This is a genomic window from Streptomyces sp. a15 (assembly GCF_059026085.1).
On record NZ_JBWLKM010000014.1, the window covers coordinates 1 to 56,964 of the forward strand.

Annotated in this window: 49 protein-coding genes and 1 pseudogene (1 of these 50 only partly in view); 26 read left to right on the forward strand and 24 right to left on the reverse strand. The window is 70.6% G+C overall.

Annotation, left to right across the window (positions count from 1 at the left end):
• Positions 1-135 precede the first annotated feature (135 nt).
• Positions 136-1,059 (reverse strand): endonuclease/exonuclease/phosphatase family protein, encoded by a 924-nt coding sequence (locus AC5P09_RS16910; RefSeq protein WP_493874701.1) that lies wholly within the window; start codon positions 1,057-1,059, stop codon positions 136-138.
• Between the two features lie 236 nt (positions 1,060-1,295).
• On the opposite strand from AC5P09_RS16910, the gene AC5P09_RS16915 reads away from it, so the two are divergent.
• A complete protein-coding gene (locus AC5P09_RS16915) occupies positions 1,296-2,600 on the forward strand; it encodes a DUF6986 family protein (protein WP_493874702.1) in 1,305 nt (434 codons plus the stop codon).
• A gap of 95 nt (positions 2,601-2,695) precedes the next feature.
• A complete protein-coding gene (locus AC5P09_RS16920) occupies positions 2,696-4,435 on the forward strand; it encodes a serine/threonine-protein kinase (RefSeq protein ID WP_493874703.1) in 1,740 nt (579 codons plus the stop codon).
• On the opposite strand, the gene AC5P09_RS16925 is transcribed toward AC5P09_RS16920, so the two are convergent.
• Positions 4,381-5,181 (reverse strand): hypothetical protein, encoded by an 801-nt coding sequence (locus tag AC5P09_RS16925; RefSeq protein ID WP_493874704.1) that lies wholly within the window; start codon positions 5,179-5,181, stop codon positions 4,381-4,383. The genes AC5P09_RS16920 and AC5P09_RS16925 overlap by 55 nt on opposite strands.
• A gap of 6 nt (positions 5,182-5,187) precedes the next feature.
• The gene (locus tag AC5P09_RS16930; RefSeq protein WP_266444640.1) at positions 5,188-6,237 is read right to left on the reverse strand and encodes a LacI family DNA-binding transcriptional regulator; all 1,050 of its coding nucleotides are present in this window, start codon (positions 6,235-6,237) and stop codon (positions 5,188-5,190) included.
• A gap of 201 nt (positions 6,238-6,438) precedes the next feature.
• Between AC5P09_RS16930 and AC5P09_RS16935 the strand changes: the two genes are divergently transcribed.
• From AC5P09_RS16935 to AC5P09_RS16975, 9 genes are all read left to right on the forward strand, one after another.
• Positions 6,439-7,392: an ROK family protein gene (locus AC5P09_RS16935; RefSeq protein ID WP_266444642.1), complete on the forward strand. Its 954-nt coding sequence runs from the start codon at positions 6,439-6,441 to the stop codon at positions 7,390-7,392.
• Positions 7,393-7,530: 138 nt separating this feature from the next.
• Entirely contained in the window at positions 7,531-8,541 is a 1,011-nt protein-coding gene (locus tag AC5P09_RS16940; protein ID WP_493874705.1) for a TIGR01777 family oxidoreductase, read from the forward strand.
• A 31-nt stretch (positions 8,542-8,572) separates the two neighbouring features.
• Positions 8,573-8,767 carry a hypothetical protein gene (locus AC5P09_RS16945; RefSeq protein ID WP_493874706.1) on the forward strand — a complete coding sequence of 65 codons (195 nt, stop codon included), beginning with the start codon at positions 8,573-8,575 and terminating at the stop codon, positions 8,765-8,767.
• A gap of 144 nt (positions 8,768-8,911) precedes the next feature.
• Positions 8,912-9,952, forward strand: coding sequence for an NUDIX hydrolase (locus AC5P09_RS16950; RefSeq protein WP_493874707.1), 1,041 nt, complete (start codon positions 8,912-8,914; stop codon positions 9,950-9,952).
• A 368-nt stretch (positions 9,953-10,320) separates the two neighbouring features.
• Positions 10,321-11,352, forward strand: a complete 1,032-nt coding sequence (locus tag AC5P09_RS16955) for an ABC transporter permease (RefSeq protein ID WP_493874708.1) — start codon at positions 10,321-10,323, stop codon at positions 11,350-11,352.
• A gap of 82 nt (positions 11,353-11,434) precedes the next feature.
• Positions 11,435-13,102 (forward strand): ABC transporter substrate-binding protein, encoded by a 1,668-nt coding sequence (locus AC5P09_RS16960; RefSeq protein WP_493874709.1) that lies wholly within the window; start codon positions 11,435-11,437, stop codon positions 13,100-13,102.
• 78 nt (positions 13,103-13,180) lie between these two features.
• Complete coding sequence (locus tag AC5P09_RS16965) at positions 13,181-14,173, forward strand: ABC transporter permease (protein ID WP_493874710.1); 993 nt, start codon at positions 13,181-13,183, stop codon at positions 14,171-14,173.
• 37 nt (positions 14,174-14,210) lie between these two features.
• A complete protein-coding gene (locus AC5P09_RS16970; protein WP_493874711.1) occupies positions 14,211-15,287 on the forward strand; it encodes an ABC transporter ATP-binding protein in 1,077 nt (358 codons plus the stop codon).
• Positions 15,284-16,333 (forward strand): ABC transporter ATP-binding protein, encoded by a 1,050-nt coding sequence (locus AC5P09_RS16975; protein WP_493874712.1) that lies wholly within the window; start codon positions 15,284-15,286, stop codon positions 16,331-16,333. Before AC5P09_RS16970 ends, AC5P09_RS16975 begins: the two co-directional genes overlap by 4 nt.
• Here the strand turns inward: AC5P09_RS16975 and AC5P09_RS16980 are convergent.
• The 3 genes from AC5P09_RS16980 to AC5P09_RS16990 form a co-directional block, all read right to left on the reverse strand.
• Positions 16,303-17,364: a protein kinase family protein gene (locus AC5P09_RS16980; RefSeq protein WP_493874713.1), complete on the reverse strand. Its 1,062-nt coding sequence runs from the start codon at positions 17,362-17,364 to the stop codon at positions 16,303-16,305. The two genes, AC5P09_RS16975 and AC5P09_RS16980, sit on opposite strands and share 31 nt — an antisense overlap.
• Before the next feature lie 11 nt (positions 17,365-17,375).
• Positions 17,376-18,080 carry an MBL fold metallo-hydrolase gene (locus tag AC5P09_RS16985; protein ID WP_493874714.1) on the reverse strand — a complete coding sequence of 235 codons (705 nt, stop codon included), beginning with the start codon at positions 18,078-18,080 and terminating at the stop codon, positions 17,376-17,378.
• A 70-nt stretch (positions 18,081-18,150) separates the two neighbouring features.
• Positions 18,151-19,506 (reverse strand): dipeptidase, encoded by a 1,356-nt coding sequence (locus AC5P09_RS16990; protein ID WP_493874715.1) that lies wholly within the window; start codon positions 19,504-19,506, stop codon positions 18,151-18,153.
• Positions 19,507-19,639: 133 nt separating this feature from the next.
• On the opposite strand from AC5P09_RS16990, the gene AC5P09_RS16995 reads away from it, so the two are divergent.
• Positions 19,640-20,902, forward strand: a complete 1,263-nt coding sequence (locus AC5P09_RS16995) for a geranylgeranyl reductase family protein (protein WP_493874716.1) — start codon at positions 19,640-19,642, stop codon at positions 20,900-20,902.
• Here AC5P09_RS16995 and AC5P09_RS17000 read toward each other — a convergent pair.
• Complete coding sequence (locus AC5P09_RS17000) at positions 20,892-21,341, reverse strand: nitroreductase family deazaflavin-dependent oxidoreductase (protein WP_493874717.1); 450 nt, start codon at positions 21,339-21,341, stop codon at positions 20,892-20,894. The two genes, AC5P09_RS16995 and AC5P09_RS17000, sit on opposite strands and share 11 nt — an antisense overlap.
• Before the next feature lie 167 nt (positions 21,342-21,508).
• Between AC5P09_RS17000 and AC5P09_RS17005 the strand changes: the two genes are divergently transcribed.
• The 3 genes from AC5P09_RS17005 to AC5P09_RS17015 all read left to right on the forward strand — a co-directional run bounded on the left by AC5P09_RS17005 (position 21,509) and on the right by AC5P09_RS17015 (position 24,294).
• On the forward strand, positions 21,509-22,228 hold the full coding sequence (locus AC5P09_RS17005; RefSeq protein ID WP_493874718.1) for a TetR/AcrR family transcriptional regulator: 720 nt from the start codon (positions 21,509-21,511) through the stop codon (positions 22,226-22,228).
• A gap of 168 nt (positions 22,229-22,396) precedes the next feature.
• Positions 22,397-23,632: a sensor histidine kinase gene (locus AC5P09_RS17010; RefSeq protein ID WP_493874719.1), complete on the forward strand. Its 1,236-nt coding sequence runs from the start codon at positions 22,397-22,399 to the stop codon at positions 23,630-23,632.
• Positions 23,629-24,294, forward strand: a complete 666-nt coding sequence (locus tag AC5P09_RS17015; protein WP_493874720.1) for a response regulator transcription factor — start codon at positions 23,629-23,631, stop codon at positions 24,292-24,294. Before AC5P09_RS17010 ends, AC5P09_RS17015 begins: the two co-directional genes overlap by 4 nt.
• On the opposite strand, the gene AC5P09_RS17020 is transcribed toward AC5P09_RS17015, so the two are convergent.
• Both AC5P09_RS17020 and AC5P09_RS17025 read right to left on the reverse strand, forming a co-directional pair.
• A complete protein-coding gene (locus AC5P09_RS17020) occupies positions 24,255-24,566 on the reverse strand; it encodes a DUF6332 family protein (RefSeq protein ID WP_493874721.1) in 312 nt (103 codons plus the stop codon). The genes AC5P09_RS17015 and AC5P09_RS17020 overlap by 40 nt on opposite strands.
• A 71-nt stretch (positions 24,567-24,637) precedes the next feature.
• Entirely contained in the window at positions 24,638-26,125 is a 1,488-nt protein-coding gene (locus tag AC5P09_RS17025) for an MFS transporter (protein ID WP_493874722.1), read from the reverse strand.
• 86 nt (positions 26,126-26,211) lie between these two features.
• Here AC5P09_RS17025 and AC5P09_RS17030 point away from each other — a divergent pair, with 86 nt between their 5' ends.
• The gene (locus tag AC5P09_RS17030; protein WP_493874723.1) at positions 26,212-26,604 is read left to right on the forward strand and encodes a MarR family winged helix-turn-helix transcriptional regulator; all 393 of its coding nucleotides are present in this window, start codon (positions 26,212-26,214) and stop codon (positions 26,602-26,604) included.
• Between the two features lie 7 nt (positions 26,605-26,611).
• On the opposite strand, the gene AC5P09_RS17035 is transcribed toward AC5P09_RS17030, so the two are convergent.
• The gene (locus AC5P09_RS17035; protein WP_493874724.1) at positions 26,612-27,352 is read right to left on the reverse strand and encodes a maleylpyruvate isomerase family mycothiol-dependent enzyme; all 741 of its coding nucleotides are present in this window, start codon (positions 27,350-27,352) and stop codon (positions 26,612-26,614) included.
• Between the two features lie 185 nt (positions 27,353-27,537).
• On the opposite strand from AC5P09_RS17035, the gene AC5P09_RS17040 reads away from it, so the two are divergent.
• The gene (locus AC5P09_RS17040; protein ID WP_493874725.1) at positions 27,538-28,692 is read left to right on the forward strand and encodes a S1 family peptidase; all 1,155 of its coding nucleotides are present in this window, start codon (positions 27,538-27,540) and stop codon (positions 28,690-28,692) included.
• A gap of 212 nt (positions 28,693-28,904) precedes the next feature.
• Here the strand turns inward: AC5P09_RS17040 and AC5P09_RS17045 are convergent.
• The 3 genes and pseudogenes from AC5P09_RS17045 to AC5P09_RS17055 form a co-directional block, all read right to left on the reverse strand.
• Positions 28,905-29,643: pseudogene (locus tag AC5P09_RS17045) on the reverse strand (glycoside hydrolase domain-containing protein); the annotation flags it as partial.
• Between the two features lie 730 nt (positions 29,644-30,373).
• Positions 30,374-30,595 (reverse strand): hypothetical protein, encoded by a 222-nt coding sequence (locus AC5P09_RS17050; protein WP_266444697.1) that lies wholly within the window; start codon positions 30,593-30,595, stop codon positions 30,374-30,376.
• Positions 30,596-30,678: 83 nt separating this feature from the next.
• Positions 30,679-31,863, reverse strand: a complete 1,185-nt coding sequence (locus AC5P09_RS17055) for an MFS transporter (RefSeq protein WP_493874726.1) — start codon at positions 31,861-31,863, stop codon at positions 30,679-30,681.
• Between the two features lie 681 nt (positions 31,864-32,544).
• Between AC5P09_RS17055 and AC5P09_RS17060 the strand changes: the two genes are divergently transcribed.
• A complete protein-coding gene (locus AC5P09_RS17060; protein ID WP_493874836.1) occupies positions 32,545-33,450 on the forward strand; it encodes a Sco1979 family transcriptional regulator in 906 nt (301 codons plus the stop codon).
• 30 nt (positions 33,451-33,480) lie between these two features.
• Here AC5P09_RS17060 and AC5P09_RS17065 read toward each other — a convergent pair whose 3' ends face one another.
• Positions 33,481-34,296 carry an SAM-dependent methyltransferase gene (locus AC5P09_RS17065; RefSeq protein ID WP_493874727.1) on the reverse strand — a complete coding sequence of 272 codons (816 nt, stop codon included), beginning with the start codon at positions 34,294-34,296 and terminating at the stop codon, positions 33,481-33,483.
• 202 nt (positions 34,297-34,498) lie between these two features.
• On the opposite strand from AC5P09_RS17065, the gene AC5P09_RS17070 reads away from it, so the two are divergent.
• The gene (locus tag AC5P09_RS17070; protein WP_493874728.1) at positions 34,499-35,332 is read left to right on the forward strand and encodes a helix-turn-helix transcriptional regulator; all 834 of its coding nucleotides are present in this window, start codon (positions 34,499-34,501) and stop codon (positions 35,330-35,332) included.
• Positions 35,333-35,358: 26 nt separating this feature from the next.
• Positions 35,359-35,589 carry a hypothetical protein gene (locus AC5P09_RS17075; RefSeq protein WP_493874729.1) on the forward strand — a complete coding sequence of 77 codons (231 nt, stop codon included), beginning with the start codon at positions 35,359-35,361 and terminating at the stop codon, positions 35,587-35,589.
• Here AC5P09_RS17075 and AC5P09_RS17080 read toward each other — a convergent pair.
• The 3 genes from AC5P09_RS17080 to AC5P09_RS17090 form a co-directional block, all read right to left on the reverse strand.
• Complete coding sequence (locus tag AC5P09_RS17080) at positions 35,576-36,247, reverse strand: SDR family oxidoreductase (protein WP_493874730.1); 672 nt, start codon at positions 36,245-36,247, stop codon at positions 35,576-35,578. The genes AC5P09_RS17075 and AC5P09_RS17080 overlap by 14 nt on opposite strands.
• Before the next feature lie 147 nt (positions 36,248-36,394).
• Entirely contained in the window at positions 36,395-37,753 is a 1,359-nt protein-coding gene (locus AC5P09_RS17085) for a 6-phospho-beta-glucosidase (protein WP_493874731.1), read from the reverse strand.
• Positions 37,750-38,502, reverse strand: a complete 753-nt coding sequence (locus tag AC5P09_RS17090) for a DeoR/GlpR family DNA-binding transcription regulator (RefSeq protein ID WP_493874732.1) — start codon at positions 38,500-38,502, stop codon at positions 37,750-37,752. Before AC5P09_RS17090 ends, AC5P09_RS17085 begins: the two co-directional genes overlap by 4 nt.
• 340 nt (positions 38,503-38,842) lie before the next feature.
• Between AC5P09_RS17090 and AC5P09_RS17095 the strand changes: the two genes are divergently transcribed.
• Genes AC5P09_RS17095 through AC5P09_RS17105 form a run of 3 tightly spaced genes read left to right on the forward strand, consistent with a single transcriptional unit; the run spans position 38,843 to position 42,007 of the window.
• Positions 38,843-40,120, forward strand: a complete 1,278-nt coding sequence (locus AC5P09_RS17095; RefSeq protein WP_493874733.1) for an extracellular solute-binding protein — start codon at positions 38,843-38,845, stop codon at positions 40,118-40,120.
• Position 40,121: 1 nt separating this feature from the next.
• Complete coding sequence (locus tag AC5P09_RS17100; protein ID WP_493874734.1) at positions 40,122-41,177, forward strand: carbohydrate ABC transporter permease; 1,056 nt, start codon at positions 40,122-40,124, stop codon at positions 41,175-41,177.
• A gap of 50 nt (positions 41,178-41,227) precedes the next feature.
• A complete protein-coding gene (locus AC5P09_RS17105) occupies positions 41,228-42,007 on the forward strand; it encodes a carbohydrate ABC transporter permease (protein ID WP_493874837.1) in 780 nt (259 codons plus the stop codon).
• 143 nt (positions 42,008-42,150) lie between these two features.
• Here the strand turns inward: AC5P09_RS17105 and AC5P09_RS17110 are convergent, their stop codons facing one another.
• The 3 genes from AC5P09_RS17110 to AC5P09_RS17120 form a co-directional block, all read right to left on the reverse strand.
• Complete coding sequence (locus AC5P09_RS17110; protein ID WP_493874735.1) at positions 42,151-43,263, reverse strand: Gfo/Idh/MocA family protein; 1,113 nt, start codon at positions 43,261-43,263, stop codon at positions 42,151-42,153.
• Entirely contained in the window at positions 43,233-43,943 is a 711-nt protein-coding gene (locus tag AC5P09_RS17115; protein ID WP_493874736.1) for a ThuA domain-containing protein, read from the reverse strand. The genes AC5P09_RS17110 and AC5P09_RS17115 overlap by 31 nt, the downstream gene beginning before the upstream one ends.
• Before the next feature lie 127 nt (positions 43,944-44,070).
• Complete coding sequence (locus tag AC5P09_RS17120; protein WP_493874737.1) at positions 44,071-44,925, reverse strand: class I SAM-dependent methyltransferase; 855 nt, start codon at positions 44,923-44,925, stop codon at positions 44,071-44,073.
• Positions 44,926-44,999: 74 nt separating this feature from the next.
• On the opposite strand from AC5P09_RS17120, the gene AC5P09_RS17125 reads away from it, so the two are divergent.
• Positions 45,000-45,431: a helix-turn-helix domain-containing protein gene (locus tag AC5P09_RS17125; RefSeq protein WP_493874738.1), complete on the forward strand. Its 432-nt coding sequence runs from the start codon at positions 45,000-45,002 to the stop codon at positions 45,429-45,431.
• A gap of 410 nt (positions 45,432-45,841) precedes the next feature.
• On the opposite strand, the gene AC5P09_RS17130 is transcribed toward AC5P09_RS17125, so the two are convergent.
• Both AC5P09_RS17130 and AC5P09_RS17135 read right to left on the reverse strand, forming a co-directional pair.
• Positions 45,842-47,311: an arabinose isomerase gene (locus AC5P09_RS17130; protein ID WP_493874739.1), complete on the reverse strand. Its 1,470-nt coding sequence runs from the start codon at positions 47,309-47,311 to the stop codon at positions 45,842-45,844.
• A gap of 32 nt (positions 47,312-47,343) precedes the next feature.
• Entirely contained in the window at positions 47,344-48,642 is a 1,299-nt protein-coding gene (locus AC5P09_RS17135) for an MFS transporter (protein ID WP_493874740.1), read from the reverse strand.
• Between the two features lie 251 nt (positions 48,643-48,893).
• Here AC5P09_RS17135 and AC5P09_RS17140 point away from each other — a divergent pair, with 251 nt between their 5' ends.
• The gene (locus tag AC5P09_RS17140) at positions 48,894-52,856 is read left to right on the forward strand and encodes a glycosyl hydrolase (protein ID WP_493874741.1); all 3,963 of its coding nucleotides are present in this window, start codon (positions 48,894-48,896) and stop codon (positions 52,854-52,856) included.
• Positions 52,857-52,876: 20 nt separating this feature from the next.
• Here AC5P09_RS17140 and AC5P09_RS17145 read toward each other — a convergent pair whose 3' ends face one another.
• Positions 52,877-53,896, reverse strand: a complete 1,020-nt coding sequence (locus AC5P09_RS17145; protein WP_493874742.1) for a LacI family DNA-binding transcriptional regulator — start codon at positions 53,894-53,896, stop codon at positions 52,877-52,879.
• Positions 53,897-54,151: 255 nt separating this feature from the next.
• Between AC5P09_RS17145 and AC5P09_RS17150 the strand changes: the two genes are divergently transcribed.
• The gene (locus tag AC5P09_RS17150) at positions 54,152-54,823 is read left to right on the forward strand and encodes a lytic polysaccharide monooxygenase auxiliary activity family 9 protein (RefSeq protein WP_493874743.1); all 672 of its coding nucleotides are present in this window, start codon (positions 54,152-54,154) and stop codon (positions 54,821-54,823) included.
• A 102-nt stretch (positions 54,824-54,925) separates the two neighbouring features.
• On the opposite strand, the gene AC5P09_RS17155 is transcribed toward AC5P09_RS17150, so the two are convergent.
• Positions 54,926-56,964, reverse strand: the 3' portion of a protein-coding gene (locus AC5P09_RS17155; protein WP_493874744.1) for a serine/threonine-protein kinase. 136 nt of this gene lie beyond the right edge of the window; 2,039 of the gene's 2,175 nt are visible here — the last part of the coding sequence; its start codon lies beyond the right edge, outside the window — the gene reads right to left on this strand; its stop codon occupies positions 54,926-54,928.

Sequence of the window (56,964 nt, forward strand, 5' to 3'; positions counted from 1 at the left end):
GACTACGGCATCGTCGGCGACCTCTTCGACGTCGTCCCCCAGCTCACCGAGGAGATCAACACCCGCAAGGGCTGATCTCGCTCCGGGCGTACGAGGCCCCCGCGACCGCTTCCGGAGCGGTCACGGGGCCTCGGCTCATCCCAGGGTCAGCGAGGCCTGCACCGGCAGGTGGTCGCTCGGGAACTGGCCGTCCAGTGCGAAGGTGTTGATCGAGGCGCGGTGGGTCGTGACGCCCGGCGAGGCGAGGATCCAGTCGATGCGGTCGCCGTCCGGCGTCAGCGGCTGATAGCCGTGGAAGGTCCCGTACAGCCTGCTCCGCTCGGCCGCGCTGTCCCAGGTGTCGACCAGGCCCGCGCCCAGCATCGTGTCGTAGACCGCGTTCTTGTGCGCGGCGACATTGAAGTCGCCCGTCATCAGGACCGGGAGTGTCCGGTCCAGCCCGGCGATCCGCAGGGCGGTCAGGGACGCGGCCCGCGCGCGTGCGTACTGACTGGCGTTGTCGAGGTGCGTGTTCAGGACGTAGAACTCCCGGTTCCCGTCGAGCAGATCACGGAAGCGGACCCAGGTCACCATCCGGATGTGGGCGCCGCCCCAGGTGTTCGAGCCGATCACGTTCGGGGTGTCGGAGAGCCAGAAGTGGTCGTACTCCTGAGGGGCGAGCCGGCGGGCGTCGTAGAAGACCGCCATGAACTCGTCGCGGCTGCCGCCCGCGCGGCCGGTGCCGATCCAGTCGAAGTCCGGTCCGAGGTCGCTCTCGATGTCCCGCAGCTGCTGGTAGACGCCCTCCTGCGTGCCGATGAGGTGCGGCCTCTCGCGGCGCAGCAGCTCGCGCATCACCGGTCTGCGGGCGGTCCAGCTGTGGGGCTCGACGGTGCTCGCGAAGCGGAGGTTGAACGACATGACCTGAAGGCGGCCGTCTCGCGGCTCGCCCGCCGAGGCCGGCTCACCCGCCGAGGCCGGTCCGGGCGAGAGTGCTGTACTGGACAGGGGCACGCAGATCGTGGCGGCTAACGCGGCCTTCAGGCCCGTGCGGCGCGTGACTCGGCTGTGGTTCGGCACAGGGGCTCCTTCTGTGGCGGCTTCCGGGCGAGTCGGACGGGGGAGTCGGACGGGAGTGCTGTGAAGACGCGGTGGACACTGGGAAGTTGTCTGTTGAACGGTGCCAGACAGACGTGAACATGCCGAGATGCCGGAGTGGACCGAATGAAAGACGGTGTTGACCAGCAGGAAGGTTGCCCGATAACTTCGCTCTACGGATTGTTGATTCCGTAGAGCGGAAAACAGGAGGGTTCGGGATGGGTCAGGGCCAGCAGGAGCAGGTGGCGACGAGCCTCGCGGGCGCCGTCAGCGAGGAGATCAGCGCCTCCCTCGCCCCGGTCGACGCCGAACTGGAGCGCCGCTACCCCGGCGACCCCGGCACCCGCCAGCCCGTCCACACCGTCTACGTCCCCGGCGACGCCTTCGCCGCCGACACCATCCGCTCCTGGGGCGACCAGGCCCTCGCCGCTCTCGACGAACACGCCCCGGACGCCGCCTCCTTCGCCGCGGTCCTCGGCCTGACCGACGAACTGGCCGAACCGGTCTACTCCCGCGTCCGCGCCAAGCTGGAACACGAGCCGATCGAGGACCTGCGCGTCGACTTCGAGGACGGCTACGGCCCCCGCCCGGACGCCGAGGAGGACGAGACGGCCGCCCGCGCCGCCCGCCTGATCGCCGAGGCGTTCAAGAACGGCACGGCGGCGCCGTACATGGGCATCCGCATGAAGTGCATGGAGGCGGCCGTCCGCGACCGGGGCATCCGCACGCTCGACATCTTCCTCACCGGCCTGATGGAGGCCGGCGGACTGCCCGACGGGCTGGTCCTGACGCTGCCGAAGGTGACGTACCCCGAGCAGGTCACCGCCATGGTCCGCCTTCTCGAGGCCTTCGAGAAGGCGCGCGGCCTCGAGCCCGGCCGGATCGGGTTCGAGATCCAGATCGAGACCAGCCAGTCCATCCTCGCCACCGACGGCACCGCGACCGTCGCCCGCATGATCCAGGCCGCCGAGGGCCGCGCCACCGGGCTGCACTACGGCACCTTCGACTACAGCGCCTGCCTGGGCGTGTCCGCCGCCTACCAGGCCAGCGACCACCCGGCCGCCGACCACGCCAAGGCGATCATGCAGGTAGCGGCCGCGGGGACGGGCGTACGCGTCTCGGACGGCTCGACGAACGTGCTCCCGGTCGGCCCGACCGCCAAGGTCCACGACGCCTGGCGCCTGCACTACGGCCTCACCCGCCGCGCCCTGGCTCGCGCCTATTACCAGGGCTGGGACATGCACCCCCGCCACATCCCGACCCGCTACGCGGCCGGCTTCGCCTTCTACCGCGAGGGCTTCGCACAGGCCGCCGCCCGCCTGGCCCGCTATGCCAACCGCACCGGCGGCGACGTCATGGACGAACCCGCCACCGCCAAGGCTCTAAGCGGCTACCTCCTGCGCGGCCTGGACTGCGGCGCCCTCGACATCGCCGAGGTCGCCCGCCTGTCCGGCCTGACCCGGGCGGACCTGGAGAGCTTCGCGACACCGCGGCGGGGCGACCTCACGGCCTCCGGGAAGTAGCGGACCTGTCACAGCGGCCACCGCCGCGCCGCGCTGTCCCCCCTGGCCCGTAGGCTGTACGCCACGCACGGGCGGGTCACAGGAACGGGGCGGCGGTGTCTTCGGGGGAGTACGGACAGACGGACGGGGTCGGGCGGGTGCTGGCCGGGCGCTACCGGGTCGTGGCGCAGCTCGGGCGCGGCGGCATGGGCGTGGTGTGGCGGGCCGTCGACGAGGTGCTCGGGCGCGAGGTCGCCGTCAAGGAGCTGCGCACCTACACGGACGCCGACGGTCCCGAACTCGCCGGACTGCGGCTGCGGATGCAGCGCGAGGCCCGTGCGGCCGCCCGGGTGCGTCACACCGGCGTCGTGGCCGTGCACGACGTCACCGAGCTCGACGGCCGGCCGCTGATCGTGATGGAGCTGGTGGACGGACCGTCCCTGGACGACGTCCTGCGCGAGGGCGGCACCCTCGACCCGCGCGAGGCGGCCAGGATCGGCGCCAAGGTCATGGACGCGCTGGCCGCCGCCCACCGCGCAGGCGTCCTGCACCGCGACGTGAAGCCCGGCAACATCCTGCTGGAGCGCTCCGGCCGCGTCGTCCTCACCGACTTCGGCATAGCCACCATGGAGGACCCGGGCGACGGCTCGGCCACCCACCTCACCCGCAGCGGCGAACTCGTCGGCTCCCTGGACTACTTGGCACCCGAACGCGCCCAGGGCGCCGCACCGGGCCCCGCCTCCGACATCTGGGCCCTCGGCGCCACGCTGTTCGCGGCGGTCGAAGGCACCGCGCCCTTCCGCCGTACGTCCACCTTCTCCACCCTCACCGCCATCGTCTCCGAGCCCCTGCCCGAATCCCACAGCGCCGGTCGCCTGGGGCCCGTCCTCCAACGGCTGCTGGACAAGCGGCCCGAGTCCCGCCCGGAGGCGGACGAGGCGCGGAAACTGCTCCAGGCGGTGGCGGACTCGGGCGGTGCGGACACGCCGACGACGACGTTGCGGGGGGTGGCGGGCGCGACGGGCGCCGCGAAGCCGGCGCCGGAGGAGAGGGAGCGGAGTGCTCCGACGGTGATGCCGGGGTTCGGTCCCGTGGAGGCCGCGGGACCGGGTACGTCGGGCTTCGGTCCCGCGGAGCAAGCGGTGCCGCCCGGACAGGCGGCCGCGCCCGCACCCGGAACCTCTCCTCCCACCGGCCTCCTGGCCACCCCCAACCCGCCCCGCCGCAAGGGCCGTGCCCTCCTCGCCGCCGTGGCCGTCGCCGTCGTCCTCGCCATGGCCGGGGTCACCCTGGCCCGGCTGAACGACCAGGGAGACGCCGAAGCCGGGACACGGCCCACCGGCTCGGCCACCTCCGCCTCGGCCACGGGCCAGGCCGCCGCCGGCAGCCCGGACGCCCCCAAGCCGAGCGAACAGGGCGACGAGAAGACCCCCACGGCGACCAACTCCCCGAGCGGCAAGACCGACACCACGCCCACCAGCCCGGCTCCCACGCCCTCCCCGACCAAGACCTCCGGTGGCGGTTCCGGTGACGGCGGCACGCCGGGCGGAGGCGGTACGGACACCACCCCGGCCTCCTCCTGCCAGTCCATGGGCGGCGGCAAGTACAACTGCGAGGTCTGGCGCACCGCCAAGTCGTACACCGCCTCCGGCACCGAGGTCGGCGTCCTCAACGCGGGCACCAACTACTTCTACTGCCAGCAGAACCTGGGCCGCCGCGAGACGTACGGCGAGTGGACCAACGTCTGGTGGGCGAAGACGGACGACGACAGCGGCAACACGAACGTCTACGTCAGCGACGTCTACGTCGAGGGCGGCGACAACGACGAGCCGGTGCCGGGGCTCCCGGTCTGCTGAACCCGTACGTACCGCTCCAGGCCGGAAGCCGTCACCCGCTTCTCGTCCTTGAACAGCCGCGTACCCCGCTCGCACAGCCGCCGGTCGGCACGGGCCCGCGCGCAGAACTCCTCGGGCGTCACCCCGAACAGTTCCCTCAACCGGGCTGATCCCACAAGGAGTTCGGTGAGCAGCGCCCGCTGGCCCGGGTGCGTGCGCGGGGCGCCGGTGCCGGTGCCGTCGTGCAGTACGCCGTGGCGGTTGACGTACGCGTACACGCCCGGGAGGACCATCCCGGGCGCCGGCTCGATCCGCACCTCGGGCGCGGACAGCCAGGCCCGGCCGTAGTTGCCGTTCGGCAGCGGTACGCCCTCGCTCGCGTCGACCACCGCGAGCTGCTGGGCGTCGAGCCAGATGACGAACAACTCCCGTACGGTGCCCGGCGCGTCGAAGGGCGACGCGGACACGTAGCCGAAGCGGCTGACGTGTGCGGAGACGCCGATGTCGATGCCGGTGACCCGGGCCCGGACCATCGGAATCGGCGATGTGATCCCGAACTCCGCCATCTTGTGGCGGAGTTGGGCGGGGCTGGCGTTGGAGCCGACGGCGAGGACGGGCGTGCGGTCGGCGTGCACGAGGTGGTGGAGGGGGAGGAGGTGGTTCCCGTCCAGGAGTGCGGACTCCCGCGGCCAGGCTCCCGGGTAGCGGAGTGGGTGATCGCGCGGCACCTCGGCCAGGCCGAGCGCCTCGAGGGTGCGGTTCTCCACGGCCGCTCAGTCGGCCGGCGGCAGCTCGCCCGAGCCGCGCGTGATCAGCCGGGTCGGCAGTTCGATTCGCTCCGGGGTGAGCAGGGTGCCGTCCAGCTGGCGGAAGAGACGCTCGGCGGCCGTACGGCCCAGGGTCGCCGCGTCCTGGGCGACGACCGTGACGCCGGGCTGGAGCAGGTCGGCGAGCTCGATGTCGTCGAAGCCCACGAAGGCGATACGGCGGGGCTGTTCGGCGAGGACGCGGATCACGGTGACCGTCACCCGGTTGTTGCCCGCGAAGATCGCGGTGACGGGGGAGGGGCCGGTCAGCATCTCCTCGGCCGCCCGCCGCACCCGCCCGGGGTCGGTGACGCCCAGGGACATCCAGGAGTCCTCCACGGCTATGCCCGCGTCCTCCATGGCGGCCCGGTAGCCGCGCAGCCGCTCGGCGGCGGTGTGGATGCGCGGCATGTCGCCGATGAACCCGATCCGCCGGTGGCCGTGGGCGATGAGGTGGGCCACGCCGTCACGGGCACCGCCGTAGTTGTCCGACAGGACGACATCGGCATCGACCTTCCCGGCCGGACGGTCGACGAACACCGTCGCGACGCCGGCCTTCAACTCCGGCTCCAGATAGCGGTGGTCGTCACCTGCCGGAATCACCACCAGCCCGTCCACCCGCCGTGCGCACAGCGCCAGCACCAACTCCTGCTCGCGCTCCGGGTCCTCCGCGCTGGAACCGTTGATCAGCAGCGCCCCGTGGGCCCGGGCCACCTCCTCGACGGCGCGGCTGAGCGGGCCGTAGAACGGGTCCGCGAGGTCCTCGAGGACCAGCCCGATGCTGGCGGTGCGGCCCTTGCGCAGCACCCGCGCGCTGTCGTTGCGCCTGAAGCCCAGTGCGTCGATGGCCTCCTGGACACGGCGCTCCGTCTCCGGCGTGACGCCCGGCTCCCCGTTGACCACCCGCGAGACCGTTTTCAGTCCGACCCCGGCCCGCGCGGCCACGTCCTTCATGGTCGGACGGTTGCCGTAGCGGGTCCCTGGGAAGCGGTCTGCTCGGCTGTGGGTCTCGGGCACGGTGCGGTGTCCTGTCCTGTCGTCCACGGGGATGCGGCGGTCATGATGTTGTATGAGGATGTGGCGTCGAGCATAGAGCCTGGACAACGTTGTCAGATGCGGGAGACACTGTCCACCGCAATCTCCGGCCTGCGCCCCCACCGCGAGACCGGCCTGCTGTTCCTCATGGTTGTTCATGTCTGACGGGGAGATCCGACACTGATGCACACCGACCTCGTGGCCGCGCTCGACATCGGCGGCACCAAGATCGCCGGGGCGCTGGTCGACGGCCACGGCCGGATCCAGGCCCGCGCGCAGCGCGCCACGCCCGCCCGGGAGGACGGCGAGACCGTGATGCGGGCCGTCGAGGAGGTGCTCGCCGAGCTGACCGCATCGCCTCTGTGGGGACGCGCCACGGCGCTCGGCATCGGCAGCGCGGGCCCGGTGGACGCCTCCACGGGCACGGTGAGTCCGGTGAACGTGCCCGGCTGGCGCGACTATCCGCTGGTCCAGCGGGTGCGGGCGGCGGCCGGTGGGCTGCCCGTCGAGCTGATCGGCGACGGCGTCGCGATCACGGCCGCCGAGCACTGGCAGGGCGCGGCCCGCGGCCACGACAACGCCCTGTGCATGGTGGTGTCGACGGGCGTCGGCGGCGGCCTGGTCCTCGGCGGTCAGCTGCACGCGGGCCCGACCGGCAACGCCGGTCACATCGGCCACATCAGCGTCGACCTCGACGGTGACTCCTGCCCCTGCGGCTCGCGCGGCTGCGTGGAGCGGATCGCCAGCGGTCCGAACATCGCCCGGCGGGCCTTCGAGAACGGCTGGCGGCCCGGCCCGGACGGCGACGCCTCCGCCGCCGCGGTGGCCGCCGCCGCACGCGCCGGCGATCCGGTCGCGGTGGCCTCCTTCGAGCGGGCCGCCCAGGCACTGGCCGCCGGGATCGCGGCCACCGCGACGCTGGTGGAGATCGACGTCGCCGTCATCGGGGGCGGCGTGGGCAAGGCGGGCGACGTGCTGTTCACGCCGCTGCGCAAGGCCCTGAGCGAGTACGCGACGCTGTCCTTCGTCCAGCGGCTGACGGTGACGCCCGCCCAGATGGGCACGGACGCGGGCCTGGTGGGGGCGGCCGCGGCGGCGCTCGCCAGACGGGCGGAGGCGGCCGCGGCGGGAGTCTGACGCACTCGGCAGGAACGTTTACTCGGAGCTCGGCCGACCCACGTGGGTCGGCCGAGCTCCGTGGTGTACGGCACATCGTTGATTTTGAACGCGTTCAACTTTTCGCGTTAGGCTTGCCCCACACGAAGGGGGAGCCCGATGAAGATCGTCATACCTGGGGGAACCGGGCAGGTCGGCACGGTCCTCGACCGCGCGCTGACCGCCGCGGGCCACGAGGTCGTGGTCCTGACACGACAACCGCGGCGTGAGCGCGAGGTCGCCTGGGACGGGGAGACACCGGGAGCCTGGACCCAGGAGATCGACGGCAGCGACGTCGTGATCAACCTGGCCGGCCGCAGTGTCAGCTGCCGCTACACCGAGGCCAACCTGCGGGCCATGATGGATTCGCGGGTGCGTTCCACGCGGGTCGTGGGCGAGGCGATCGAGGCCGCGGTACGGCCGCCCCGGGTCTGGCTGCAGATGAGTACGGCCACCGTCTACGCCCACCGCTTCGACGCGCCGAACGACGAGGCGACGGGCGTGATCGGGGGCGAGGAGTCCGGCGTACCCGACTACTGGGCCTACAGCGTCGAGATCGCCAGGAACTGGGAACTGGCCCAGCAGCAGACCGAAACCCCGCACACCCGCAAGGTCGCCCTGCGCTCGGCCATGGTGATGAGCCCGGACCGCGGCGGCGTCTTCGACGTCCTGTCGTGGCTGGCGCGGCTCGGGCTCGGCGGGCCGGTCGCGGGCGGCGCCCAGTACGTGTCCTGGATCCACGACCGGGACTTCGTCCGCGCCGTCGAGTTCCTGATCGACCGTGACGACATCGACGGGCCGGTGAACCTCGCCGCTCCCGGACCGCTGCCGCAACGCGCGTTCATGCGCGACCTGCGCTCCGCGTGGCGCGTACCGGCAGGTCTGCCCGCCACGAAGTGGATGGCGGAGATCGGCGCGTTCGCGCTGCGCTCGGACACCGAACTGCTGCTCAAGAGCCGCCGCGTGGTCCCGGGCCGCCTGCTCGAAGCGGGCTTCGCCTTCGACCACGCCGAGTGGCCCGGAGCCGCCGACGACCTGGTACGACGGCTGCGCGACGGGCGCGCTTTTGGCGGGCGTGCCCTTCGGAGGCGACTTCCCGCACTGCCGCGATCACTCCAGCGCCGGGCGTGACCCCCGCGGCCGTTCCTCCGTTGAACCCGGCATGAAGAAGCGCAGCATGCTCGCCATCGCCTCCCTCGCCACCGGCTTCGTCGTCGCGGCGGTCTCCCCGTCCCACGCCCTGGGCGAGGAACTGGCTGGCCTCGACGTCGACAAGACCCTCAGCACCCTCGACCCGACCGTCGCCAGCGACGGCCTGGCCGACGTCGACGACGGTGCCCTCGGGCAGAACGGCTGACGAGGTACGACACAGCAGGACCAGGGCGCCGGTGTCCCGCGAGGCGGGGGCACCGGCGCCCGCTCGTGCGCCCTCAACTGCGGCTGGTTTCCGTGGCAGGGTGGAGCGGGCAAGCCTCAGGGGGCCGGTAGAAGAGGGGGCAACGTGATCGTCTGGGTCAACGGCGCGTTCGGTGCGGGGAAGACCACCACCGCACGGGAACTGATCGAACTGATCCCGAACAGCACGCTCTTCGACCCCGAGGTCATCGGCGGAGCGCTCTGGCACCTGCTGCCGCCCAAACACCTCGCCGAGGTCGGCGACTTCCAGGACCTGCCGATCTGGCGGCGGCTCGTCATCGACACGGCGGCCGCGATGCTCGCCGAGCTGGGCGGGACCCTGGTGGTCCCGATGACCCTGCTGCGCCAGGACTACCGGGACGAGATCTTCGGCGGCCTGGCCGCGCGCCGGATCGCCGTCCGGCATGTCCTGCTCGCCCCGGCGGAAACGATCCTGCGGGAGCGAATAGCCGGGCGGGAGATCCTTCCCGACCTGCCCGACGGCGAGATACGGCAACGGCAGTGGGCGTACGACCACATCGAGCCGTACAAGGCCGCCCTCGCCTCCTGGCTCACCGCCGACGCCCATCCCGTCGACAGCGGTGCCCTCACGCCGTACGAGACCGCCGCCCGGATCGCGGAGGCCGTCAGCGCCGGAACCGTGCCGGCGTGCGACATCGTGCAGACGCCCGAGCCCACCGCCGAGACCCTCGCGGCGGGCGTCCTGCTCTTCGACGAGCAGGGCCGGGTGCTGCTCGTGGACCCGACCTACAAGGCCGGCTGGGAGTTTCCCGGCGGCGTCGTCGAACCCGGCGAGGCGCCCGCCCGTGCCGGCATGCGTGAGGTCGAGGAGGAGACCGGCATCAGCCTGGACGACGTACCCCGGCTCCTGGTCGTCGACTGGGAGCCGCCCGTACCGCCCGGCTACGGCGGTCTGCGCCTCCTCTTCGACGGCGGCCGGCTCGACTCCGCCGACGCCGCGCGGCTCCTGCTGCCCGGTCCCGAGTTGCGCGGCTGGTGCTTCGCCACCGAGGAGGAGGCCGCCGACCTGCTGCCGCCGGTCCGCTACGAGCGGCTGCGGTGGGCTCTGCGGGCACGGGAACGCGGCGCGGCGATGTATCTGGAGGCCGGGATTCCGGTCGGCTGATCCGTGGTGGGATCCCCGCCGCTTCCGGTGACGGCGGGGACTTCGTCGTGCCCTCGGCGACGAACTCCCGGGGGTAACGAGTGCCAAGCGGAGCCCGCGAGACCGTAGCAATACCTCTATGTGAGAGCTAACCGGACGCCGCACTCTCGTCAACTCTTGGCAACGAGCGCAAACAATCCCTTTTAAGCCGCATATCCGTCTTGACCGGACTCACCACACGTTGCGAAAGTCCGCTCAGTCTCACGGCGACGACACCGAACGCCGCCCATGCCTTTCGCCCAGGGGCACCTCCGCATGACGAGTCCCTCCACTTCGGCGACCGCGGAAACTCCGCGACAGCCTCAGCTCATACCCGGGACGTCCGTACGATGACGACGCAACACCAGCCGGTCCCGATCGGCACCGGCACCACGCTCCCGGCCGACGAACAGCCGTCGGCCTCGCGGCCCGACGTCCCCGCCATCGCCGGACGCTCACCGGCCCGCATGGCCTGGAAGCGCATCAGGCGGGACAAGGTGACCATGGCCGCGTTCGTGGTCACCGTCCTGTTCATCCTGGTCGCGCTGCTGGCCCCGGTGCTCACCGCCCTCACCGGCTGGGGCCCCATCACCCCGGACGGGAAGGCGATCGACCCGGACACGGGCAACTTCCCCATCGGATCCCTGGGCGGCATCAGCCTCACCCACCTGCTGGGGGTCGAACCGGGCACCGGATACGACCTGTTCGCGCGCATCGTCTACGGCCTGCGCACCTCCCTCGTGGTCGGCTTCGCGTCGGCCGTGCTGTCCACCGTCGTGGGTGTGGTCGCAGGCCTCGCGGCAGGCTATTCGGGTGGCTGGGTCGACTCCGTGCTGTCGCGGGCCATGGACGTGATGCTGGCGTTCCCGCAGCTGCTGTTCATCATCGCGCTCACCCCGGTCATCCAGAGCGCGCTGCAGACCAACAGCCACGGCGGTACCGACGAGAACCTCCGCCTGCTGGTCCTGGTCCTCAACATCGCGGTGTTCGCCTGGGCCTACACCGCCCGACTCGTGCGCGGACAGGTGCTCTCGCTGCGCGAGCGGGAGTTCGTCGACGCCGCGCGGATCATGAGCGCCGGCCGACGCCACATCCTCTTCCGCCAGCTGCTGCCCAACCTGTGGGCGCCGGTCCTGATCTCCTTCGCCCTCGCCGTCCCGCAGAACATCACCACCGAGGCGGCCCTTTCGTACCTGGGCGTGGGCGTCATCCCGCCCAACCCCGACTGGGGATCCCTGCTGTCGGACGCCTCCCAGTTCTTCCTCCAGGACCCGATGTACCTGTTCGTCCCCGGAGTCCTGCTCCTCTTCCTCGTCCTGGCACTCAACCTCCTCGGAGACGGAGTCCGCGACGCCCTCGATCCCCGCGCAGGCCGCAACTGACGCGTGCCCCTGAGCACCGGCCCGGCGGGTCCCCATGAGGGACCGCCGAAGCCGAACCAGTACCAGAACGGAGTGTTTGCCCATGACGCGCAGAACGCGCACCCTCGCCCTCACGGCGTCCGCCGTGGCGATAGCCCTGGGGGCCACCGCATGCGGGGGATCCTCCAGCACCACGAACAGCGGTGCCCCGACGAAGGGCGGCACGCTGACGATCCTCGACGACGCCGACTTCAACCACCTCGACCCCCAGCGGACCTACACGACCGAGGGGTCGAGCATGGACGAGGAGATCGTCCGCACCCTCACCGGCTGGGACGAGACGGGTTCGACGCCGAAGCTGGTCGGCGACCTGGCCACCGACACCGGAGCGCCCAGCAAGGGCGCCACCGTGTGGACCTTCCATCTGCGTCACGGGATCAAATACCAGGACGGCACCGAGGTCACCGCGCAGGACGTCAAGTACGGCGTCGAGCGGGGCTTCTCTCCCGACATCAACGGCGGCCCGCCGTACGCCAGTCAGTGGCTGGTCGGCGGCTCCACGTACAAGGGCCCCTACAAGGGGCAGCAGCTCGACTCCATCCAGACGCCGGACAAATACACCATCGCCTTCCATCTGAACCAGCCCGTCGCCGACTTCAACGAGACGACGGCCATGACCGGGTGGTCGGCCGTGCCCAAGGCGCACGACACGGGCCCTACTTACGACATGCACATCTGGTCCGACGGGCCGTACATGATGAAGTCGTACGCCAAGAACAAGGAACTGGTCCTCGTCCGGAACAAGTACTGGAGCCGGTCGACCGACCCGATCCGCGAACAGAACGTCGACGAGATGGACGTGAAGTTCGGGCAGGACCAGGGGGCCATCGACCAGCAGATCAAGTCCGACGCCGGCGTCGCCCAGACGTCGATCATGCAGACGCCGATCGCCGGCTCCGACCTCACGCCGATCGCGAGCGACTCGTCGCTCAAGTCGCGCTACTACAAGATCCCCGCCCCGGGGATCAACTACATGGCGATCAACACGAACCGGGTCAAGGACCTGAGGGTGCGCCAGGCGATCGAGGACGTCGTCGACAAGACCACCGTCCGCGGTGCCTTCGGCGGTTCGGCCTACGGCGACTACGCGACCTCGGTGTTGAGTCCCGGCATCGGCGGCTACAAGAAGTTCGACCTGTACAGCGCCGATCCCGCGGGTGACCTCAGCAAGGCCAAGGCCCTGATGAAGCAGGCGGGCAACCCCAAGCCGACCATGTCGCTCGCGGTGGAGAACATCACCACGCACGAGCACTTCGCCGACGCGGTGAAGACCTCGCTCGGAAAGATCGGCATCACCGTCAACATCACCCCGATCCAGGCGGCGAACTACTTCAACACCATCGACAACGTGAAGAACCAGTACGACCTGACGTGGGGCGACTGGATCGCGGACTGGCCGAACGCCTCCACCGTCCTGCCCGTCCTGTTCGACGGACGGCAGATCGCGAAGCTGCCGCAGTCCAACCAGGACCTGTCGTACCTCAACGACCCGAAGATCAACGCCCAGATCGACAAGATCGGCAGGATGACGGGCATCAACGAGGCCAACACCGCCTACGGAAACCTGGACGAGCAGATCATGAAGGACGCCGCCGTGGTCCCGCTGATGTACATGAACTTCAGCGAACTGGCGGGCTCCAAGGTCGGCGGTGTCATCTCGGACACCATCCTCGCCGAGCCGAGCCTGGTGCACGCCTTCGTCACCCACTGACGCACCCCTCCGTCCGACCCCCTCGCCGGCGGTACGCCGCCGGCGAGGGCCTCCCCTCACGTCAGGTCCCGGGACGACATGCTCCGTTATCTCATCCGACGCCTGCTGGCGGCGGCCGCGATCCTGCTGGTGATCACCGTGATCACCTTCGTCATCTTCTACGCGCTGCCCTCCGACCCCGCACTTCTGGCCTGCGGAAAGACCTGCTCACCCTCCCGGTTGGAGGAGATCAGGCACTCGTTGGGCCTCGACCAGAGCTTCGTCAGGCAGTTCTGGGAGTTCTTCAAGGGGCTCTTCCTGGGCCGCGACTTCGGCGACCAGAGCGTGCGCGTGCACTGCGGCGCGCCCTGCCTGGGGGTCTCCTTCCAGACCGACACCCCGGTCCTCACCACCCTGTTGCAGGACTTCCCGGCGGACCTGTCGCTCGGCCTCGGTGCCGCGGTGGTCTTCCTGGTCCTTGGCGTCGGCCTCGGCACGGTGGCCGCAGTGCGCAGGGGCCGGGCCGCCGACAAGGCAGCCGTCGGTCTCGCGCTGGTCGGTGTCTCCGTGCAGATCTACTTCATCGGTCTGCTGCTGCTCTTCCTGTTCGTCGACAAGTGGCAGATCCTGCCCGCGGCCGGCTACACACCGTTCACCCAGGACCCGGCCGCCTGGTTCCAGGGGCTCGTCCTGCCGTGGACCACGCTGGTCATCGTCTACCTCGCGCTGTACACCCGGCTCACCCGCTCCTCCATGCTGGAGGTCTTCGCCGAGGACTACATGCGTACCGCCCGGGCCAAGGGCCTGTCCGTCGGCACGGTCGTCCTCAAGCACGGCCTGCGGGCCGCGATCACCCCGATCATCACCATCTTCGGCATGGACGTCGGCTCGCTGATCGGCGGCTCCGCGGTCATCACCGAGTCGGTGTTCGGCATCGACGGCATCGGCAAGCTGGCGGTGGACTCGGTGCAGAACTCCGACCTGCCGGTCATCCTCGGCACCACGCTCTTCGCCGCCACGTTCGTCGTGCTCGCCAACGTGGTCGTCGACGTCGTGTACGGCCTCGTCGACCCCCGCGTACGCCTCGCCTGAGCCAACCCGAGCCACCCCGCGTCGCAAGGACAAGCAAGTGACCCTGCACACCTCCCCGCAGCCCACGGACGTCACGACCACGTCCACCGCCTTCCTCGACGTGCGGGACCTACGGGTGCACTTCCCCACCGAGGACGGCGTCGTCAAGTCCGTCGACGGCGTCTCCTTCACCCTGGAGAAGGGCAGAACCCTCGGCATCGTCGGCGAGTCCGGCTCCGGCAAGTCGGTGACCTCGCTGGCTCTGCTCGGGCTGCACAAGGGCACACGCGCCCAGGTCTCCGGCGAGATCTGGCTGGAGGGCCGGGAACTCGTCGCCCTGCCCGAGCACGAGATGCGCGCGCTGCGCGGCACGACCGTCTCCATGATCTTCCAGGACCCGCTGTCCGCGCTGCACCCCTTCTTCACCGTCGGCGCCCAGATCGCCGAGGCCTACCGGGTGCACCACAGGGTCTCCAGGAAGGAGGCCCGGGAGCGTGCCGTCGAGATGCTGAAACGGGTCGGCATCCCACAGCCCGAACTGCGGGTCAAGGACTACCCGCACCAGTTCTCCGGCGGCATGCGGCAGCGCGCCATGATCGCCATGTCGCTGGTCTGCGACCCCGCGCTGCTCGTCGCGGACGAGCCCACGACCGCGCTCGACGTCACCGTGCAGGCGCAGATCCTCGACCTGATCCGCGACCTCCAGGAGGAGTTCGGCTCCGCCGTCATCGTCATCACCCACGACCTCGGCGTGGTCACCGAGGTCGCCGACGACATCCTGGTGATGTACGGCGGCCGCCGCATCGAGTACGGCACCACGCGCGATGTACTGAAGCAACCCGAACACCCCTACACCTGGGGCCTGTTGCAGTCGATGCCGCACATCGCCGGGGACGTGAGCCAACGGCTGAATCCGGTCCCCGGTACTCCGCCGAGCCTGATCAACCTGCCCGGCGGCTGTGCCTTCCATCCGCGCTGCACCTACAAGGGCTGGGTGACCGAGGGCCGTTGCACGGTGGAGCGGCCCGAACTGCGGCCGGTCGCCGGCACCGACGCGCACATCGCCGCGTGCCACCTCACCGCACGGGCGAAGCAGGAGATCCGCGGCGAGAGCGGGAACAGGAGCATGCCGTGAGTACTGTCCAGGAATCACCGACCCCGCCGGCCGAGGAGCCGCTGCTCGAAGTCAAAGGGCTGCAGAAGCACTTCCCCATCCGGCAGGGCATCGTCTTCCAGCGGCAGATCGGTGCCGTACACGCCGTCGACGGCATCGACTTCTCGGTCGGCGCCGGGGAGTCGCTGGGCCTGGTCGGCGAGTCCGGCTGCGGCAAGTCGACCACGGGCCGGCTGGTGACCCGGCTGCTGGAACCCACGGCCGGTTCCATCCTGTTCGACGGCGAGGACATCACCCACCAGCCCTCGGTGAAGCTCCGGGACGCGCGCCGCAACCTCCAGATGATCTTCCAGGACCCGTACTCCTCGCTGAACCCCCGGCACACGGTCGGCACCATCATCGAGACGCCGATGAAGCTCAACGGCATCCATCCGCCGCAGGGCCACAAGAAGCGGGCGCAGGAACTCCTCGAGACGGTGGGCCTCAACCCCGAGCACTACAACCGCTACCCGAACGAGTTCTCCGGCGGCCAGCGTCAGCGCATCGGCATCGCCCGCGCCCTCGCTCTGCGGCCCAAGCTCATCGTGGCCGACGAACCGGTGTCGGCGCTGGACGTCTCCATCCAGGCCCAGGTCGTCAACCTGTTGCAGGACCTGCAGCGGGAGTTCGGCATCGCCTTCCTGTTCATCGCCCACGACCTCGCCGTCGTGCGTCACTTCTCCGAGCGCGTGGCGGTGATGTACCTCGGCCGGATCGTCGAGGTGGCCGACCGCGAGTCGCTGTACGCGCGACCGCAGCACCCCTACACGCGCGCCTTGCTGTCCGCCGTCCCCGAGACCGACCCGGACGTGGTGCGGGGCGAGCGCATCCGTCTCACCGGTGACGTGCCGTCGCCGATCGAGCCGCCCTCCGGTTGCCGGTTCCGCACCCGCTGCCCCAAGTTCGCGGGGGCGCTCACCGAAGAGGAGCGCACCGCCTGCAGGGAGCGGGAACCCGAGCTGCTCGACCGGGGCGGCGGCAACCCGGTCGCCTGTCACTACGCGGAGAGCGTGGCGCCGCTGTCGTAGAGGGCGACGCGGATCTCCTCGTACGGGTAGGGAGTGAACTTGTCTTCCCGGTCCAGTCGCCGGAAGAAGCCGTCGAGCACGGCGGTGAGCGGTGCGTGCCGGGTGATGATCCCGGCGGCCGTCCGAGGCATCCCCTCGGGGCGCGCTCCGTCGGCGCACGCGCGGATGAACGCCTCGCGGTCGTCACGGCCGTACCCGTGCACAGCGGTCGCGAGCCATTTCACGAAGTACGCGGTGGCGTAGGCGCGGTCGTAGTCGCGGTGCAGGTCGAAAAACGCGCCCTCCTGGGGAGTGAGGCGGAAGCGGGAGGACAGCGCGAGGCCGTAGTCGGCGAAGTAGAGCTGCCGGCCGTCGGTCAGGATGTTCTTGAAGTGGGCGTCGAAGTGGACCAGTTGGCGTTCGCGCAGGAAGTCGACGGCTTCCGTCAGGCCCCGCTCCACCAGCGCGCACGCGGCGTCGGCGTGCTCGGTGCGGATCCGTGCGTCGAGCCAGTCGTGGAGGGTGTGGGGGATGTGTTCCAGGAACAGCGTCAGGCTCGCGGTGGCCGTACGCATGGCCTCGACGCGTTCACGCACCTGCGGGTCGCCGCCCCAGCCGGCGACGACCCGGTCCACGTCGGCCAGTTCCTCCGGCAGCGGCTGGGGCTCGTCGGGCAGGACCCGCCAGTGGTGCGTCAGCGGGAAGCCCGGAAAGGCGCCGGTGAGGACCCAGTCGGTTGTCATCGTGTGCACGGCGAGCTCCCGCCAGGCCCCGAAGCCCGGCCCCTGGCCGATGCCGTAGTGGCAGGAGGACGGCAGGCCGAAGACGTTCGCCGTGGACCGCGCGTGCTCCGGGAGCAACTCGGTGTCCGTCAGCGGCACGCGCTTGACGAAGACCCGCCGTCCGTCCACTTCGACGTGCAGGACCTGCCCCCCGATCCCGGTGCCGACGGGCACGCCGGACTCCACCAGTTCGGCGAGCTCGTGGTCGCTGAGCAGGGCGAGGGACGTGGCGAGTTCACTGTGGGCGGCGAGGCGCGCGGGACGGGACATGATCCCCATCCTCACGGCGGGGCCGGGTACCCGTCCGCCGATTCCCGAAGTACGACCGAGGCCCGCCCGAGCACCGGATCGCCGTGCCCGAAGCAGGCCACCTCCGCGTCCAGGGCCGCCAGCCGGTGGAGCGAGGCGATCACATCCGCCCGGTCGAGGTTGAACACGCCGGGCATCACGCTCCCGTCGACCGGGGACGCGGCGACGGCGTCCCCCGTGCACAGCACGCCGTGCCGCGGGAGGTGGATCGCGATGCTGCCGTGCGTGTGGCCGGGGACGTGGACGACGCGCGCACCGCCGCCGAAGTCGAGGAGATCGCCGTCGGACACCTCGGTGACCTGCGGCGGTCGCGCGTACTCACCCTGGGGCAAGTGCCGTACGGCCGCCGCGTGCAGGGGGCGCTCCCAGTCCTCGAACACCGGTGGCGGGCCGGGGACTTCACCCCGAACGACGGGTGCGTCCAGGCGGTGGGCCAGCACCTCGGCGCCGGTCGACGCCGCCAGTTCGCCGGCGCCGCCCGCGTGGTCCTCGTGGAAGTGGGTGAGCACGATCCGCCGTACGTGCCCCAGGGTGTCGGCGAGTTCGGCGATCGGCGCTCCGGAGCCCGCGGGCCCGGCGTCGATCAGCGTCAACTCGTCGCCGTCGCGCCAGACATAGGCCTGGCCGACCGGGAAGCGCAGCAGGTGCAGGCGCGGGAGGAGCTCGATGACGTCCATGGGACGACCGTAGGAAGGGCCCCCGTGCCGTGACGAGGGCCCTCTGCCGGCAGCAGAGCCGGAGGTCCGGTCAGCTCGCCGCGTAGGTGCGCAGGAACAGCGCCTCCGCCACCGACAGCCGCTCCAGTTCGTCCGGGTGCACACTCTCGTTCACCGCGTGGATCTGGGCCTCCGGCTCGCTCAGGCCGATGAGGAGGATCTCCGCGTGCGGGTAGAGGGCGGCGAGGGTGTTGCACAGGGGGATGGAGCCGCCCTGGCCGGCGTACTGCATCTCCTGGCCGGGATAGGCGACCGCCATCGCCTCGGTCATCGCCGCGTACGCCGGGCTGGCCGTGTCCGCGCTGAACGGCTGGCCCTGGCCGATCTGCTCGGTGCGCACCCGGGCGCCCCACGGGGTGTGCGCCGCCACGTGGGCCTCCAGCAGCTTGGTCGCCTCGGCCGCGTCGATGCCCGGCGGCACCCGCAGGCTGATCAGCGCGCGGGCGCTCGCCTGCACCGACGGGGTGGCGCCGACGACCGGCGGGCAGTCGATGCCGAGGACGGTGACGGCGGGCCGGGCCCAGATGCGGTCGGCGACCGTGCCCGAGCCGATCAGCTGCACGCCGTCCAGCACCTTGGCGTCCTGGCGGAACTGCTCCTCGTCGTACCGCAGCCCGTCCCAGGACGTGTCCGGCGTGAGCCCGTCGACCGTCGTCGAGCCGTCCTCGGCGCGCAGCGAGTCGAGGACGCGGATCAGGGCGCCGAGCGCGTCGGGGGCCGCGCCGCCGAACTGGCCCGAGTGCAGGTTGCCCTCGAGGGTGTCGATCTGTACGCGCACCAGGGTCATGCCGCGCAGGGTGGCGGTGACCGTCGGCAGGCCGACCCGGAAGTTGCCCGCGTCGCCGATGACTATGGTGTCGGCCTCCAGCAGGTCGGGGTGCTCCTCGGCGTACCGCTCCAGGCCGCCCGTGCCCATCTCCTCCGAGCCCTCGGCGATGACCTTGACGTGCACCGGGACGCCGCCGTTGGCCTTGAGTGCGCGCAGCGCGAGCAGGTGCATGATCACGCCGCCCTTGCAGTCGGCGGCCCCACGCCCGTACCAGCGGCCCTCACGCTCGGTCAGCTCGAAGGGCGGGGTGGTCCAGGCGGCCTCGTCCAGCGGCGGCTGCACGTCGTAGTGGGCGTACAGCAGGACCGTCTTGGCGCCCGCGGGGCCCGGCAGGTAGCCGTACACCGACTGCGTGCCGTCGGGGGTGTCGAGCAGGGCCACGTCCTCGAAGCCCTCGGCGGTGAGGGCGTCGGCGACCCAGCGGGCGGCGCCCTCGCTCTCGCTCCTCGGGAACTGGTCGAAGTCCGCCACCGACTTGAAGGCCACCAGCTCGGTGAGCTCCGCCTTCGCCCTCGGCATCAGCGAGGCGACGGTCTCGGCGACCGGATTCGACGACATGGGCACGCTCCTTGTGGGTGCGACGTTGTACCGATGAGTGCCGTAGATCCTCCCACAGCGATCTGTGGGCACGTCGGCCGTAGGATGCTGGGGACAGGTGCGGCAGCGGCTTGATCGGGAGCAGTAGACCATCGTGAGCAGCGAGAACTCTTCGGCGGACGACTCTTCGGCGGACGACGGGCAGCAGGTGTGGGACGTCGTCGTGGTGGGTGCGGGACCCGCGGGGGCTTCGGCCGCCTATGCGGCGGCGGTCGCGGGGAGGCGTGTGCTCCTGCTGGAGAAGGCGGAGCTGCCCCGGTACAAGACGTGCGGCGGCGGCATCATCGGCCCCTCGCGGGACAGTCTGCCGCCCGGTTTCGAGCTGCCGTTCCGGGACCGGGTGCACGCGGTGACGTTCTCGCACAACGGCCGCTTCGCCCGCACCCGCCGCTCCAGGCAGATGCTGTTCGGGCTGATCAACCGGCCCGAGTTCGACCAGCAGCTGGTCGAGCACGCGCAGAAGGCTGGAGCCGAGCTGCGCACGGGCGTCACCGTCCAGCGGGTCGAGCAGCACGGCTCGGCGGTGCCGGACCGGCGCACGGTCGCGGTGGTCCTGCAGGGCGGCGAGACGGTGCTCGCGCGTGCCGTCGTCGGCGCGGACGGCAGCGCCAGCCGCATAGGAGCCCATGTCGGAGTGAAGCTCGACCAGGTGGACCTCGGCCTGGAGGCGGAGATCCCGGTGCCTCAGACGGTCGCCGAGGACTGGAAGGGGCGGGTGCTCATCGACTGGGGGCCGATCCCCGGCAGTTACGGCTGGGTGTTCCCCAAGGGTGACACCCTGACGGTCGGTGTGATCTCCGCGCGCGGCGAAGGCGCCGCGACCAAGCGGTACTTGGAGGACTTCATCGGCCGCCTCGGCCTCGCCGGCTTCGAACCGAGCATCTCCTCCGGCCACCTGACCCGTTGCCGTGCCGACGACTCACCGCTGTCGCGCGGGCGGGTGCTGGTCTGCGGGGACGCGGCGGGGCTGCTGGAGCCGTGGACCCGCGAGGGCATCTCGTTCGCGCTGCGCTCCGGCCGGCTCGCGGGGGAGTGGGCGGTCCGGATCGCGGAGGCGCACGACGCGGTGGACACCCGCCGCCAGGCCCTGAACTACGCGTTCGCGATCAAGGCAGGGCTGGGCGTCGAGATGAGCGTCGGAAAGCGGCTGCTGATCGCGTTCGAGCGGCGTCCCGGCCTGTTCCACGCGGGGCTGACCGGCGTTCGCCCGGTCTGGAAGGCGTTCATGGACATCACCCGCGGCGCCACGTCGCTGGGTGAGATCGTCCGCACCCGTCCGATGGTCCAGCGTGCCCTGACCGCGCTGGACCGGCACCAGGCGGGTCCCGCCGGTGACGCCGCCGACGTCAGCTCGTGACCATGATCCGGAACACCGGGTGGTCGGGGGCGATCCGGCGCAGCTCGGCGTCCGGCGAGTTGGGGCCGACGCCGTTGAAGAAGACGCCGACCTCGGCCTTCCAGCGCTTGAGGTAGGCGCGCAGCAGCGGGACCTTGTCGTCGTCGGTGACCTCGGTCGCGGTGAACACGTCCACGGTCTTGCCGAGGCGCAGTTCACCGCCGCCGGCCGCGCGCATGTTGTGCGTCCACTGCACATGACCGCGCGGGGCGACCAGATACTGCTGTCCGTCCACGGTCAGCAGGTTCACGGGGGTGGTCCGCCACTCGCCGCTCTTGCGGCCGCGGACCGCCAGGACCCGGGAGCCCCAGACGCTCATGCCCCGGCGGGTCATCCATGCCACGAGCCGGTTGAAGACGTTGACGGTGAACCAGCCGGGCTTCTTGACGTGCGTGGACATGGGGACCCCCAGAGACTGAGAAGAGCGCCGCTCTCTTTTGTGAGCACTGCTCTCGCTTGATGCACAGTCTGCCGGAGATTGGTGATCCAGAGCAAGAGCACTGCTCTCTTTTTTGTTCGGTGCTCTCGCTTGTGTGCACCGCTCTCCTTTCGTGGAACACTGACGGCATGAGCAGCACCGCACACGGCGCGCGAGCCCGCGCCAGGATCGAAGTCACCGCGGCCATCAAGGACGAGGCGCGCAGACAGCTCGCCGCCGAAGGCGCCGCCAAGCTCTCGCTGCGTGCCGTGGCCCGCGAACTCGGCATGGTCTCCTCCGCGCTGTACCGCTATTTCCCCAGCCGCGACGACCTGCTCACCGCGCTCATCATCGACGCCTACGACTCCCTTGGCGAGACCCTGGAGCAGGCGCATGCCGCTGCCGCCGACGCCGGGCCCGTGGGGCGCTGGTCGGCGGTGTGCGAGGCCGCGCGCGCGTGGGCGCTCGGGCACCCGCACGAGTACGCGCTGATCTACGGATCGCCGGTGCCCGGCTACGCCGCGCCCCAGACCACCGTCCCGGCCGCCTCCCGCATCGGCCTCGTCCTCATCGCCATCCTGCGCGACGCCCACCAGGGCCCCGGTCTCGTCACGCCCCCGCTGCCCGCCGAACTGCGGGCCGAGGCCGACCGGATGACCGCCGATCTCGCCCCCGACCTCCCGCCCGAGACGGTCACGGCGCTCGTCGCGGCCTGGGCCCAGCTGTTCGGGCTGATCGGGTTCGAGCTGTTCGGGCAGTTCAACCGGGTGGTGGAGGACCGTGAGCCGTTCTTCCGGCAGGCGGTGGCGCAACTCGCGCGCGGGGTCGGGCTGGTGGATCCGCAGCAGGGGGACGCCGGAATGGGCTGAGCGTCGACCTTGGAGCGGACGGCACAGACAGGTGGGCCGCGTGCCGAAGCGGCTGCGCCGCCCGCGGAACAGGGAGCCCGAGATGGCCGACGTACTTCGCGGGGAGTACGTGTGATCACCGCGCTCGGCTGACGCCGCCGACCGCCCCCGGCGTCTAGCGTGGCGGTCATGGACGTGGAGCGCGTACGCGGGGGCGGCCCGCCGCAGTGGTGGCGGCACGGGCCGCCGTGGCTGGACCGCGGCAGCGAGGAGGAGCGGCGTGCCCGGTGGCCGTGGCCCTCCACCGTGCTGTTCACCGTGTTCGTGCTCGCCGGGTCGAACTACGCGGCCGCCGAGCAGGTCCGCGAGCGAGCTCCCCTGGACCCCTTCGCGCGCGTGCTGCTGATCCTGGCCGCGGGTCTGCTGCTGTGGCGGTGGCGGCATCCGGTGCTCGTCATGTTCGGCACGGCCGCGGCCGCGACGCTCTACCTCGGGGCGGGCTACCCGTACGGGCCGGTCTTCCTGGCCGTCGCGCTGGCCTGCTTCAACGCCGTCGTCGCCGGGCACCGCCGGTCCGCCTGGGCGGCGCTGGGGATGCTCTGGGCCGGGCATGTGCTGGTGGCGCACTGGCTGTACCGGTGGCTGCCGCCGTCCGGGGACGACGCCGCCTCCTGGGGGCAGGAGGTCGTGGTCGCCACCTGGATGGTCGCGATCCTCGCGGTGTCGGAGCTCGCCCGCACCCGGCGTGAGCAGTGGGCCCGGGAGCGGGCCGAGCGCGCGCAGGCGGCGCGGCGGCGCGCGGACGAGGAACGGCTGCGGATCGCCCGTGAGCTGCACGACGTCCTCGCGCACAGCATCTCGGTCATCAATGTGCAGGCGGGCGTCGGCCTCGCGCTCCTCGACACCGACCCGGAACAGGCCCGCACGGCGCTCACCACCATCAAGGCCGCCAGCAAGGAGGCGCTCGGCGAGGTCCGCCAGGTCCTCGACACGCTGCGCACGCCGGGGGACGCGCCGCGCGCACCGGCGCCGGGCCTGGACCGGCTGCCCGAGCTGGTGGAACAGGCGGCGGGCGCGGGCCTCACGGTCGAGGTCGAGGGGGAGCCTCCCCGGCTCGCCCCGGGGACGGACCTCGCGGCCTTCCGTATCGTCCAGGAGGCCCTCACCAACGTCGTACGGCACTCCGGTTCACGGCACGCGCGCGTGCGGCTCGATCACGACGGTGGCGCGCTGCGGCTGCGCATCGACGACGACGGACCCGCGACCGGCGCCGACGCGGGCGGCAGCGGCAACGGTCTGGCCGGAATGCGGGAGCGGGCCGCCGCGCTGGGTGGCACGATCGAGGCGGGCCCGCGTGCCGACGGAGGGTTCCGGGTGCTGGCCGTACTGCCGTCGCAGGTGAAGCCCAAGGAGGACGACCGGTGATCCGCGTACTGCTCGCCGACGACCAGTCACTGGTGCGGGCCGGCTTCCGGGCGCTGCTCGACGCGCAGCCGGACATCGAGGTGGCGGGGGAGGCCTCCGACGGCGAGGAGGCGCTGCGCAGGGTGCGCGAACTGCGCCCCGACGTCGTGCTGATGGACATCCGCATGCCGCTGCTGGACGGGTTGGCGGCGACCCGCCGCATCACGGAGGACCCCGCTCTGACGGACGTCAAGGTGGTCATGCTGACCACCTTCGAACTCGACGAGTACGTCTTCGAGGCGATCCGCTCGGGCGCCTCCGGCTTCCTGGTCAAGGACACCGAGCCGGAGGAACTCCTGCGCGCCGTACGGTCGGTGGTCGGGGGCGACGCGTTGCTCTCGCCGGGCGTGACCCGCCGTCTGATCGCCGAGTTCGCGGCCCGTTCCAAGGAACCGGCCGCCGCCGACGCCCTCGCCCACCTCACCGAGCGGGAACGGGAGGTGATGGCGCTGGTCGGCATCGGACTGTCCAACGAGGAGATCGCCCGCCGTCTGGTGGTCAGCCCCCTCACCGCGAAGACCCACGTCAGCCGCACGATGGTCAAGCTGAGGGCCCGCGACCGGGCCCAACTCGTCGTGCTGGCCTACGAGTCAGGGCTGGTGCGGCCGGGCTGGCTGGGCTGAGGCGCGTCCCCGGGCGAACCGTCGGCACTCCGGCTCCGGAAACGGACCAGCACGCTGACGACCCGGGCGAGGAAGAGGACGGGCGCGAGCACCATGGCGGTACGGAGCAGCAGAAGCTCCATGGTGTACGGCAGTTCGAACAGCAGTGCCGGACCTGCGACCGCCCCGAACAGGACCGCCGCCGCGAACGCCGCGCTGAACAGCGCGTACCCGATCTCGACGGTGATCGCGTCCCGTTCGGTCTGACCGCGCCGTCCCCCGTAGGTCTCCATCCCGGAAGTCTCACAGCCGTGTGCCCGGCGGGGCAAGCAGACCCCGCCGGGCACACGGTAGGAGGCGTCCCCTAGTCGCGTACGGCGACGCGTTCCGCCTCCTGGGCGGTGGACTTGGCGACCACGACGGACGACTGTGCGCGACGCGCGGGCCGCAGTCCGGTGAGTGTGATCAGGAGTCCGGCCGCGGCGACCATGGTCACCACGACCAGTCCGGGCCGGTAGCTGTCGAGGACGGCCTGCGGGGTGGCGTTCTCGGGAGCGCCCGCGGTCACCACGGCCGTCACGATGGCCAGGAAGATCGCGCCGCCCACCTGGACCGAGGTGTTGAGCAGGCCGGAGACCATGCCCTGCTCGTGGTCCTCGACGCCGTTGGTGGCCTGGATGTTGAGCGACGGGAAGACCAGGGCGCAGGCGGCGCCGATGAGCAGCATCGACGGCAGGATGACGGCCGCGTACACGGGGTCGAGGTCGACCTGGAGGAACAGGGCGTACCCGACGACCATCAGCGCGAAGCCCACCGCGATCAGCCGCTGGGTGCCGAACCGGTCGACGATCGCGCCCATCTTCGTCGCGGACAGCGCCACCAGCGCGCCGGCGGGCAGGAAGGCGAGCGCGGTGTGCAGTGCCGACCAGCCGAGCAGGGACTGCATGTACAGGGTGACCAGGAACTGGAAGCCGACGTACGAGCCGAAGAAGGCCATCGCGCCGAGCTGGGCGCGGATCTGGGTGCCGGACCGCAGCACGCCGAGCCGGATCAGCGGGCCCGCCGAGCGCCGCTCGACCAGTACGAACACCGTGAGCAGGACGGCCACCGCGAGGAAGGACAGCAAGGTGCGGGCCGAGGTCCAGCCGACCTCCGGGGCCTGTACGACGGTGAAGACCAGCAGCAGCATCGAGGTGGTGCCGAGAATCGCGCCGGGGATGTCGTAGCCGTTGTGGTCCTTCTCGCGGGCGGTGCGCGGCAGCAGCTTCAGGCCCGCGACGAGGGCGATCAGGGCGATGGGCGCGGGCAGCAGCATGGTCAGGCGCCAGCTGGCTTCGGTGAGCAGGCCGGAGAGCACCAGGCCCATCGAGAAGCCGGTGGCGGCGCAGGTGGTGTAGATGGAGAGGGCGCGGTTGCGCAGCGGGCCTTCCGGGAACGTCGTGGTGATGATCGACAGGCCGGCGGGGGCGGTGAAGGCCGCGCTCAGGCCCTTGATGAAGCGGCTGGCGATCAGCAGCGGGCCCGAGTCGACGAGCCCGCCGAGCAGCGAGGCGAGCGCGAAGACGCCCAGGGCGATCAGGAAGACCTGGCGTCGGCCGAGCAGGTCGGCGGTCCGGCCGCCGAGGAGCAGCAGACCGCCGTAGCCGAGGATGTAGCCGCTGACGATCCATTGCAGCGTCGAGGTGGACAGGCCGAGATCGGCGCCGATGGACGGCAGGGCGACGCCGACCATCGACACGTCCAGCGCGTCCAGGAACATCGCGGCGCACAGCACCAGAAGGGTGCCCCACAGCCGGGGCGTCCAGCTGACGGCCGGGGACGGGGCCGCGGGGGTGGTGAGCGGAGAGGTCATGCGACAGACGCTACATGCGCATGCATCGAATGCAAATGCATTTAATTCCGATGCAACAAAGTCGTTCCTCTGCTACGGTGCCGCTCATGGCGGCGAAGAAGGCCGAGCAGACGCTCGCGGACCAGTGGCGGGACCTCCTGGCGCTGCACGCGCGCACCCAGTGCGAACTCGACCGCGCGCTGCACCGGCACGGCCTGTGCGCCAGCGACTTCGAGGTGCTCGACGTCCTGTCCGAACAACGCGCCGACGGCGTCTGTTCCTACCGCGTCCAGGAGATCTCCGAGCACGTCCACCTCAGCCAGAGCGCGCTGTCGCGGCTGGTCGCCCGGCTGGAGAAGGACGGTCTGGTCGAACGCGGGCTGTGCGCGGAGGACCGGCGAGGCGTTCGCGTGGCGCTCACGGAGAAGGGGCGCGCGCTGCACGGCGATGTGCTGCCACTGCAGCGCGCGGTACTCACCAGGATGCTGGCCTCCGGCTGAGCAGCGCTCAGCTCCAGGTCACACCGGACCTGTCGCGCCACAGCTCGGCCACCGAGGCGTCCCCGGTCACGCTCGGGAACGGCAGCCGATTCCACAGCGACAGATACAACTGTGCGACGGGACCGGCCACTTCACAGTCGGCTTCCCCGGCCTCGCTCCGCTCCACCGCCGGCGGCTCCTGCGACAGTCGTACGGTCCACACCGCGCCGTCCGTGTCCGTCGCCCGCACCCTCAGGATCCGGGGTTCCTCGGTGCGCACCTTGCTCTTGGGGCGGGCGTGGAAGCCGAGCAGTAGTTCGTCGATACCGTCCACCGCGAAGTCGCCGGCGATCCCGCTCGGGGTGCCGCCCCTGGCCGACTCCGCGTCGATCCGGTGCACGGCCGTCTCGTGCGCCTGCCGCCGGGCCCAGAACGCGAGCGGCGAGGGCGCGGGCAGGAGGTGCCAGCACTTCACGTCGGGCGAGGCGGAGCGCAGGGTGTCCACGAGCTGCCCGTGCCCCTCCCGGAACCAGGCCAGCAGCTCGGCGCCGTCGAGGTCGGGCTGCCCTGCGTCGGGGTGGTACGAGGTGTGCCCCTCGGCGACGAACGCCGCCGCCCAGCGATGCACCATCCCCGTGTGCCGCAACAGGTCGGTCACCTGCCACCCCGGACAGGTCGGCACCTTCGCGCCGGTGCCGGCCTCCTCCGCGGCCGCGGCCAGCAGTCGGCCCTCCTGGTCGAGGATTGCTACGAACTCGGCTGTCTCCATGGGGTGAGTGTGCCGGATGGAGTGCGTTCCAAGGGGAGTCAACGCGGTTCTGACGACTCCTCGGACATTGGCATGGACCTGTCCATGATCAGCGGCTAGGCTCTGCTGCGCCACAACGCTGAGAGCGCTCTCAGGAACTCTGCTGTTCCACCCCCACCTCGTTGGAACGACGAAGGGCAATCTCCATGAGACGCACCCGATTCACGCGCGCGGGCCTGGCCGTACTGCTCCTGCTCGGCGCCGGGATCACCGCGGGCACCGTGCCCGCCACCGCCGACGACGCTCCCTCCGCCGAGGCACCCGCCTCCGCCGGTCTGCTCTCGGCGATGCAGCGGGACCTCGGTCTGTCGAAGGCGGACGCCGAGGCAAGGCTCGCCGCCGAACAACGGGCCACGGCCCTGGAGCCCAAGGCCCGCCGGGCCGCCGGAACGTCCTTCGGAGGCTCCTGGTTCGACGCCTCCAACGGCACGCTGACCGTCGGCGTCACCGCGGGCACGTCCGCCACCGCCCTACGGGAGATCCGGGCCACGGGCGCGACCGTCCGTACCGTGGCGCACAGCGCGCGGGAGCTCGCCGCCACCCAGGCACGCCTCGACAAGCTCCCCGCACCGGCCGGCGTCAGCAGCTGGCACGTCGACCCCGAAGCGAACACGGTGGTCGTGAACATCGTCCGCGGCGACGAACGCGACAACGATGTCCAGCGGTTCGTCGCCCGCGCCCGTCAGGCGGGCCCCGTCACCGTGCAATGGGTCGCCACCGCACCGACGACTCTCGCGGCCGGAACCGTCGGCGGCGACCCCTACTACACCGGCAACGTCCGCTGCTCCATCGGCTTCTCCGTGCACGGCGGCTTCGTCACCGCCGGACACTGCGGACAGACGGGCGCCGGCGTCAGGGGCTGGGACGGCACCTACATCGGAAACTTCCAGGGCTCGTCGTTCCCGGACAACGACTACGCCTGGGTCAACGTGGGCAGCGGCTGGTGGACGGTTCCGGTCGTGCTCGGCTGGGGCACCGTCCCCGACCGGCTCGTGCGCGGCTCGGCCGAGGCGCCGGTCGGTGCCTCCGTCTGCCGGTCGGGATCGACGACGCACTGGCACTGCGGCACGGTGCTCGCCAAGAACGAGACGGTCAACTACAGCCAGGGCGCGGTGCGCCAGATGACCAAGACCAGCGTGTGCGCCGAACCCGGTGACTCGGGCGGCTCGTTCATCAGCGGCGACCAGGCCCAGGGGGTCACCTCCGGCGGCTGGGGCAACTGCGGCAGCGGGGGCGAGACCTGGTTCCAGCCCGTCAACGAGATCCTCAACCGGTACGGCCTTACCCTGCACACCGCCTGACCGCCACGGCACACCGGTGTGGGCCCGGTCGGCCGGGCCCACACGCGTGTCACTTCGGCAGACCGGCCGGGTCGGTCGCCCACCGGGTGTTCGGCTGCTCGGCGAGCCGGAAGGCGACGGTGCCTCCCGACCGGGTCAGACCGGCATCCGTTCCAGGACTTCTGATACGTCCGCCCGTTGAGGCGTACGGCGTCCACGAACACGTGCGTGTCATCGGCGTCCGGCGCGCTGATCGTGATGTCCCTCGAACCGGGCCGGTTCACCACCGCGACGGGGAAGACCGGCGCCCCCAGCAGCAGGGACGCGCTGCCCGGAGTCTGCGGATACAGGCCCAGGGCGGAGAAGACGTACCAGGAGGACATGGTGCCGAGGTCGTCGTTGCCGGGCAGGCCCGCGGGTCCGGTGCCGTACACGGTGTCGAGGATCTGACGCACCGTCGCCTGGGTCTTCCAGGGCTGTCCGAGGGCGTTGTAGAGCCAAGGCGCGTGGATCCCGGGCTCGTTGGTCGGGTCGTAGCGGGTCGCCGCCGCGGACCGACCAGGAGCCGTCCGCCTTGTGGAAGAAACCGTCCAGCCGGGCGGCGGCCACGTCCCGGCCGCCCATCGCCTCGGCCAGTCCCGCTACGTCCTGCGGCACCATCCAGGTGTAGGTGGCGCTGGTGCCCTGGGCGAAGCCGAGGTCACCGGCGGGGGTGAAGGGGGTGACCCAGGAGCCGTCGAGCCGGCGGGCCTGGATGTAGCCGGCGCCGGGGGTGGCCTCGGGGTTGAAGACGTTGCGCCAGTAGGTGGCGCGTTCGGCGAAGACCTTGGCCTCCGTCTCCCGGCCCAGGAGCTTGGCCCACTTGGCGAGCGCGGAGTCGGCGACGGCGTCCTCCAGGGTCTCGGCGGCGCCGCCCCAGCAGTGGCAGACGTCCTGAGCGGCGTAGTGCGAGCTCGAGTACTGGGACCGCACGGAGGGGCGAAAGTGGCATGTGCGTCCTGGCGGTGAAGGCGGGGTGAACGGTGCGGTGCGGCTCCGTCCGGAGCGCCGCTGGGGAGTCCACGACGCGTGGCGCCGCGAGCCGGGTGCATCTCACCGACCGGGGGGCAAGCCCTGACCACGGGGGGCAAGCCCTGGCCATCGGGGGCAGGCCCTGCGAAAGGGGCGCTCGCGAAGTCATCAGCGGATCTCGGGCATGCAGGGCCTACGTGCGTACCTGACACGAGTCACCCTCAGGTCGGCACGGCCTCCGCCCACGGAGGATGTGCCTGCACCGGGCCCCTGCCCCAACCCTGGGGCATGGAGCGTCCTCGTTGCTGACAGGGGCGGTGACAGCTGATGGGGCGTGTGCGGAGATCGAGGTGCCGACACCGGAAGCGGTTCGCGCTACGGCCGGGCGAGCCGGTCGGGCGACCGCCGAGGGTGCGGGTGGAGCCATGGCCGTACAGCGGGGAGCGGCCGGCCTAGTTCTGAGCCGTACCGGCGTCCGAGACGGATGCGTGCGCATCCATGGGCAGGAGCGTCTCGTCCTCCCCGAAGTCCGGTGCCTGGAAGGGGCTCGTCGTTGGAGGCGGCGATGCCGTGGTGGCGGAGTGGGTCGCCCCTTCCGGAGCGGAGAACAACGAGGTCAGGTCGATGAGAGGTCTTCCAATCGGTCAGGGGCATGCTGCGGCCCGGGGTGCCGCGACCGGGCACGGCGGTCCTACAGCTTGCGCATCTTCGTGTACGGGCTCATGATCCGCTGTTGCGCCGATCCGAAATCGACAAGCGTCGCGATTCCGTCCTCGACGCCGATCACTCGGCCGAGACCGTACATGTCGTGCGTGACCCGGTCGCCCACGGCGAACTCCTTGGGCGGCGGCGCGACCGGGGCCTTGAAGGGGCTGGTAGGCAAATAGCGCTTGGATGCAGCTGGCTTAGTCATTGCCACCAGTATGCGCCCTCGTGCGGCCCTTCAGTACTGCCATCTGTCTCCGTTGTTCGGAACAGGGGCGAGGAACTCGGGGATCAGCGCTCTGCCGCACGTCGTGTGACGAAGCCGATGACGGCTGCCGTGGCGGCCAGGGCCGCGACACTGGTGAGGGCGGCGGGAAGCGAGAACCAGTCCGCCATGAACCCGATGGCGGGCGGTCCCAGGAGCATGCCGCCGTAGCCGAGGGTGGATGCGATCGCGACTCCGTCGGGGCCGGCCAGCGTGCCGGCGCGCTCGACCGCGACGGGGAAGAGGTTGGCGAGGCCGAGCCCGGTGATCACGAAACCGAGGAGCGCTGCCCACAGGGAGGGGGCGAGGGCGCCGAGGAGCATGCCGATCGCGGCGGTCGTGCCGCCGGCCACCAGGGTGCGGGTCTGGCCCAGGCGCTCGAGCAGCCTGGTGCCGGTCAGGCGGCCGATGGTCATGGCGAGCGCGAAGCAGGAGTAACCGATGGCCGCGATGCCCGGGGAGGCGTCCAGGTCCTGTTCCAGGTGCAGAGCGCTCCAGTCGGCCATGGCTCCCTCCCCGTAGGCCGTGCACAGGGCGATCAGGCCGAAGGTGATGACGAGTCCGCGGGTGCGCGTGTTCAGGCGGCGTGGCGCGGACTCCTTCCGCGGTGCCCTCTCCGGTGGCTGTGGGGCGTTGTCCGATGGTGCCGGGGGCTGGATCCGCAGCAGGGTGCGGCCCGCGAAGAGGGTGACGAGCAGCCCGATCGCGGTGAGGCCGAGCAGGTGCTGGGTGGGGGACAGGGCACCGGCGACCAGCGCGCCGAGTCCGGCGCCGATCATGCCGCCGAGGCTGAAGGCGGCGTGGAAGCTGGACATGATGGGGCGGTGCAGGGCCCTCACCAGGTCGACGGCCGCGCTGTTGAAGGCGACGTTGATGCCCCCGTATGCCATGCCGAAGATGAAGAGGACGGCGCCGAGTGTCAGTGCCGAGTGGGTGAGCGGTGGCAGGGCGATGCTGAGGGAGAGCAGGACGCCGCAGATCACGGTCACGGGGTGGTTGCCGTAGCGGCGGCAGAGGCGGCCGGTGAGCATCATCGTGAGCACGGCGCCGGCGGAGACGCCGAGGAGGGCGAGTCCGAGGGCGCTGGCGGAGGCGTTGGTCTGCTCTTTGATCGCGGGGATGCGGACGACCCAGCCGGCGAAGATGAAGCCGTCGAGGGCGAAGAAGACGGTGAGGGCGATGCGGAGCCGGCTGAGGGGGTTGCCCGGCACGGCGTTGTGCGTTCGGGGTTTGTTTATTAGCGGCACAAACTCAGGCTAGGGGGGAGCCGGTGGCGGGGCAAGGGCGTTGACGGGTACCTGGTCGCGAGAGGATTCGAGGGCCGACTGGGATTCGCCACGGTGAACAGGGCGTCTCCTCGGCTGGGTTCTCCTGAACGTCTTCGAGGCGGTGAACTCACTCGGGTCTGAAGATCCGGGGTGCGGGGCGGCTCGGCCGAAGCCCCACCGTGTCACCCGTTGGGGCGCTCGGGCGCCGGGTGAGGAACGTGTCATGGGTGTCGTCGCGTCTCTCCCGGCGGATCCGCAGGCGGCGGAACCAGTGCGGATGAGCGAACGCCCGCCCCGTGACCCGGCGTTGGATGCCGGGGCCGGAGTTCCGCTCGGCGCTCCGGCGGGCGGTCAGCGGCTTCAGGCCGAGAGCCTGGACCGGACGGGGGTACTCCTCGTGATCGTTGCCGCGGTCGGCCCGGCACCCCGTCGGGCGACGGCGCCGGGGCCGGCGTGTTCGCCGCACCACTCGGCGAAGTGGGCATCGAGCGTTTCTGGGTTGGCAGTGGCGAGGGCAAAGATCATTCCCACGACTCGGAGATCCTGCACCCGGCAGCCCCCTAGGATGGCGAGCCGCAGCGCTTGTACGCGTGCGGAGTTGGGTTCACCGCAGGGAGAATGGCCATGGGCGCCAAAGGGGCCGCACATACACCGTCCGGCAGCGGGGTCTTGGACGGTCCGTCGGCCGGCCCCATGTTGCCGCGTCTGGTGCTGGGCGCACGGCTGTGCAGACTCCGGGAGGAGCAGCACATCTCGCGTGAGGCCGCGGGTCAGGTCATCCGCGCTTCCCGGTCCAAGATCAGCCGACTGGAGGCCGGGCGCCACGGGTTCAAGCTGCGTGACGTGGCCGATCTGCTCACTCTCTACGGCGTCACGGACGAGGCCGAACGCGCCACCCTGCTTGCTTTGGCCGAGCAGGCCAACACCACCGCCTGGTGGCAGAACTACAACGACGTGGTGCCCGCCTGGATGCAGGCCTACCTCGGGGCCGAACAGGCAGCGCATCTCATCCGCTGTTTCGAGGTCCAACGGGTGCCTGCCTTGCTGCAGACCCCCGACTATGCGCGTGCCGCCGTCCGGCTTGCCCACCCCGGTGCCGGTGCTGAGGAGACCGAGCGGCGAGTCACGTTACGGATGACTCGTCAGCGGATCCTGCACCGGCAGTCGGCGGCCCAGCTCTGGGCCGTGATCGACGAGGCGGCCCTGCGTCGCCCGGTGGGCGGCATCAGCACGATGCGCGCCCAGCTCAAGCACCTCATCGAGATCTGCCGACTGCCGCAGGTCACCGTACAGATCATGCCGTTCCTCGCCGGCGGCCACACCGCGGAAAGCGGTCCGGTCACCATCCTGCGCCTGCCCGGCGGTCAGTTGCCCGACATCGTCTACCTCGAACAGCTCGTCACTGCCCTCTATCCCGACAGGCCGTCCGAGATCGAGCGCTATTGGGATGTCATGAACCGCCTGGTGGTCGAAGCCGAATCACCGGACGAGACGCCGACGATCCTCCATCGCATCCTTCAGGAGACCTGATCCGGGACGTGGACCGGCAGCCGGCGGGTTTCAGCGTTTGAGGGCGACACCGCCGTACTGATGCACCTCCGCGGGCAGGCCCCAGGCGTCGGCGTCAGGACGCCAACGCGAGCACGATGTCACGCCCGGTTCGAGCAGTTCCAGACCGTCGAAGTAGCGCGCGATCTGCTCGGGGCTGCGGAGGATGTACGGGATCGAGCCGCCCTCGTTGTACTGCTGGATGGCCTCGACGTAGGACTCACTGGTGTTCGTGCTGTCGTACTGCACGAGATAGCTGCCGGACGGCAGTGCATCCACCAGTTGCCGCACGATCGAGCGCGCCTCGTCGTGGTCCTCGATGTGGCCCAGGATGCCCATCAGCATGAGCGCGACGGGCCGGTCGAAGTCCAGCGTCTTCGCGGCTTCCCGCACGATGGCGCTCGGCTCGCGCAGGTCCGCGTCGACGTAGTTGGTGACGCCTTCCGGGGTGCTGGTGAGCAGCGCGCGGGCGTGTGCCAGCACCAACGGGTCGTTGTCGACGTAGACGATCCGGCTTTCAGGGGCCACGCGCTGGGCGATCTGGTGGGTGTTGTCCACGTTGGGCAGCCCGGTGCCTATGTCCAGGAACTGCCGGATGCCCTCCTCGGCGGCCAGATGACGCACGGCGCGGGCGAGGAAGTACCGGGCGGCACGGGCTCCGGTCTCGATACCGGGGAAGGTCTCGCGGAACGCGTCACCGGCCACACGGTCGACTTCGTAGTTGTCCTTCCCTCCCAACCAGTAGTTCCAAATGCGGGCCGACTGCGGCACAGAGGTATCGATCTTGGAGAGCGCCTCCTGCTCGGAGTTCTCTGCCTCATCAGTCATGGACGCTCCTGTGTGTACGTAGTGAGAACCACGAAGACCGTGGAACACCAGTCGTGGACGCCCACGTTATTCTCCCCGACTCGACTCATGTGCATCAGAGCCCTCATCTACCCTTGTTCCGCGGCCTGTTGGCTTGTTCGTTCCTTTCCGGAGCTCGACGTCGGTGCCGTGTTCGGGGTGGACGGAAGAGGAGGGGGATCAGGTGGCCACGCAGGAACAGCGGCGCGAGCTCGCCCAGTTCATCCGCAGTCGGCGTGAGCGTCGCAAGCCCGAGGACGCGGGTCTGCCCGTCGTCGGTCACCGGCGCACACCAGGTCTGCGACGCGAAGAGGTGGCCACACTGGCCGGGCTGAGCATCACCTGGTACACGTGGCTGGAGCAGGCCAGGGAGATCAAGGTCTCGAGGCAGGTGCTCGGCAGTCTCGCGACGGCGCTCGACCTCGACCAGGTCGAGCGCGACCACCTGTTCCGGCTCGCCGGTGAGGTCCCGCCCAGTGACGTCCTGCCGAGCGCCGAGCTCCCCCGGCAGTACGAGCTGTTGCTCACCCACCTGAATCCGAATCCCGCGTTCATCGTCAACCGGCGCTTCGACATCCTGGCCTGGAACCAGGGGTGCGAGCTGCTCTACGGCGACCTGGGCGCCCTGCCGCCCCGGCGGCGCAACGTCCTGTGGCTCACCTTCACCTCACCCGAGGTCAGGGCCATGTCCCAGAACTGGGAGGAGGAGGCCTCGTACGCCCTTGCGCTGTTCCGCACCCAGGTGGGCGAGCGCATTCTCGATCCCGACGTCGTCGTGCTCCTCCACGAGCTGGCGGAGTCCAGCCCGGACTTCTCCCGGCTGTGGCAGCTCAAGGAGCTGGCACCGTTCGTCCCGAAATCGCGCGCGGTCAATCATCCGCGCCTCGGTGTGATCGAGCTCGAGTACATCAAGATGCATGTCGCGGACGACGACAAGACCGTCGTGGCCTATCTCGTGAACCCCGGGTCCGACCTGGAGCGGCGCCTGGAGAAGCTTCTGGAGGAGCGGGCGGACTGACCGGCCGCGCGCCGACGGAGCAGACTGTGGCCGAGTCCCTCGCCACGGGCCGGCGGATCGCCCTGCGCAGTGGCGGACACTGCCACGAACAGGGGCTGATCGTCGGTCACTTGTACGGTGTCGAGGTGGTCGTCGTGGACGCCGCGGGCCGTACCCGTACGGTCCTCGCGACCCGTGCACCCGACGACCCGCTGGGGCGCGGCCGGGCTCGGGGATGGGCCCGGTTCTCACGGCAGCACGCGGTCAGGCGACGGTGAACCCGCCGTCGACCGGAAGGATCGTGCCGGTCACATAGCTCGCGCCGATGAGGTACGCGATCGCGTCCGCCAGGTCGCCGGGCTTGCCGATCCGCTTGACCGGCAGGTCCTTCACCATCTCGGTGAACTGGCCCTCGCGTGCCTCCTCTGGCACGAAGGACCACCAGGGCGTGTCCACCGCGCCCGGCGCCACGGCGTTGACGCGCACCGGCGACAGCTCCGCGGCAAGCGGCGAGACGATGCGCTCGAGGGCACCGTTGACCGCGGCCAACGTCACCGTGCCGGGGGCGGCGGCGCGCGCGGTGGCGGCGGAGACCACCGTGACCGAACCGGTGACTTGCGCCTTCTGAATGGCGGACAGGTAGGCGAACAGCTTGCCGTCGAAGGCGCCCTTGATGTCGGCGAGGCTTACTCCGGCCAGCGGGCCGAGGCCGAGCGCACCCGGGCTGAAGGCGAGCACCAGGTGGTCGAAGGAGCCGACCCGCTCGAAGAACCGGGCCACGGCGGTCTCGTCGGTGCCGTCCACCTGCTCGGCGCCGGCGACCCGCTCCTTCACCGCTGCCAGCTTCTCCGCGTCGCGTCCGGTGACGATCACCTCGGCTCCGGCCGCCGTCAGCTTCTCCGCCGCCGCCAGGCCGATGCCGGACGTTCCAGCCATGATCACAACACGCATCTTCTGCCTCCAGTCATTCACTGCTTGCCCCACCGAGCCTGAAGTGCTTGCCGGAAGTCATCCAGATGCGCTTTGTGCTGGTGGCATCGCTACTAGGCAGTTCAGGGTGGCGCTCCGGGACCGGGGGGCGGCTCAGTGGCGCAGGTAGGCAAGTTCCGGGAAGTGGCGCTGGTAGGCGTCCAGCAGGCGTCCGGCGACGGCGTACGAGTCGATCAGCGGGTGGATGGTGAGCGCCTTGACCGCCTGGGCGCGTTCGCCGGTGCCGGCGGCGTGGATGACCGAGCGTTCGGCTGCTTTCACCGAGCACACCAGGCCGGTGCCGTGGTCGGGCAACGGGGCTCCGGCGACGGGGCGGGCGCCGTTGGCGTCCACGTGGCAGGGGACCTCGATGACGGCGTCGTCGTCGAGGACGGGGATCCGGCCGCGGCCCCGGACGTTGAGGATGAGGGTGGTGCGCTCGTCCCGGGCGATGGCCCGCATGAGGGAGAGGGCCACCTGCTCGTATCCGCCGGATTCCAGGTCGCAGGAGTCCCGTTCGCCCGTGCCGACGGCATCACGGTTCTCGGCCATGTAGGTGGTCTCGCGTTCCAGGCGGGTGGCGTCCCAGGCGTTCCAGGCGGCGCGGGGTACGGGCGGGCCGTCGCCGGTGCCCATGGCGTCGTAGAAGCGCTGCTGCTGGGAGTGGAGGAAGGCGCCGCGGGTCTGTTCGGCGGCACGGGCGGCGCCGACCGACTCGCGGTTGAAGTAGTAGTAGTGCAGGTATTCGTTGGGCAGTGCGCCGAGCGTGCGCAGCAGGTCGGCGCCGAAGAGCTTGCCCTCCTCGAACGAGGTCAGCGCCGCCTCGTCCTCGAACAGGGACGGCAGCAGGTCCCGGCCGTCGGCGTACAGGCCGCACAGCCAGCCCAGGTGGTTCAGGCCCACGTAGTCCAGGCGGACGCGGGCCGGGTCGGCGCCGAGCGTGCCGGCCACCCGGCGGCCGAGGCCCACGGGGGAGTCGCAGATCCCGATCACGCGGTCGCCGAGGTGGGCGGTCATGGCCTCGGTGACCATGCCGACGGGGTTGGTGAAGTTGATGACCCAGGCGTCGGGTGCCAGGGCGGCGATGCGGCGGGCGATGGCGGTGGCCACCGGGATGGTGCGCAGCCCGAAGGAGATGCCGCCCGCACCGACGGTCTCCTGGCCCAGTACGCCTTCCTCCAGGGCGATCCGCTCGTCCGCCGCGCGCCCGGCGAGCCCGCCGACGCGGATGGCCGAGAACACGAAGTCGGCTCCGGTGACCGCCTCGTCCAGGTCGGTGGTGACGGTGACGGCGGGCGGGTCGCGGTGCCCGGCGGACTGGTCGGCGAGGACCTTGCGGATGGTCGCCAGCCGGGAGGCGTCCAGGTCGTACAGGGCCAGCTCGGTGACGCGTCCTTCGCCGTGGTCGCCCAGCAGCGCCCGGTAGACCAGCGGAACCCGGAAGCCGCCGCCGCCCAGGATCGTGAGTTTCATACTCCGATCACCTCGACTCCCGCCTCGCGCAGTCGGGCACAGGTCTTCTCGTCCGCCGCGGAGTTGGTCACCACGACGTCGAGCTCCTCCGGCCCGCACACCCGGGCCATCCCGGTGCCGGGGAACTTGCCCGCGTCCGCCACCAGCACCACCTGGGCGCTGGCGGCGATCATCGCCCGCTTGACCGGCACTTCGACGGCCGTGGTGTCCAGCACCTGGCCGTCGGGGCGGACCCCGCTGGTGCCGAGGAACAGCCGGTCGGCGTGGATCTGCCGCAGATTGTCCTCGGTGAGGAAGCCCACCAGCGAGCGGTAGTCGCGCCGGACCACGCCGCCCAGCAGGATCAGCTGGATGCCCTTGTCGTCCTGGAGTTCCTCGTAGACGGCCAGGTTGCTGGTGATCACGGTCAGGGACCGGCCGTGCAGATGGCGGGCGACCCGGTGGGCCGTGGTGCCAATGTCGAGCAGGAGCGTCTCGCCGTCCTTGACGAGTTCTGCGCACCACGCGGCCAGCGCGTCCTTGGCCTCGACCCGGACCGCGGCCACGTCGGCGAACGGGTCGTCCTCGCCGAGGAGGGGGGCGGCGCCGCCGTAGACGCGTTTGAGCAGGCCCTCGTCCTCCAGTTGTACGAGGTCACGCCGGATCGTGGCCTGGCTCGCCCCTACCTTCTCGGCGAGGAAGGTCACGCTGGTGGGACCGTCTGCGCGCAGGACGCGGAGGATCAGCTCATGTCTTCGGTCAGGGAGCATGGCGCCGACCATACTCGCGAACTCGCCAAACTCAAGCAAAGCTGCGCACGAATGTCTCGATCGGTGCTTGACTCTTGTCAAAAGCGCGCACTGGGTGCACTCTCTTGCGTAATTCGAGCCGGGCTCGGCCCCCACTCCGGTCGGTCGAAGCGGATCAACGGCGCATTTCGCCGCCATTCACGCGTCGGCACCGTCTGAGAAGACCAAGGTCACACGTCCCGGGCAGCGAGGTGCGTTCGTCGGCCACCGTCGCCCTTCAGCCATCCGGACCTCCGCTTTCCCCGCCATCGCCCATGCCTCACGGGTCCCAGCCGGACACGTCGAACACCAGGAGAAGACCGTGGACCTTTCCCGTAGACGATTCCTTCAGGCCGCCGTACTGACGGCCGCTGCGGCAGGTGCCACCGCAGCGTGCGGCGGCGGCGCCGAGACGAGCGGCGGCAAGGACAAGGACCTGGCCCTCTGGTACTGGTCCGGCGGCCTGAGCGACAAGGTCGTCGCGGACGCCAGGAAGCACTTCTCCTCCGACATCAGCCTCAAGACCTCCATGGTCGGCGGCGACTTCAAGACCAAGCTGCTCACCGGCCTGAGGGCCGCGCAGTCCGCCCCGGACATCACCGGCATCAAGGGCGAGGACATCGCCTCGTTCCTGCCCAACGCAGACCGGTTCATCGACCTGAAGACCGTCGGCGCGGACAAGCTGGTCCCGCAGTACCTGTCGTGGAAGCTGAAGCAGGCCACCAGCCAGGACGGCAAGCTCATCGGCTTCCCGATCGACATCGGCCCCTGCGCCATGTACTACCGCGAGGACCTCTTCGCGAAGGCGGGGCTGCCCACCGACCCCACCGAGGTCTCCTCCCAGCTGTCCACCTGGGACGACTACTTCAAGGCCGGCGTCGAGCTGAACAAGGCCGTACCGAAGACCTTCCTGATCAACAACATCGGCTCGGTGTTCTCGATGATCATCGGTCAGGGCACCCAGCGGTTCATCGACGAGGACAACAAGTTCATCGGCGACCAGGACCACATCCGCACCGCCTGGACCACCGCCGTGCAGCCCTACACCCTCGGCATCGACGCGAAGATCAACGACAACACCTGGAACGCCGCCATCAGCGGCGGCACCCTGGGCACCGAACTGGGCGCCGCCTGGCACGCGCTGGACATCACCAACGCCGCCCCGGGCACCAAGGGCAAGTGGCGGGTGGCGAGCCTGCCAAGCGGGCCGTCCAACCTCGGCGGGTCCTTCCTGGCGCTGCCCGCGACCTGCGGCAACCCCGAAGAGGCCTTCAAGATCATCAGCTGGATCCTCAGCCCGGAGAACCAGGCCCGCGGCTTCACCGACGCGGCCCTGTTCCCGACCGCCCCCGCCGCGTACAAGCTGCCGGCGCTGACCGGCGGCGACCCCTTCTTCGGCGGCCAGAAGACCATCGAGATCTTCGGCCCGGCGGCCGAGAAGATCCCCGCCGTCTACGAGGCCCCGGCCGACGCGGCGGTCTCGGCCCCCTTCTACAGCGAGCTGACCAGCGTCGAGGCCAAGGGCAAGGACCCCGACACCGCCTGGAAGGACGCCGTCAGCCAGGCCAAGCAGATCGCCCAGCGTCAGGGAGTGAAGTGACATGTCGTCAAGCCCGGTAGCCGGCCCGGCCGCGACCGGACCGTCCTTGGGACCCGACACCGGGCCCGTCGGCCGGCCGGCCCCGGACCGCCCGCGCGGTCCGGGCCGGCACGGCCGCCGGGCCCGGCCGGTGTCGGCCGGGGCTCGGCGCGGGCCGAGACGGAAGGCCGCCAGATACTGGCCGCAGTACCTGGCCATCTCGCCGTACTACGTGCTCTTCTCGGTCTTCATGCTCTTCCCGGTGCTCTACACCGTGTATCTGGCGTTCCAGAAGTGGGACGGCATCGGGGACATGCAGTTCGTCGGGTTCCAGCAGTTCCGCTTCCTGTGGGACGACCCGGTGTTCTGGCTGTCCGTCCGCAACACCCTCGTCATCTGGGTGCTGTCCACCGTGCCGATGCTCCTGCTGGCACTCGTGCTCGCGGTGCTGGTGAACTCCACCAAGCGCCTCACGGCCTTCTACCGGATCGCCCTGTTCATCCCCAGCATCACCTCGCTGGTGGCCATCGCGATCTTCTTCGGCGCGATCTTCAGCAACAACTTCGGCCTGATCAACGCCATCCTGAAGTCGGTGCACCTGTCTGCCGTGCCGTGGATGAGCAACGAGTGGACGATCAAGCTGGTGATCGCGGCCCTGATGACGTGGCAGTGGACCGGCTACAACGCCATCATCTACCTGGCCGGCCTCCAGGCCATCCCCTCGGAAGTCTACGAGGCGGCCAAGATGGACGGGGCCGGCCCGGTGCGGATCCTGTTCTCCATCACGATCCCGATGCTGCGGCCCATCATCCTGTTCACCGTGGTGATCTCCACCGTCACCGGCCTGCAGAGCTTCACCGAACCACAGGTGCTGTTCGGCAGTGAGGCGGCCACCAACCCCAACTCCGGCGGGCCGGGCCAGGCGGGTCTGACCACGCTGCTGTACTTCTACCACCAGGCCTTCGACAACAACGACTTCGGCTACGGGGCCGCGATCGTCTGGGCCTTCTTCCTGCTGATCCTGCTCATCGTCACCATCAACTGGCGCCTGGTGCAGCGTAAGGAGCGACGGCCGTGAACAGCCAGAACCGCAAGCGCGTCCGCGGGCTGAGCGTCCATCTCATCCTGATGACCGGTGTCGTCATCTCGGTGTTCCCGTTCTACTGGATCATCGTCATGGCGACGAACACCTCGCAGGACATCTACAGCTACCCGCCGAAGCTGTGGTTCGGTTCCAACCTGGGAACCAACATCCAGCATCTGTTCGACAAGATGGACTTCTTCGGGTCGCTGTTCAACACGGTGATCGTGGCGGTCGGAACGACCCTGCTGGTGCTGTTCTTCGACTCCCTGGCGGCCTTCGCCTTCGCCAAGTACGACTTCCCCGCCAAGAAGTACCTGTTCGGCCTCCTGCTCGCGATGTACATCCTGCCGACCCAGCTGGCGATCATCCCGCAGTACGAGATCATGGTGCAGCTGGGCTGGCTGGGCACCCTCCAGGCGCTCATCGTGCCCGCCGCCGCCAACGCCTTCGGCATCTTCTGGATGCGCCAGTACACCAGCAGCGGCGTCCCGGACGAACTGCTGGACGCCGCCCGGTTGGAGGGCGCCGGGTTCTTCCGCCTGTACTGGCACGTGGTGCTGCCGTGCGTCCGCCCGGCCCTGGCGTTCCTCGGCATCTACACCTTCATCGCCGCCTGGAACGACTACATCCTGCCGCTGGTGATGCTGGTCAACCCGGACCGCCTCACCCTCCAGGTGTCACTGGCACAGCTGTACGCCGGCCACTCCACCGACTACAGCATGGTGATGGCCGGAGTGCTGCTGTCGGTCATTCCGCTGGTGCTGGTGTTCACCTTCTTCGCCCGCGGGTTCATCGCCGACGCCACCAAGGGGGCCCTGCGCTGAGGGCGGCGGTTGCCGGACCGATCGGGCCCTTGGCCGCGGGCGATGAGACACGTCTCGACCGGGCCGCCGAAGACCTGGCGGCGTCGGGGTCCTGGTGGTCGAGGACCGGCCGGTCGCACCCCTCGGCCGCACGGCGGCGTGGGTCAGCGGGCGGAGCGTCGTCTCCACTCCTCGGCGGCCGTCAGCGGAACGGGGACGGGCGGCGCCGTCGACGTCGTCAGCTCTATACGGCGCCCCTCGGCCGACGAGCGGAGGAGCGCGCTCATCGCCTCCAGCACGTGCAGGGCGACGTCGCCGTTCGCGCGAGGCGGCCGCTGCTCATCGGCGGTGATGAAGTCGAGCAGACCGATGCCCCGTGCGCCACCGACGTAGCCCGCCGACGGCGGGAGCGTGCGCCACTGCTGGCCGCCGAGTTCGAAGAGCCGTACCTCGCCGTCGAAGTGGTTCGGATCCGGAACCGTGAGCGTCCCCGTCTCGCCGTGGACCTCGATCGGCACCGCCGTGGTGGCAACGCCGTCGAAGCTCGTCGTGATGGTCGTCAGCGCACCGTCCGCGTGCTCGAGCACACCGGAGACATGACTGTCCACCTCGACCGGTATCCGCTCGCCCGCGCGCGGGCCGGAACCGATGACGCGCTCGGCGCGCAGCCGGCTGGACGCCCCGATCACGGCACGCACCGGACCCAGCAGGTGGACCAGGGACGCCAGGTAGTACGGCCCCATGTCCAGCAGGGGGCCACCCCCGGCGGTGTAGTAGAAGTCGGGGTGAGGATGCCAGCGTTCGTGTCCCGGGGTGGTCATGACGGCCGAGGCGAACAGAGGGCGTCCGATGGTCCCCGCCTCCACAGCCGTCCGCGCCGTCTGGATTCCGGTGCCCAGGACGGTGTCCGGCGCGCACCCCACACCGACTCCCGCCTTCGCGGCGGCCTCCATGACGGTGTGGGCGTCGCGGAGGGTGGCGGCCAGCGGCTTCTCTCCGTAGACGTTCTTGCCGTGGCCGATGGCGCCGAGGGCGATCTCGGCGTGGGCCGCGGGAACGGTGAGGTTCAGCACCGTGTCCACGTCCGGGCTGCTCAGCAACTCCTCGACGGTCAGCGCCTCGGCTGCGGGCAGTTCGGCGGCGACCGTGGCCGACCGGGAGGCGTCGAGGTCGGCGACCGCGGTGACGCGTACGGCGGGATGGCCGATGAGCGTGTTCAGATACGCGCGGGAGATGACACCGAGACCTACGACGCCGATGCGGTGCGCGTCGCCCACAGCATGCCCCTTTCGATGATGGTGCGGACCTGGGGGTGCTCGAGCACGTCGAGGCTGTGCCCCGGTGTCGTCACCACGATGCGCCCGGCGCCCCACCGACGGGTCCAGACCGCCGGTGAGGTGACCGGCCGGTGCCAGGGCTGCCACGGCCGGGCGGGATGGGTGGTGGTGGCCAGGACGTCGCTCAGGTCGTCGTGGAGGACCCAGTACTGCTCGGTGTTCAGCTCGAAATCCTCGATGCCCGCGGTGACGGGGTGCTCGCGGCCGAGTTCCGTGATGGTGACGACGTGGGGCAGGAAGTTGTCCTCCGCGTCCCCCCGGCGTTCGCACGGCTCCTTGCCCGGGTGGGTCGCGAACTGGCCTCCCACCAGGTGGAGATAGTCGGAGGAGGCGCGGAACGAGTCGGCGATGCCACCGTGCCAGCCGGTGAAGCCGGTGCCGGCCACGACCGCCGCGCTCAGTCCCGACAGCTGCTCGGGGGCGATCTCCGACATCGTGACGCACTGCACGACGAGGTCGGTGCCGGCCATCTCGGCGGCGTCGGCGTAGACGTCGGTCGACTCCTCGATCCGGATGTCGTATCCGTTGCTCTGGAGGAAAGGCAGGAACAACTCCGTGGCCTTGACCGGCTGGTGTCCCTCCCATCCGCCTCGGACCACCAGGGCCTTCTTCCGCGTCATGTGGTCCCTTCATGGGGTCGCCGCCCCGGTCTGGTCGGAGGTGTTCGCATCGAGGATGCGTCAGTCACCCGCGCTCGGGAAAGGGCTGCCGGTGCCGCGAAAGTTTCGTGAACGCGGACTGCCCGCCCTACGACGCGGACGATGCTCGGCCACCGACCATCCAGCAGGCCGCGGTGAAGCGGACTTCCGTGCCCTGCACAAAGGTGTCGAAGGCGGCGCGGACCGTCTCGACGACGCGCCTTCGAGTGCGCTCGTCGGCCTCGCCCAGGACGAGGCTGACGGGACCGAGTCGGGTGAAGTAGCCGACCAGTTCCTTCTCGGGCAGAGCGCACGCCACGTCGATCGGCCGGACGTCGATGCCGGTCCAGCCGCTCTCCTCCAGGATGTGGTGGACCCTGCCGGCGTCCGCGAAGGCGAACTGGCCCGGCTCGTCCGGTCGGCGGGCGGGGAGGTTCGGCAGCAACGGGGCCGCGGCGCGTTCGGCCGTCGTCATGAACGGATTCTCCGCGGGGCCGCGCCAGGCGATGAACCGGAGCCGGGCGTCGTCCCTCGCGGCACGCCGCAGGTTGGTGAAGGCTCGGACGAAGTCCTTGAAGAACATGACGCCGAAGCGCGAGATGACGGTGTCGAAGGTGGCGGGCTCGAACGCGTGGTCCTGCGCGTCGGCACGGACGAAGGAAGCCTGGACACCCTCCTGTTCGGCGCGCGCCCGGGCGGCGGTGACCATCGGCTCGGAAATGTCGATGCCGACGCAACGGCCCTCCGCGCCCAATCGCCGCGCGACGGCCAGCGTGGTGCCGCCCGTACCGCAGCCGACGTCGAGCACGTGACGCGCGGGTTCGGCGAGTACCGCTTCGACGAGCAGGTCTTCGAAGGGCCTGAGCATCTCGTCCAGCACCGCCTGGGCGTCGACCCAGGCATGGGCGGCGGGCCCGTTCCAGCGGGCCGCCTGCTCGTCCTCGGTCCTGCGCGTGACGTTCATGTTCTGCTCCTGTGGTTGCCTTGCCGGGGTGGAGATGACACCGTCCTACTTCAAGTCGACTTGAGGTCAAGAGGATGACAGACCTGGACATCGCCGAGGTGGCGCACCGCGCCGGGGTTCCCGCCTCGACGCTGCGTTTCTACGAGGAGAAGGGCCTGATCGCCTCGATCGGCAGGCGGGGCCTGCGCCGTCAGTACGATCCCGGGGTGCTGGAGCGTCTGGCGCTGATCGGCGCAGGGCGTACCGCCGGTTTCTCGCTCGACGAGATCGCGCGCATGTTCGCGCCGGACGGACAGCCCCGCATCGACCGGCAGGTGCTCGCGGCCAAGGCGGAGGAGCTGGACCGGACGATCCGCGAACTCGGCGTTCTGCGCGACTCCCTACGGCACGCCGCTGCCTGCCCCGCGCCGAGCCACATGGAATGCTCCACCTTCCGCCGCCTCCTCAAGGCCGCCGCATCGGGGGCTGTGGCGGTGCCGAGGAGGCGGGCTCTGTGGCGATCGTGAATCGGGCGAGTGGGCCTGGGACCGTGTGGCTGACCATGACCCGTGGCTGTGTTCGAGGTCGTGGCCGGTGGCATGTTCCGGTGTTCCGTCGCGTTCTCAAGGCCGCCGCATCGGGGGCTGTGGCGGTGCCGAGGAGGCGGGCTCTGTGGCGATCGTGAATCGGGCGAGTGGGCCTGGGACCGTGTGGCTGACCATGACCCGTGGCTGTGTTCGAGGTCGTGGCCGGTGGCATGTTCCGGTGTTCCGTCGCGTTCTCAAGGTTGCCGTGTCGGGGGCTGTGGCGGTGCCGAGGAGGCGGGCTCTGTGGCGATCGTGAATCGGGCGACCGGGCGACCGGGCCTGGGACCGTGCGGCCGAGCACGACCCGTGGCCCTGTTCGAGGCCGTGGCGGCGGCACGTTCCGGTCATGGTCAGACCTCTCGGTGGTCGATGCCGAGCAGACTCGCGGCGGCCCGGAAATCGGCGGTGTGGTGGCCGACCGAGAGGGACCAGTGGTGGCCGACGCCCGTCGCGCTCCACGCGTCGACCCACTCGCCGGGATCACGGCCGAAGTCGACGCGGCTGGTGGTGTTGCCGATCTCCAGCAGCGGGCCGGGGACGACGGTGCCCTCGGAGGTGATGAACGACAGGCTGCCGTCGGCGTCCTGGCCGAGGCCGAGGAGGGTGACGGGGCCGTGCTGGACGTCGAACTCCACGCTGACGCCCCAGCCGCGCTTGCCGTGGTAGACACCCAGGCCGCGCAGCAGCGGGTCACGGGCGCTGACGGCGAGGTGGGCCGGCCCGTCGTGGCCCATCTCCACGACGCCGTCCTCGAAGTCGAGCGCCTGGATCTCGGTGAAGGAACCGCCGGCTCCGATGCTCTGCGAGGCCAACTGGGCGACGCTGGTGCGCAGTTCGTACTCACCGGCCGCGGGCACGCCCCGGGCGGTGAGCAGGGAGGCGCCCAGGATCATGCCGGCGCCGAGCCGCTCGTGCAGTTCGCCGTCGAGCCCGCGGTGGTAGTACGCGAGGGTGTCGAGGCCGAAGTCCGCCACGAGCCGGTCGAGTGCGACCGACACGGTCGCTCCCCACGCGAAGTCCTCGTCCACCACGCTGTCGTCGAGGGTGAAGACCCGGCGGGCGAGCGCCATGCGTTCACGGGTCTCCTGCTCGGTCACCTTCTCCACCCGGTGCCGCAGGTCGTCGAACTCCAGCACCTCGACGTGCGAGCCGAACGTCGCCGGCAGCAGGGTCGGATCGGTCGACACGTCGAGCATGCCGGGATACAGATGCCCCATCAGTCCGTGCCGGGCGTGCCGCAGCGCGGCCCGGACGTGTGCGGCCCGGATCCACTGCTCGATGCGCCGCCAGGCCGACTCCTGGCGCAGCCAGCCCGACACCGACCGGAAGGGGATTCCGGCGCGGCGGAAGACATTGCCCACCTCGGGCACGGGGCACTGGCCGCAGTACGCCAGCCAGGCACCCGTGTCGAAGGAGGCGTGGTCCATCCGTTCGGAGGGCTGGAGGTCGATGACCAGGACGGGGGTGTGCGCGCGCCGGGCGATCGGCAGCACCATCGACGAGGTCAGGTACGTCGTCAGGAACAGCACGATCAGGTCGCAGTCCGCCCGGCGGAGCTCCTCGGCGGCGGCCGCGCCTTCCTCGGCGTCGGAGACGAAGCCGACGTCGGTCACCTCCGCGTCCATCTGCCGCAGCCGCTCGGTGACGTACCGGGCCGACTCCCGCAACTGCGGGAGGAGGTCGGGGAACTGCGGCCAGTAGGTGCCGAGGCCGCCCGCGACCAGTCCGATCCGGGTGCGGCGGCGGGGCACTGTGGGCAGCGCCTCGCGCAGAGTGGCGGCGCGGTCCGCGGTCACGGTCGTGGGTTCGGTCGTTGCCATGGGCGGTGTTCCTTCCGAGGTCCGGTGCGGTTTCAGGCCCGGGCCGCTCCCAGACCCGCCGGGGCGGCAGCGGCATCGGGGGAACGCCGGATGAGGACACGGACGATGTACACGCCCGCGACCCCCGAGGCCGCCATGCAGAGGGTGATCGACCAGAGCAGCAGGGACGCGCTGTACTCCATCAGGGCGGGCGTGACGAACGCGACGCCCGCGAAGACCCCCCGTGACAGGGCGTACGTGAGGCCCTGGGTGGTGCCGCGGGTGTCCGGGGGCAGCGTGAGCTGTGACCACACCTTGTAACTGGTCTCTCCCGCAAAGGGGTTGGAGATCTGGTAGAGCACGAAGAAGACGAGCATGCCGACGAGGGCGCCGGCCGTGAGCGAGGCGATGCAGAAGGCGACGACCTGGACGACCGTGAAGACGTAGAACAGCCGGTCGCGCCAGGGGGTGTCGGCGATCCGGACGAAGAAGAAGGTCAGCACCAGCGCGATGGGGAGGAAGACCAGGTTGATCCCGGTGGCCAGGCTCTGCGAGGCACCGCTGACCGTGACCAGCAGATAGGTGCCGAACTGGCCGATGGTGTTGGCGCCGATGCCCCAGGTGACGTAGTAGACGAAGGTCGCGGCCATCGGCAGCAACGCGGCACGGTTCCACACGTTCTTGAGCTCGATGCCGCGCGGGGCGGCCAGCGCGGCCGCCTCCTCCTGCACCGCGGCGTCCGACGGCTCCTCGGCCAGCCGCAGACGGGCGCGGAACTGCCAGGTGAGCAGCGCGGCGACGGCCAGATGGCCGGTGATGATCCGCGCCCCGATCATGCCGGTGTCCGACAGGACGTAGCCGAGGAAGATGGCGACGACGATGCCCAGCACCCACATGACCTGGGTGAAGGACACGAGACGGGCCCGGCCGTCGGCGGGCGCGGCGTCCGAGACCACGGCCAGCGAGGTCGGCAGGTCGGCACCGGCCGCCAGCCCCGCGACGAGCACGCCGGCCAGGAGCACGATGTCGTTCGGCGCCAGCGTGATGACGATGGCGCCCAGCGCGTAGCAGAGGATGTCCAGGTTGTAGACACGGCGGCGCCCGAACATGTCGGCGAGCCGTCCGCCGACCAGGGAGCCGACGGCGATGCAGCCGGTGACGATCGCGCTGATCGCCCCCGCCATCCACACGCCCATGTCGTAACTGTCCCGGTAGATGGCCAGGTTGACGGAGATGCTGACGATGAGCGCGGCATCGAGGTACGAGGCCATGCCCGACAGCGCCGCAACCTTCCAGAGACGTTTGGGGATTGGCGGTTTCGGGTGATCCGGGGCAGCGGAGGTTCGGGCCATGATGCGACTCCGTCGTCTGGGGAGGGGCCGAGCGGAGGGGGACGTCGCGGCTGAAGGGCCGGGTCGCAGTGACTATAGGATTACAAAAACGTTCCAACAAGGGGTCGCGCAAGCATCGGTGGAGGCAGCAGGTGGAGTCTTCGCGCGGTCCGGGATCTGGTGGGGATGTCCCAGGTGTCCTACGGTGAAGCTGCCGTAAAAACGTTTTTGGTCCGTGAGAGCGTCCCAGCCACAGCCGGAGGACCGCATCCGTGATCTCTCCAGTCCTGCAGCAGTTGTTCGACGATCCGCCCCGCGACTTCGGTCCCACTCCGCTGTGGTGGTGGTCGGGCGCGAAGGTCACCCGCGAGCGCCTCGCATGGCAGATGCGCAGATTCGCGGACGGCGGCGTGCACAACCTCGTGGTGATCAATCTGGCGCCCGCCGGCCCCACCTTCGGAGCCCGGACCGACGATCCGGCATGGTTCGGCGAGGAGTGGTGGGCCCGCTTCACCGACGCCTGCCGGATCGCCGGCGAACTCGGCATGCGCCTGTGGTTCTACGACCAGATCGGGTTCTCCGGTGCCAACGTCCAGGGCGGCGTCACCCGCCGACACCCGGAGGCCACCGGCCGGGCGCTGCGCCTGCGCAGGGCCGCCGTCCTGGCGGGCACGGTCGCGCTGCACAGCTCCGAAAGCCTGGTGGGCGCGTACGACCTGACGGGACGACGCCTGCCCGTGGCGACGGACTCCGGTCCCGAAACCGCCCGTATCGCGGCCGCCGACGGGACGGACGTGCAGCTCGTCGTAGCCGTCCCCACCGCGTTCGACTATCTGGACCAGCACGCCGTCGGCCTGCTGCTGGACGCCGTTCATCACGAGTACGACCGCCGGGTCCCCGAGTACCTGGGCAATGTCATCGCGGGAAGCTTCCAGGACGAACTGCCCGGCACGAACTCCTGGAGCCACCGCTTCCCCGAGGAGTTCCGCGCCCGGCGCGGCTACGACCTGCTCGACCACCTGCCGGCCGTGTTCGGCCCGGCCACCCCCCGGACGGCGAAGATCCGCGCCGACTACTACGCCGTCCGCACCGAACTCACCGAAGAGGCCCTCTTCCGGCCGCTCGCCGCCTGGCACGACGAACGCGGCATGCTCATCGGATCCGACCAGAGCAACCCCGCACGCGCCGGCTTCCCCGCCCAGTCGACGCAGCTCTACACCGACTACTTCCGCACCCACCGCTGGTACGGCGCCGCCGGCAGTGACCACCACGGCGACTCCAAGGTGCACTCCTCCATGGCCCACCTCTACGGCCACCAGCGCGTCTGGATCGAGGCGTTCCACTCCTCCGGATGGGGAGGCACCCTGGAGGACACCTACGACTGGCTCCTGCCGTTCCTGCGCAGCGGCGCCAACCTGTACAACCCGCACGCCAGTTACTTCGGCACAGCGGGCGGCTGGTTCGAGTGGGCGCCGCCGTCCACCGACTGGCGGCAGCCCTACTGGCAGGAGTACCCGGCGTTCTCCCGGGCCGTCGCCCGGATCTGCTCGATCATGTCGTGGGGCACCTACAGCGCCGACGTCGCCGTCCTGCACCCCACAGCCACCATGCAGTCCCTCATCCCACTGGACGTGCCCGTCCAGCACTTCGGCGACGGCCGCCTCGGCGACGGCCACGCCGACGTCGACGAGACGCAGCGGCACTACCTGGACCTGTGCGGCACCAACAACTGGCTGAGGCCCCAGATCGGCGCGCTGGACCGGCACCGCGTCTCCTTCGACGTCATCGACGACGCCTCGGTGCAGCGCGCCAAGGCGGCCGACGGCACCCTGCGCATCAGGGACCTGGCGTACACCGCGGTTCTGCTGCCCTCGGCGAGCGTCCTGGAGGAGGCGACGGCGCGCCGGCTGACGGAACTCCTCGACGCCGGCGGACGGGTCGTGGTCGTGGGCCGCCCGCCCGTGGCCGCGGCCGGCCTGGCCGGTGACGACTTGGTCGTCAGGGCACTGCTGGACCATCCGCGGCTGGAGCGGGCGAGCGACGCCGCGGCCGGCGCGGCGGCGGTGGCCGACGCCGCCGGACACGCGACGGGCGAAGTGCCGCTCCTCGTCAGGAGGCAGGGCGACGAGGCCGTCGCCCTGGTGACGGGAGCCTTTCCGGACGCCCGCACCCACCCGCCCAGGGGCAACCACGAGATCGACCCCGCTCGCTACGCCCGCAGTTCGTCGGTCACCGTGCACGCCCCGGTCGCCGAGGCCGAGATCTGGAACCCGGCGACCGGCGCCCGACACCCGGCGCACGTCACTCACTCCAACGACGTCTCGACGATCGAGGTGCCGCTGGACGGCGCCCCCGCCGCCCTCGTCGTATGGCGCGAAGGCACCCCGCCGACCCGGACGGTCGCGCCACCACCGGGCCCGGCGCGGACGATCGACGTCTCGACCGGCTGGACGGGCCGACTGGCCCCGACCATGGACAACACCTGGGGCGACCTGGCGCTGCCCGCGGGCTCGTCCGTCGACGAGCCGCAGATCTGGACCATGCGGTGGACGGAGACCGACGGGCCCGACGCGGGGTGGGAGCAGACGAGGGCGACGTACGGCAACCGGGTGCGCGTCCTGCCTCCGGTGCCCGCCGACCGGGCCCCCGACCCGTTGGACGGCGCCCGTGCCGAACAGGTACTGGCCGGAGAGCTGCCCCTCGCACCCCCGGATGCGGGCTGGGGCGTCTCGCTGTACTCGTCGAGCCGCGGGATCCCGGATCCGGACGGGCTGCTCGGCAACAAGGGGCTGGTGCCCGAGGAGTTCGTACGGGTCCCCGTGCCCGGGAGCGGAACGGTCGCTCGGGTCCGGTCGATCGTGGAGACGGACCACCGCGGACCCGCCGAACTGCACATCGGCGCGGCGGCGGCCAAGCGGGTGTGGTGGAACGGCGAGCGGCTGGACACGGGCAGCGGCTACCTCGCGTCCGCCCGGGTGGAGGTGGAGCGGCCCCGCAACGTGCTCGAGTACGAACTGTCGGAAGCCGAGGACCGGCCGTCGCTGATCGCGGGCGCCGCCGGCACACCGTTGGGCAGCTACTTCTGCCTGTCCCGTCCCGGCGGGTTCACACCGCGCCCGCAGTTCATGTGTCTGCCGGACGGCGTACGTTCGGACGGCAGCGTGACCTACCGCGGACGGCTGCGACTCCCGCGCGACGGCACCGAGACGGTCCTCGTCGTGGGCGCCGCGGCGGGCGTCACCGTGTTGCTCGACGGGGCGGTGGTGGCGCGCCAGGAGAAGGCGGAGTACTACGAGTCCGACTGGGGCGCGGTCCCGACGTTCTTCCGCCACCGGCTGACCCTCGGGACGGGCGAGCACGTACTCGAGGTGGTCACCGATGGCGGGCCCGCACGGGAGGCGGTCTTCATCGACCTGGTGGCAGGCGCCGAGTCGACCGCGTTGGTCAGCGGCGCCGGCTGGGAGGCCGAAACCGCTGGGTGGCAGGGGCGTACCGTCGAACACGAGGGCCGCTGGGGGGAGTTGCAGCACTGCTACGCCGCGGTACGGCCGCACCCGTTGCCGGACACCGAGTGGCTCACGGGCGCACCGGTGTTGGGTGCTGCCGTACTGCCGCTGCGGTCCACGGACGACGTCCGTGAGGCGGCACAGCGCTTCCGCTTCACGGTGCCGCCCGGCACCGTGTCGGTCGACCTGCCGCTGCGGCTGCCCGCGTCGGTTCGGGTGGGAGACGGCCCTCAGCAGGCGCTCGCGAAGCCGGTGCTGACGCTGGATCAACCGCTGCGAGAGCCGACGGAGTTCGAGGTCGTCACCTCGCCCACGGCTCTGCTGCGGGGCGGTTCCGCCTGGCGAGGACCGGTGCGCGTGCACACCGTACCGGCGCCGCTGCCGCTGGGGGACTGGCGTTCCCTGGGGCTGGGCGGCTGGAGCGGCGGCGTGACGTACTCGCGGTCGCTGGAGGTGCCGTCCGGGCCGGACCCGGTACTGGATCTGGGCCGGGTGCGGGGCAGCGTCACGGTCCTTCTCGACGGGGAGCGCGTCGGCGAGGCGTTCTGTGCGCCGTACCGCTTCGAACTCCGCGGCGCCGCCGGGCGTACCGTCCGCATCGACGCGACCGTCCACAACACCCTGGCCCCCTATCTGGCCGAAGCCACACCGACCGCCTGGGCCTTCCCCTACCAGCTCTCGGCGGGGCTGCTGGGGCCGGTGACGCTACGGATTCCCGGGCCCGGCTGAGAGGCTGAGGAACGCAGGGTTCAGGGAGCGGAAGGCGCCCGGGTGGATTCCCGCAGTACGAGGTCGGGCGCGAACACCCGTGTCTCATGGGCGTGTTCCGCGCGGGCCTCCACCTCGTCGAGCAGCATCTCGACGGCCGCCCTGCCGAGCTCCTCGACCGGCTGCCTGATCGTCGTCAGGGTCGTTCCCACGAAGCTCGCGATGTCGAGGTCGCCGTAACCGACCACCTGCACGTCCTCGGGAACCTTCACGCCCCGCTCGCCCAGGCCGCGGCACAGCCCCGCGGCGAGGAAGTCGTTGGTGCAGAAGACCCCGTCGGGCAGGTCGTCGAGCCCGCGGGCGATCTCCATGCCGTACGCCACCGTCATCTCCCCGGCGACGACCTGGCCCAGCCGTGCCGCACGCCGGCTGCGCACGGCCTGCCGGGCGCCCTGGTACCGGTCGGCGCACTGCCGGATCCCGCGCTCACCGTTGACGACGAGGAGGTCGCGCGCTCCGCAGTCCAGGAGGTGCTGCACGGCGATACGGCCGCCGGCGATGTCGTCGACGGAGACGGAACAGCCGTCCTGGGCCGGCATCGCACGGTCCGCCAGCACCAGCGGGATGCCGCGCTCGCGCAGCCGCGTGAGCCGGGTGGGGTCAGCGCTGAGCGGAACCACCACGGCGCCGACGGCCCGTTGCTCGACGAGCATGGTGAAGTAGCCCTGCTCCCGCTCCGGCGCGTCCCCGCTGTCACAGAGAACGAGGGAGTAACCGTGGTCGTACGCCGCGTCCGCGGCGCCCCGTGCGATGCGCGAGTAGAAGGAGTTGGCCACGTCGGGCAGCACCAGGCCGATCGAGGACGAGTGCCCGGTCCGCAGACCGGCGGCTCCCGGATGGGGGACGTAGTCGAGTGCGGCGACCGCGTCGCGGACCCGCTCGGCGGTGAGGGCGTTGACGCGCTCGGGCCGGTTCAGGACATTCGACACCGTGGAGACCGAGACCCCGGCGGCGGCCGCGACGTCCTGAATGCGGGCGGGGCGAACCGAAATGGTGTCCACCCCCCTGCTGTTGCAGTCGCGCGACCAGGCACGACGTGGTCCTCATGGGCGACGGCAAGTCTACCCCGACGGCGCCTGGAACGTTTTACGTCACCAGGAACACGGTCTTGACATGCCGACGAGTCTCGAAAGTGGCGCAAACGAATGTTGCAGCCCTGTTTCCTGAGGCCCAAGTTGGACAGTGCGGGAGCGCTCCCACGGCCCCCGTTCACACCTGAACCGACCCCACTCGGGAAAGGCAGGAACCAGAAAACCATGACTTGGCATGATCGCGACAAACGAACCCGATCTCGTCTCACGTTCGGCCTCAGCGTGCTCACCGCGCTGCTGATCTGCCTGATCCCGTGGAGCGGCACCGCCGCCGCCCACGGTTCGGTCGTCGACCCGGCATCCCGCAACTACGGCTGCTGGCTCCGCTGGGGCTCCGACTTCCAGAACCCGGCCATGGCACAGGAAGACCCCATGTGCTGGCAGGCGTGGCAGGACAACCCCAACGCCATGTGGAACTGGAACGGCCTCTACCGCAACGGCTCCGCCGGTGACTTCGAAGCGGTCGTCCCCGACGGGCAACTGTGCAGCGGCGGCCGGACCGAGGGAGGCCGTTACAACTCCCTGGACGCCGTGGGTCCCTGGAAGACGACGGACGTCACCGGCGACTTCACCCTGCAGCTGTACGACCAGGCCAGCCACGGCGCGGACTACTTCCTGGTCTACGTCACACGCCAGGGCTTCGACCCCACCACCGAACCACTGACCTGGGACGACCTCCAACTGGTCACCAGGACCGGCAGCTACGGCCCCAGCCAGAACTACTCGATCGACGTGAGCACGTCGGGGCTCAGCGGCCGCCACGTCGTCTACACCATCTGGCAGGCATCGCACATGGACCAGACGTACTTCCTGTGCAGCGACGTGAACTTCCGCTGAGCCGGCGGATGCCCACGACCATCGGACCCCGCCGGACTGGGCCGCGTCCGGCGGGGCACCCGATCCGCCCGCCGACTTCGCCGACTTCGCCGCACTCGCCGATCAGGACACGTCGGCCACCGAGAAGATCCCCGGCCCGGTGACCCCGTACAGCACGCCCCCCGCCAGCAGCGGCGGCACCGCACTCGGGGTCAGTTCCTCGAAGGAGCTGCCCTCCGTGTCGAAGGACGGGGCGGTGCGCCCGATCTCCTTGCCGGTGCGCGGATCGAGGGCCAGGATGCTGGTGTCCGGCATCATGACGTACAACCGGCCCTGGTGATAGGCCGGTTCGCTGAAGACGCGCAGCTCGCGCGAGCTGGTCCACAGCGGCTTCCCGCGTTTGAGATCGAGGGCGAGCAGGGTCTCGTTGCCGTAGTCGAAGAGGTACATGGTGTCGCCGTGCACCAGCGGCGGTGCTTCCGGCTCGACGCTCCAGGGGAAGTCGACTCGGCGGGTCTTCCCACTGCCGAGGTCCTGGACGAAGAAGGCGGCGGAGACCCCGGTGCCGTCCTCCCACCGCGCGTAGTACGCCGTGTCGTCGTGGACCGTGGCCAGCCACAGATCGCCCTTCGGCGCCTCGACACTGCCCAGCGTCCTTCCGGTGCGTGCGTCGAGGCGGGCGATTCCGCCGGAGCCGCCGCGCAGATCGGCGTAGAGGGTGTCCTTGGGGCCCGCGTAGAAGGGGCTCGACGAGGTGGACGTCAGCTCGCGGCGCCACAGTTCCTCACCCGTGCCCGGCTCGTACGCCGCATAGCGCGCGGTGTCGGAAGGCCCGAGCTCGTCCAGTCGTACGACCAGCACCCCGCTCAGTGACTCGAACCCGCCCACCGGACCGTCCAGATGCCACAGCCGCTGTCCGGTCCTGCCGTCGAAGGCGTCCACTCCCTCGGAGCGGTCCGCGCTGCCGACGAACACCACACCGTCATGGACGACGGGCTCGCGCAGCGAGAAACTGCTGACCTCCTTCTGGCTCATGGGCTTCGTCCAGTCCACCCGGCCGGTCGCGGGGCTCAGCCGTGTCAGGGCGACCTGTGAGGAGGAGCAGAAGACGCCGAGCGGGTCAGGTGTGCACGCCGGGCCGAGGGCCATCGGCTCGTCCTCGTCCGGCGCCAGCGTGTTGCGCCACGGCTTCCAGCCGGGCGGTGCCGAACCATTGGGCGTCGCCTGCTGGCCCGTCGCCTGCGGGCCGGCCTGGCCGGCCTCGTCGACCGTGCTCGCCGGGTCGTCGGCCACCACGGCGACCGAAGCCGCCACGACCACGCTGAGGAGGGCCGCGCCGACGAGGCCGTTCCACAGCTTTTTCCTACGGGGCTTCTGTCCGGTCGGCCCGTCGCCCGGGGACGGCAAGGTCGCGTGTCCCGACAGCGTGGTCACCGGGATCCGGGACGACTCCGTACGGCCCTCCTCGTCGGGCAGCTCCTCCGGCAGCCCGGCCAGCGCGTCCAGCACCTCGCTCGACGTCGGCCGGTTCTCCGGCTCCTTCGCCAGACAGGCCGACACCAACGGACGCAACGGCTCGGGCAGTTCACCCAGCTCCGCCTCGCTGTGCACGGTGTTGTACGCGGCGAGATAGGCGTTCTCCGCCTCGAAGGGGCTGTGCCCGGTGGCCGCGTACACCAGGACCGCGCCCAGCGAGAAGACATCCACGGCGGGGCCGACCTCACGGGGGCGACTGAACTGCTCCGGTGCCATGAACGGCGGCGAGCCCATCACCATGCCCGTCTGGGTACGGACGTCACTGCTGGCCGCGCGCGAGATGCCGAAGTCGATGACGCGCACCGCCCCGTCGTCGCCCTCGCCCTCCACCAGGAGCACATTGCTCGGCTTGAGGTCCCGGTGCACGACCTCGGCCCGGTGGATCTCCCGCAGCGCCTCGGCGAGTTCGGTGCCGAGACGGCGCAGCGCGTGCCAGGCCAGCGGACCCGCCTCGTCGACCCGCTCGGCGAGCGTGCGGCCCGGGACGAACGCGGTGGCCATCCACGGCCGTTCCGCGTCCGGGTCGGCGTCCACGACCGGTGCGGTGAAGGCACCGCTGACCCGGCGCGCGGCGGCGATCTCCTGTCGGAACCTGGCCCGGAACTCGGCGTTGTCGGCATACCTGG

What these genes read in the sequence shown, in the direction of transcription:
- AC5P09_RS16990 (WP_493874715.1), bottom strand. Translation starts at nt 19,506, where the DNA reads ATGTCGTCGAATCCGGTCGCCGAGACCGTCGCCTCGCTGATGCCGAGG.
- AC5P09_RS17040 (WP_493874725.1), top strand. Translation starts at nt 27,538, where the DNA reads ATGAGACGCACCCGATTCACGCGCGCGGGCCTGGCCGTACTGCTCCTG.
- AC5P09_RS17020 (WP_493874721.1), bottom strand. Translation starts at nt 24,566, where the DNA reads ATGGAGACCTACGGGGGACGGCGCGGTCAGACCGAACGGGACGCGATC.
- AC5P09_RS17085 (WP_493874731.1), bottom strand. Translation starts at nt 37,753, where the DNA reads ATGAAACTCACGATCCTGGGCGGCGGCGGCTTCCGGGTTCCGCTGGTC.
- AC5P09_RS17060 (WP_493874836.1), top strand. Translation starts at nt 32,545, where the DNA reads ATGGGCGCCAAAGGGGCCGCACATACACCGTCCGGCAGCGGGGTCTTG.
- AC5P09_RS16915 (WP_493874702.1), top strand. Translation starts at nt 1,296, where the DNA reads ATGGGTCAGGGCCAGCAGGAGCAGGTGGCGACGAGCCTCGCGGGCGCC.
- AC5P09_RS16935 (WP_266444642.1), top strand. Translation starts at nt 6,439, where the DNA reads ATGCACACCGACCTCGTGGCCGCGCTCGACATCGGCGGCACCAAGATC.
- AC5P09_RS17125 (WP_493874738.1), top strand. Translation starts at nt 45,000, where the DNA reads ATGACAGACCTGGACATCGCCGAGGTGGCGCACCGCGCCGGGGTTCCC.
- AC5P09_RS17135 (WP_493874740.1), bottom strand. Translation starts at nt 48,642, where the DNA reads ATGGCCCGAACCTCCGCTGCCCCGGATCACCCGAAACCGCCAATCCCC.
- AC5P09_RS17000 (WP_493874717.1), bottom strand. Translation starts at nt 21,341, where the DNA reads ATGTCCACGCACGTCAAGAAGCCCGGCTGGTTCACCGTCAACGTCTTC.
- AC5P09_RS17115 (WP_493874736.1), bottom strand. Translation starts at nt 43,943, where the DNA reads ATGACGCGGAAGAAGGCCCTGGTGGTCCGAGGCGGATGGGAGGGACAC.
- AC5P09_RS17090 (WP_493874732.1), bottom strand. Translation starts at nt 38,502, where the DNA reads ATGCTCCCTGACCGAAGACATGAGCTGATCCTCCGCGTCCTGCGCGCA.
- AC5P09_RS17010 (WP_493874719.1), top strand. Translation starts at nt 22,397, where the DNA reads ATGGACGTGGAGCGCGTACGCGGGGGCGGCCCGCCGCAGTGGTGGCGG.
- AC5P09_RS16955 (WP_493874708.1), top strand. Translation starts at nt 10,321, where the DNA reads ATGACGACGCAACACCAGCCGGTCCCGATCGGCACCGGCACCACGCTC.
- AC5P09_RS17105 (WP_493874837.1), top strand. Translation starts at nt 41,228, where the DNA reads ATGACCGGTGTCGTCATCTCGGTGTTCCCGTTCTACTGGATCATCGTC.
- AC5P09_RS16985 (WP_493874714.1), bottom strand. Translation starts at nt 18,080, where the DNA reads ATGGACGTCATCGAGCTCCTCCCGCGCCTGCACCTGCTGCGCTTCCCG.
- AC5P09_RS17130 (WP_493874739.1), bottom strand. Translation starts at nt 47,311, where the DNA reads ATGGCAACGACCGAACCCACGACCGTGACCGCGGACCGCGCCGCCACT.
- AC5P09_RS17050 (WP_266444697.1), bottom strand. Translation starts at nt 30,595, where the DNA reads ATGACTAAGCCAGCTGCATCCAAGCGCTATTTGCCTACCAGCCCCTTC.
- AC5P09_RS17030 (WP_493874723.1), top strand. Translation starts at nt 26,212, where the DNA reads ATGGCGGCGAAGAAGGCCGAGCAGACGCTCGCGGACCAGTGGCGGGAC.
- AC5P09_RS17150 (WP_493874743.1), top strand. Translation starts at nt 54,152, where the DNA reads ATGACTTGGCATGATCGCGACAAACGAACCCGATCTCGTCTCACGTTC.
- AC5P09_RS16965 (WP_493874710.1), top strand. Translation starts at nt 13,181, where the DNA reads ATGCTCCGTTATCTCATCCGACGCCTGCTGGCGGCGGCCGCGATCCTG.
- AC5P09_RS16980 (WP_493874713.1), bottom strand. Translation starts at nt 17,364, where the DNA reads ATGTCCCGTCCCGCGCGCCTCGCCGCCCACAGTGAACTCGCCACGTCC.
- AC5P09_RS17080 (WP_493874730.1), bottom strand. Translation starts at nt 36,247, where the DNA reads ATGGCTGGAACGTCCGGCATCGGCCTGGCGGCGGCGGAGAAGCTGACG.
- AC5P09_RS16940 (WP_493874705.1), top strand. Translation starts at nt 7,531, where the DNA reads ATGAAGATCGTCATACCTGGGGGAACCGGGCAGGTCGGCACGGTCCTC.
- AC5P09_RS17065 (WP_493874727.1), bottom strand. Translation starts at nt 34,296, where the DNA reads ATGACTGATGAGGCAGAGAACTCCGAGCAGGAGGCGCTCTCCAAGATC.
- AC5P09_RS17120 (WP_493874737.1), bottom strand. Translation starts at nt 44,925, where the DNA reads ATGAACGTCACGCGCAGGACCGAGGACGAGCAGGCGGCCCGCTGGAAC.
- AC5P09_RS17035 (WP_493874724.1), bottom strand. Translation starts at nt 27,352, where the DNA reads ATGGAGACAGCCGAGTTCGTAGCAATCCTCGACCAGGAGGGCCGACTG.
- AC5P09_RS16960 (WP_493874709.1), top strand. Translation starts at nt 11,435, where the DNA reads ATGACGCGCAGAACGCGCACCCTCGCCCTCACGGCGTCCGCCGTGGCG.
- AC5P09_RS17100 (WP_493874734.1), top strand. Translation starts at nt 40,122, where the DNA reads ATGTCGTCAAGCCCGGTAGCCGGCCCGGCCGCGACCGGACCGTCCTTG.
- AC5P09_RS16945 (WP_493874706.1), top strand. Translation starts at nt 8,573, where the DNA reads ATGAAGAAGCGCAGCATGCTCGCCATCGCCTCCCTCGCCACCGGCTTC.
- AC5P09_RS17025 (WP_493874722.1), bottom strand. Translation starts at nt 26,125, where the DNA reads ATGACCTCTCCGCTCACCACCCCCGCGGCCCCGTCCCCGGCCGTCAGC.
- AC5P09_RS17005 (WP_493874718.1), top strand. Translation starts at nt 21,509, where the DNA reads ATGAGCAGCACCGCACACGGCGCGCGAGCCCGCGCCAGGATCGAAGTC.